This window comes from Mucilaginibacter lacusdianchii, assembly GCF_009770985.1.
Lineage (GTDB): Bacteria > Bacteroidota > Bacteroidia > Sphingobacteriales > Sphingobacteriaceae > Mucilaginibacter > Mucilaginibacter lacusdianchii.
In genome coordinates this window covers 692,059-749,729 of the sequence record NZ_WSRW01000002.1, presented here as the reverse complement: position 1 = coordinate 749,729, position 57,671 = coordinate 692,059, and the positions used below count along the sequence as shown (strand labels likewise).

General features: G+C 42.3%; 40 protein-coding genes (2 of these 40 only partly in view). 25 read left to right on the top strand and 15 right to left on the bottom strand.

Features of this window, described 5'->3' with window-relative positions; all coding sequences use genetic code 11:
• The 12 genes from GPM24_RS10265 to GPM24_RS10210 all read left to right on the top strand — a co-directional run.
• Positions 1-606: the 3' portion of a glycoside hydrolase family 13 protein gene (locus GPM24_RS10265; protein ID WP_158826665.1), read on the top strand. Its footprint begins 1,245 nt before the window's first position; the window shows 606 of its 1,851 coding nt (coding positions 1,246-1,851); its start codon lies beyond the left edge, outside the window; the stop codon is at positions 604-606.
• A 155-nt stretch (positions 607-761) separates the two neighbouring features.
• On the top strand, positions 762-3,779 hold the full coding sequence (locus tag GPM24_RS10260) for a SusC/RagA family TonB-linked outer membrane protein (RefSeq protein WP_158826664.1): 3,018 nt from the start codon (positions 762-764) through the stop codon (positions 3,777-3,779).
• Between the two features lie 31 nt (positions 3,780-3,810).
• Positions 3,811-5,403, top strand: coding sequence for a RagB/SusD family nutrient uptake outer membrane protein (locus GPM24_RS10255; protein ID WP_158826663.1), 1,593 nt, complete (start codon positions 3,811-3,813; stop codon positions 5,401-5,403).
• A 75-nt stretch (positions 5,404-5,478) separates the two neighbouring features.
• Positions 5,479-6,510 (top strand): SusE domain-containing protein, encoded by a 1,032-nt coding sequence (locus GPM24_RS10250; RefSeq protein ID WP_158826662.1) that lies wholly within the window; start codon positions 5,479-5,481, stop codon positions 6,508-6,510.
• Positions 6,511-6,563: 53 nt separating this feature from the next.
• On the top strand, positions 6,564-9,032 hold the full coding sequence (locus GPM24_RS10245) for a glycoside hydrolase family 31 protein (protein WP_233268784.1): 2,469 nt from the start codon (positions 6,564-6,566) through the stop codon (positions 9,030-9,032).
• 106 nt (positions 9,033-9,138) lie between these two features.
• Complete coding sequence (gene susR / locus GPM24_RS10240; protein WP_158826661.1) at positions 9,139-10,779, top strand: SusR family glycan utilization regulator; 1,641 nt, start codon at positions 9,139-9,141, stop codon at positions 10,777-10,779.
• Between the two features lie 114 nt (positions 10,780-10,893).
• Positions 10,894-14,262, top strand: a complete 3,369-nt coding sequence (locus GPM24_RS10235; RefSeq protein ID WP_199269722.1) for an ATP-binding protein — start codon at positions 10,894-10,896, stop codon at positions 14,260-14,262.
• A gap of 108 nt (positions 14,263-14,370) precedes the next feature.
• On the top strand, positions 14,371-14,877 hold the full coding sequence (locus tag GPM24_RS10230) for a GbsR/MarR family transcriptional regulator (protein WP_158826660.1): 507 nt from the start codon (positions 14,371-14,373) through the stop codon (positions 14,875-14,877).
• Positions 14,878-14,932: 55 nt separating this feature from the next.
• On the top strand, positions 14,933-15,748 hold the full coding sequence (locus GPM24_RS10225; RefSeq protein ID WP_158826659.1) for a thiol-disulfide oxidoreductase DCC family protein: 816 nt from the start codon (positions 14,933-14,935) through the stop codon (positions 15,746-15,748).
• An 11-nt stretch (positions 15,749-15,759) separates the two neighbouring features.
• Positions 15,760-16,686 carry a TIGR01777 family oxidoreductase gene (locus GPM24_RS10220; RefSeq protein ID WP_158826658.1) on the top strand — a complete coding sequence of 309 codons (927 nt, stop codon included), beginning with the start codon at positions 15,760-15,762 and terminating at the stop codon, positions 16,684-16,686.
• A gap of 46 nt (positions 16,687-16,732) precedes the next feature.
• On the top strand, positions 16,733-17,653 hold the full coding sequence (locus GPM24_RS10215) for an SRPBCC family protein (RefSeq protein ID WP_158826657.1): 921 nt from the start codon (positions 16,733-16,735) through the stop codon (positions 17,651-17,653).
• Position 17,654: 1 nt separating this feature from the next.
• Positions 17,655-18,083: a luciferase domain-containing protein gene (locus tag GPM24_RS10210; protein ID WP_233268782.1), complete on the top strand. Its 429-nt coding sequence runs from the start codon at positions 17,655-17,657 to the stop codon at positions 18,081-18,083.
• Positions 18,084-18,107: 24 nt separating this feature from the next.
• On the opposite strand, the gene GPM24_RS10205 is transcribed toward GPM24_RS10210, so the two are convergent.
• From GPM24_RS10205 to GPM24_RS10195, 3 genes are all read right to left on the bottom strand, one after another.
• Positions 18,108-19,016 (bottom strand): DUF1338 domain-containing protein, encoded by a 909-nt coding sequence (locus GPM24_RS10205; RefSeq protein WP_158826656.1) that lies wholly within the window; start codon positions 19,014-19,016, stop codon positions 18,108-18,110.
• Positions 19,017-19,124: 108 nt separating this feature from the next.
• Entirely contained in the window at positions 19,125-20,894 is a 1,770-nt protein-coding gene (locus GPM24_RS10200) for an alpha-L-arabinofuranosidase (protein WP_158826655.1), read from the bottom strand.
• Positions 20,895-21,179: 285 nt separating this feature from the next.
• On the bottom strand, positions 21,180-22,415 hold the full coding sequence (locus GPM24_RS10195) for an acyltransferase family protein (protein ID WP_158826654.1): 1,236 nt from the start codon (positions 22,413-22,415) through the stop codon (positions 21,180-21,182).
• A gap of 265 nt (positions 22,416-22,680) precedes the next feature.
• On the opposite strand from GPM24_RS10195, the gene GPM24_RS10190 reads away from it, so the two are divergent.
• The gene (locus tag GPM24_RS10190; protein ID WP_158826653.1) at positions 22,681-24,114 is read left to right on the top strand and encodes an amino acid permease; all 1,434 of its coding nucleotides are present in this window, start codon (positions 22,681-22,683) and stop codon (positions 24,112-24,114) included.
• Between the two features lie 84 nt (positions 24,115-24,198).
• Here the strand turns inward: GPM24_RS10190 and GPM24_RS10185 are convergent, their stop codons facing one another.
• Positions 24,199-26,292 carry a glycoside hydrolase family 97 protein gene (locus GPM24_RS10185; RefSeq protein ID WP_158826652.1) on the bottom strand — a complete coding sequence of 698 codons (2,094 nt, stop codon included), beginning with the start codon at positions 26,290-26,292 and terminating at the stop codon, positions 24,199-24,201.
• Between the two features lie 731 nt (positions 26,293-27,023).
• Between GPM24_RS10185 and GPM24_RS10180 the strand changes: the two genes are divergently transcribed.
• The 4 genes from GPM24_RS10180 (at position 27,024) to GPM24_RS10165 (ending at position 31,956) form a co-directional block, all read left to right on the top strand.
• On the top strand, positions 27,024-29,129 hold the full coding sequence (locus GPM24_RS10180; protein ID WP_158826651.1) for a glycoside hydrolase family 97 protein: 2,106 nt from the start codon (positions 27,024-27,026) through the stop codon (positions 29,127-29,129).
• Between the two features lie 263 nt (positions 29,130-29,392).
• Positions 29,393-29,890, top strand: a complete 498-nt coding sequence (locus tag GPM24_RS10175; RefSeq protein ID WP_158826650.1) for a nuclear transport factor 2 family protein — start codon at positions 29,393-29,395, stop codon at positions 29,888-29,890.
• Between the two features lie 110 nt (positions 29,891-30,000).
• On the top strand, positions 30,001-30,750 hold the full coding sequence (locus GPM24_RS10170) for a helix-turn-helix domain-containing protein (RefSeq protein WP_158826649.1): 750 nt from the start codon (positions 30,001-30,003) through the stop codon (positions 30,748-30,750).
• A gap of 30 nt (positions 30,751-30,780) precedes the next feature.
• Positions 30,781-31,956 (top strand): FAD-dependent oxidoreductase, encoded by a 1,176-nt coding sequence (locus tag GPM24_RS10165; RefSeq protein WP_158826648.1) that lies wholly within the window; start codon positions 30,781-30,783, stop codon positions 31,954-31,956.
• Positions 31,957-32,155: 199 nt separating this feature from the next.
• Here the strand turns inward: GPM24_RS10165 and GPM24_RS10160 are convergent, their stop codons facing one another.
• The 4 genes from GPM24_RS10160 to GPM24_RS10145 form a co-directional block, all read right to left on the bottom strand.
• The gene (locus GPM24_RS10160; protein ID WP_158826647.1) at positions 32,156-32,704 is read right to left on the bottom strand and encodes a YbhB/YbcL family Raf kinase inhibitor-like protein; all 549 of its coding nucleotides are present in this window, start codon (positions 32,702-32,704) and stop codon (positions 32,156-32,158) included.
• Positions 32,705-32,757: 53 nt separating this feature from the next.
• Positions 32,758-33,603 (bottom strand): helix-turn-helix transcriptional regulator, encoded by an 846-nt coding sequence (locus GPM24_RS10155; RefSeq protein ID WP_158826646.1) that lies wholly within the window; start codon positions 33,601-33,603, stop codon positions 32,758-32,760.
• A gap of 59 nt (positions 33,604-33,662) precedes the next feature.
• A complete protein-coding gene (gene xth / locus GPM24_RS10150) occupies positions 33,663-34,439 on the bottom strand; it encodes an exodeoxyribonuclease III (protein WP_158826645.1) in 777 nt (258 codons plus the stop codon).
• A gap of 303 nt (positions 34,440-34,742) precedes the next feature.
• Entirely contained in the window at positions 34,743-36,116 is a 1,374-nt protein-coding gene (locus GPM24_RS10145; protein WP_158826644.1) for a hypothetical protein, read from the bottom strand.
• 213 nt (positions 36,117-36,329) lie between these two features.
• Between GPM24_RS10145 and GPM24_RS10140 the strand changes: the two genes are divergently transcribed.
• On the top strand, positions 36,330-39,521 hold the full coding sequence (locus tag GPM24_RS10140; protein WP_199269721.1) for a glycoside hydrolase family 2 TIM barrel-domain containing protein: 3,192 nt from the start codon (positions 36,330-36,332) through the stop codon (positions 39,519-39,521).
• Positions 39,522-39,628: 107 nt separating this feature from the next.
• On the opposite strand, the gene GPM24_RS10135 is transcribed toward GPM24_RS10140, so the two are convergent.
• Together GPM24_RS10135 and GPM24_RS10130 are read right to left on the bottom strand one after the other, a co-directional pair.
• Complete coding sequence (locus tag GPM24_RS10135) at positions 39,629-41,770, bottom strand: GH92 family glycosyl hydrolase (RefSeq protein ID WP_158826643.1); 2,142 nt, start codon at positions 41,768-41,770, stop codon at positions 39,629-39,631.
• 337 nt (positions 41,771-42,107) lie between these two features.
• A complete protein-coding gene (locus GPM24_RS10130) occupies positions 42,108-42,509 on the bottom strand; it encodes a winged helix-turn-helix transcriptional regulator (protein ID WP_158826642.1) in 402 nt (133 codons plus the stop codon).
• Between the two features lie 162 nt (positions 42,510-42,671).
• On the opposite strand from GPM24_RS10130, the gene GPM24_RS10125 reads away from it, so the two are divergent.
• Positions 42,672-43,718, top strand: coding sequence for an NADP-dependent oxidoreductase (locus tag GPM24_RS10125; RefSeq protein ID WP_158826641.1), 1,047 nt, complete (start codon positions 42,672-42,674; stop codon positions 43,716-43,718).
• A gap of 153 nt (positions 43,719-43,871) precedes the next feature.
• Here the strand turns inward: GPM24_RS10125 and GPM24_RS10120 are convergent, their stop codons facing one another.
• Positions 43,872-44,219, bottom strand: a complete 348-nt coding sequence (locus GPM24_RS10120) for a nuclear transport factor 2 family protein (RefSeq protein ID WP_158826640.1) — start codon at positions 44,217-44,219, stop codon at positions 43,872-43,874.
• 173 nt (positions 44,220-44,392) lie between these two features.
• On the opposite strand from GPM24_RS10120, the gene GPM24_RS10115 reads away from it, so the two are divergent.
• From GPM24_RS10115 to GPM24_RS10105, 3 genes are read left to right on the top strand one after another with little or no spacing between them, the layout of a single operon-like run.
• Entirely contained in the window at positions 44,393-44,749 is a 357-nt protein-coding gene (locus tag GPM24_RS10115) for a nuclear transport factor 2 family protein (RefSeq protein ID WP_158826639.1), read from the top strand.
• A 10-nt stretch (positions 44,750-44,759) separates the two neighbouring features.
• Entirely contained in the window at positions 44,760-45,110 is a 351-nt protein-coding gene (locus GPM24_RS10110) for a DUF1330 domain-containing protein (protein ID WP_158826638.1), read from the top strand.
• Positions 45,111-45,127: 17 nt separating this feature from the next.
• Entirely contained in the window at positions 45,128-45,703 is a 576-nt protein-coding gene (locus GPM24_RS10105) for a Crp/Fnr family transcriptional regulator (RefSeq protein WP_158826637.1), read from the top strand.
• Positions 45,704-45,726: 23 nt separating this feature from the next.
• Here GPM24_RS10105 and GPM24_RS10100 read toward each other — a convergent pair whose 3' ends face one another.
• Both GPM24_RS10100 and GPM24_RS10095 read right to left on the bottom strand, forming a co-directional pair.
• Complete coding sequence (locus GPM24_RS10100; RefSeq protein WP_158826636.1) at positions 45,727-46,650, bottom strand: helix-turn-helix domain-containing protein; 924 nt, start codon at positions 46,648-46,650, stop codon at positions 45,727-45,729.
• A 37-nt stretch (positions 46,651-46,687) separates the two neighbouring features.
• Entirely contained in the window at positions 46,688-47,428 is a 741-nt protein-coding gene (locus tag GPM24_RS10095; protein ID WP_158826635.1) for an SDR family oxidoreductase, read from the bottom strand.
• Between the two features lie 336 nt (positions 47,429-47,764).
• Here GPM24_RS10095 and GPM24_RS10090 point away from each other — a divergent pair, with 336 nt between their 5' ends.
• The 3 genes from GPM24_RS10090 to GPM24_RS10080 all read left to right on the top strand — a co-directional run bounded on the left by GPM24_RS10090 (position 47,765) and on the right by GPM24_RS10080 (position 53,555).
• Positions 47,765-50,779 (top strand): SusC/RagA family TonB-linked outer membrane protein, encoded by a 3,015-nt coding sequence (locus GPM24_RS10090; protein WP_158826634.1) that lies wholly within the window; start codon positions 47,765-47,767, stop codon positions 50,777-50,779.
• Positions 50,780-50,802: 23 nt separating this feature from the next.
• Positions 50,803-52,395: a RagB/SusD family nutrient uptake outer membrane protein gene (locus GPM24_RS10085; RefSeq protein WP_158826633.1), complete on the top strand. Its 1,593-nt coding sequence runs from the start codon at positions 50,803-50,805 to the stop codon at positions 52,393-52,395.
• 71 nt (positions 52,396-52,466) lie between these two features.
• Entirely contained in the window at positions 52,467-53,555 is a 1,089-nt protein-coding gene (locus GPM24_RS10080) for a phosphatidylinositol-specific phospholipase C1-like protein (protein ID WP_158826632.1), read from the top strand.
• 106 nt (positions 53,556-53,661) lie between these two features.
• Here the strand turns inward: GPM24_RS10080 and GPM24_RS10075 are convergent, their stop codons facing one another.
• Both GPM24_RS10075 and GPM24_RS10070 read right to left on the bottom strand, forming a co-directional pair.
• Positions 53,662-56,385 (bottom strand): bifunctional YncE family protein/alkaline phosphatase family protein, encoded by a 2,724-nt coding sequence (locus tag GPM24_RS10075; RefSeq protein ID WP_158826631.1) that lies wholly within the window; start codon positions 56,383-56,385, stop codon positions 53,662-53,664.
• Positions 56,386-56,575: 190 nt separating this feature from the next.
• Positions 56,576-57,671, bottom strand: partial view of a CehA/McbA family metallohydrolase gene (locus GPM24_RS10070; protein ID WP_158826630.1) — the 3' portion only. It continues 173 nt past the right edge of the window; only the last 1,096 of its 1,269 coding nucleotides appear in the window; the start codon falls outside the window, past its right edge; it ends in the stop codon at positions 56,576-56,578.

The following is a 57,671-nucleotide window of genomic DNA, read 5'->3' as shown; positions in this document are numbered from 1 at the left end:
GAAATAGCGCAGGACTTCATGTTTGCCGATCAAAGCAACATCTTAACCTTTTTGGATAACCACGATCTGGACCGCTTTGCCCGTGCCGATGACCCGGATCTGCGCCGTTACAAACAGGCGTTAGCATTTTTGCTGACTACTCGCGGCATTCCGCAAATTTACTACGGTACCGAGATTTTGATGGACGGTAAAAAAGCCAAAAGCGATGGCTATGTGCGTACCGATTATCCGGGTGGCTGGGCTGGCGACCAAACCGATGCTTTTACAACCGCCGGCAGAACCGCTAAGCAAAACGAAGCTTGGGATTACATGCAAAAACTTTTGCAATGGCGTAAAAGCAATGCCGCTGTTACCCAAGGTAAACTGACTCACTATGTAGTAGACGGCAGTGGCGTATATGTATACGCCCGCATTAAGGATGGTAAAACCGTAGTGGTAATGCTGAATGGTACTAATACCGACCGTAGTGTGCAAATGAATCGCTTTATAGATGTAACCAAAGGCTTTACCCAAGGCCGTGATGTGATTACTGGTCAGCAGATGTCAATTACACAAAATTTGACTGTGCCTGCCAAAGGCGAATACATACTAGAATTAACCAAATAAATCAAAATATGAACAAAATTTTACAACCCTTCAAGAACTTCCTTACCTGAATCCCAACCAATCACACAACATGGGGATAGGCTTGCCTGTCCGTTAATTTTTTTATCCAATTATTTCATAATTCATTTAAGCTTTTACAGCACAAACTAAGTTGTATGAGGAAAAACTATTTCAAAAATTTTGCGCTTGTTTGCGTATTGTTCTTACTGAGCAGTATGGCTTATGCCCAAACAGGCAGCATCACCGGTAAAGTGCTCGACGAAAAAGGCGAGACCTTACCAGGTGTAAGTGTAAGCATTGTAGGTACTACGCAGGGTGGCACTTCAGATGTAAACGGCGTGTATCGCATTAATAATGTAAGGCTAGGAACATATACTGTATCCGCAGCATTTGTTGGGTATACTGCTTTAAAAAAATCAGTTACAGTTACTACGGGCGCAACAGTATCTACCAATTTTCAACTAACGCCCGAAAGCAAAGCACTAAATGAAGTGGTTGTTATTGGTTATGGTACTCAAACCCGTAAAGATGTAACTGGTGCTGTAACAACAGTTACCAGTCGCGACTTTCAAAAAGGTGTAATTACTACGCCAGAGCAATTAATTGCTGGTAAAGCCGCCGGTGTTTCGGTTACATCTAACGGCGGTGCACCAGGTTCTGGTAGTACTATCCGTATTCGTGGCGGTGCATCATTAAATGCATCAAACAACCCATTAATTGTAGTAGATGGTGTGCCTTTGAGTGATAACAGCATCTCAGGTTCTCCAAATCCATTGAGCTTAATTAACCCTAACGATATTGAGTCTTTCTCGGTATTAAAGGATGCATCTGCTGCAGCTATTTACGGTTCTCGTGCATCAAATGGTGTAGTTTTAATTACTACCAAAAAAGGTCAGAGCGGAGCACCTCAAATCAACTTTAGTACACAATTTTCGCTGTCAAAAATCAGCAAAAAGGCTGATGTGCTTACTGCCGATGAGTTTCGGAATTATGTGAACACCTACGGTAATGCTACTCAAAAAGCGTTATTAGGTACAGCCAATACCGATTGGCAGAACGAAATTTACCAAACCGCTAAAACTACTGATAACAACCTTAGCGTATCTGGTACTGCAGGTAAAGTATTACCGTATCGTGTATCGGCTGGTTACTTAGATCAGGAAGGTATTTTGAAAACCGGTGAACTTAAACGTACCAGCTTAGCGGTAAATTTAAGTCCTACTTTGTTGAAGGATCACCTGAAAGTTAATCTAAATTTGAAAGGTGCCGAAAGCAGAAACCGTTTTGCAGACCAAGGTGCTATTAGCAGCGCTGTATTGTTTGACCCTACCAAACCTGTTTATTCAGGCAATAATAATTTTGGCGGTTACTACGAATGGCTAGACCCAAGTGCAACTACTGGTTTAAAACAGCAAGTGCCACGTAACCCACTTGGCTTGTTGGATCAGCGTTTTGACAAAAGCACAGTATATCGCAGCATTGGTAACTTACAGTTAGACTATAAAGTTCACTTTTTGCCTGATTTGCATGTTAACTTGAACTTAGGTTATGACGTATCAAAAGGCACCGGAACTATATTTGTGCCTGATTACGCCGCATCAAACTTTTTAAGAGGTAATGGTAACACGGTAGGTGGTATCAATAACCAGTACAAACAAACCCAAACTAACAGAACTATTGAGGCTTACTTGAGCTATAATAAAGATATCAAATCAATTGATAGCAAAATTGAAGCTGTAGCTGGTTATGCGTTTTATGATTATAAAACAACTGATTACACTTTTGCTGATTACTCGGCGGGGGGCGTGCTGATCACAAATACATCCGTATCTCAGTTTCCATATAATAGTCCGCAAAACCGTTTGCTGTCTTACTACGGCCGTTTAAATTATTCATTCAAAGACAAATATTTATTAACTGCTACTGTACGTACAGACGGTTCATCAAGGTTTAATCCTAACACCCGCTTTGCAACATTCCCATCAGCAGCATTAGCGTGGAGAGTTAAAGAAGAAAGCTTCCTGAAAAACGTAAGCTTTTTGTCTGACTTGAAATTACGTGCCGGTTACGGTATAACTGGTCAGCAAGAAGGTTTAGGTAATTACGACTATCTGTCTTTCTACAGCCAAAGTACTAATACAGCGCAATATCAGTTCGGTGACACTTACTATACCATGTACCGTCCGGGCGCGCTGGATCCAGGCCGTAAATGGGAGCAAACCGCTACTACCAACATCGGTATCGATTATGGTTTCCTGAATGGTCGTATCAGCGGTACTATCGAGTACTACTATAAAAAAACCAAAGATTTGTTAAGCTTAGTTAACCAGCCTGCAGGTACCAACTTTAGTAACCGTATTGTTGCCAATGTTGGTGATATGGAAAACCACGGTGTGGAGTTTAGTATTAATGCACAGCCGGTACGTACTAAAGACTTAACCTGGAACTTAGGCTTTAACGTAACGTACAACCAGAACAAAATCACCAATCTTACAATTTCTGCCGATCCGAACTTTGCCGGTAACCAAACAGGTGATATTGCCGGAGGTACTGGTAATACCATCCAAATCAATTCTGTTGGTTATCCACGCGGATCGTTCTATGTATTGCAACAAGTTTATGATGGTAACGGTAAGCCAATTGAAGGCGCTTTTGTTGACAGAAATAGAGATGGCTTAATTAACGAGCAGGATTTATACCGTTACAAGCAAGCTGACCCGAAAGCTTACTTAGGTTTAAGCAGCAGCGTAAATTACAAAAACTGGAGTGCTGCATTTACAGCAAGGGCTAACCTGGGTAACTACGTATATAACAACGTCATTTCAAATACTGCAACACAACGCAATATTTTGAATCCGATTGGAAACCTGAATAATGGCTCGGCCGATGTATTATATACTGGCTTTACCGGTAACGTGTTGTCAGATAAATATTTCTTATCTGATTATTATGTAGAGAATGCTTCGTTCCTGCGCATGGATAACATCAACATCGGTTACACTTTCGGCAACTTGTTTAAACAAAAAGCTACACTGCGCATCAGCGGTAACGTGCAAAATGTATTTACAATTACTAAATACAAAGGCATCGATCCCGAAATCAACAACGGTATAGACAATAACTTCTATCCACGTCCGCGCACTTATGTATTAGGTTTAAACCTTAATTTCTAACATCTGATTGCTTATCTGATACAAGATTAAAATGAAAAAGAATTCAATTAAAATATATATGTTGGCTGGCTTACTGGCTGTAAGCGCAGTATCTTGTAAAAAAGATTTGGACCTGTTGCCTACCAACGACGTAACCGCATCAACAGTTTACAGTACTGCCGCAGGTTACAAGCAAGCTTTAGCTAAAGTATACGGCAGTTATGCACTTACCGGTAACAAAGGCCCGGCTGGTGATGATGGTACCAAAGATATTCAAGGCATTGATGAGGGTACATCTGATTTTTACCGTTTATTTTGGCAGGCACAAGAGTTGCCTACAGACGAGGCTGTGATTGCCTGGGGCGATGCCGGTTTGCCTGATTTTCATAACCTGAGCTGGTCATCAAGCAATCAGTTTTTGAAAGGTTTGTACTATCGTTCAATCTACCAGATTACGTTATGTAATGACTTTATTCGTCAATCTTCTGATGATAATATTGCATCTCGCGGTTTTTCGGGCGCTGATGCTGCCAATATTAAAAGCTACCGTGCTGAAGCCCGCTTTTTAAGAGCTTATCAATATTGGGTATTGATGGATTTGTTTGGCAACCCGCCATTCATGACTGAAGCTGATGCCCTTGGTTCAACCCCACCTAAACAAATCAGCCGTAAAGATTTGTTCACCTATGTTGAAAGGGAACTGAAAGATCTGGATAATAGCTTGGTTGATACACGTCAGAACGAATACGGTCGCGCCGATAAAGCAGCAGCTTATGCATTATTGTCGCGTCTATATCTTAATGCGAATGTGTACACCGGTACTCCGCGTTATAATGATGCAGCTACTTATGCTAAAAAGGTTATTGATGCTGGTTATGGCTTAGTTAGCAATTACAAAAACCTGATGACTGCAGATAACAACCTGAACAAAAACGAATTTCTGCTGACCATCAATTACGATGGTGTACATACCCAAGGTTACGGTGGTACAACCTTCTTGCTACATGCATCAATTGGCGGCTCTGAGCCAGCCGGTGCACGTGGTGCTGATGGTGGCTGGGCTGGTTTGCGTACTACTAAGAGTTTGGTTAATTTGTTCCCGGATGCAACCGGCACTGCCGATAAGCGTGCTATGTTTTATACCAGCGGCCAGAATCTGGAAATTAATAACATCAGCACATTTACTGATGGCTACGCTATTACAAAATACCGTAATATAAAAGCTAACGGTGGTGCACCATCCAACCTCACTTTTGCAGATATAGATGTGCCGTTGTTTCGTTTGGGTGAAATGTATTTAACGTATGCCGAAGCTGTATTGCGTGGTGCTACTACAGGTGATATGGCTACTGCTGTAGGATACGTGAATTTACTACGTGCCCGTGCTTATGGTAACGCCAATGGTGCAGTCACTAGCATTAACCTTAATTTTATTTTAGACGAGCGCGCTCGCGAGTTATACTGGGAAGGTTTGCGCCGTACAGACTTGATTAGGTATGATCGTTTTGTAACCGCTAGTTACCTGTGGCCTTGGAAAGGGGGCGCACAAAACGGACGTGCATCTGATGCTAACCACAATTTGTACCCGCTGCCATCAACCGATTTGGCAGCCAACGCTAACTTAAAACAAAACCCAGGTTATTAAAATGAAATGCCTGCTTGTTAGTTAAGTCATTATTGGCTTAAACGGGCAAGCAGGCACTATAAACTTGTTATACAAATGAAAAAAATAAATACTTACATCATTGCCTTAACCGGCATGGTTATGTTAGCTTTTTCGTCTTGTAAAAAGGATGAAACACGTGTAGTAGCTGGTACAGGCAGTACCACTGCATTAAGTGCAACAACAACTACTTTTGCCGTAACCAGTGCTACAGCAGCCAACAACATTACTACGTTAAATTGGAACACATCTAACTTTGGCTATAATGCAGTAACATCATACGCTCTGGAATTTGACCGTAAAGGAAATAACTTTGCTGCTCCGGTAAGTGTGGCGGTAGCCGGTGGATCTTCCAAAGTTTATACGGTGGGTGACATTAATGCCGTTGCTATACAAGCAGGTTTTGCGCCAGATAAAGCTGCGCAGCTTGAAGTAAGGCTGAAGGCCACTATAAGTCCATCGTATGCAGCATCATATTCAAATGTGGTAACATTAAATTTTGCACCATATCGTGCCTTTGTTACTTATCCATCGATATATGCGCCTGGTGCATATCAAGGCTGGACACCTGCTACCGCACAAACTTTAGCTTCTGTTAAAGATGATAAAAACTATGAAGGCTATGTGAATTTTACCGCAGGTAACCTGTTGTTTAAAATTACCAGTAATCCAGATTGGGATCATACTAATTATGGCTTAAAAGCAGGTTTGCTGGCTACCGATGGTGACAATATCTCTGTGCCAACAGACGGTTATTATTTATTGAAAGCCAATACAGATACTAAAGCATTTTCTGCAACAAAAGTAAATACCTGGAGCTTAAATGGTACAGCTACTAACAATGCTGATCAAAACTTAACCTTTGATGCTGCAACCCAAACTTGGAAAGGTAACATCACTCTTGCAACAGGTACTTTTAAATTCAGAGCTAACGGTGCAAATACAATCGTTTTAGGAGATAAAACACCGGTAACTACATTTTTGATGACCGATGGTGCAGCTATAACTGTTCCAGCAGCCGGTCAATATCAGGTAATACTTAACCTCAGTGTTAGTGGTAACTACTACTACGAACTCAACAAAATATAATATCTAATAACAATAAAGCCGGCCAAAAGCCGGCTTACTTCTTTATAATAACTATGATGAAAAACACCATCAGGTTGCTGAGTAGTTTATTTGCAGGGGTGGCGTGTATCAGTACCGCTTATGCCCAGCATAGTCCGGTTAAAAGTGTAGGCAATGTAAATGATGTTAAAATCAGCGAACAACAGGTAAATATTACTACACAAAATGCCTATGCCGAGGTTGCGGTTTACAGCCCGTCGGTTATTCGTGTCCGTTTAGATAAACAGCCTTTAGCTCCCGATTTTTCATTTGCCGTATTTGCCAAGCCGCAGCAAACAAAAGCTACCATTAATCAGGATGATAATCAGGTAAGTATTACTACCGATTCATTAAAACTGGTAATTACCAAAAAACCTTTTACTACTACCTTTTATACGCCGGATGGTAGGGTAATCAGTCAGGATGAAAAAGGCCTGAGTACTTCATGGGTAAACGAGTCGGTTACCACCTATAAGCACATGCAAGACGATGAGCATTTCATCGGGCTGGGCGAAAAAACAGGTAACCTGGATCGTAAAGGAAGTGGCTATACCAACTGGAATTCAGATACCTTTGGTTACCGTACCGATCAGGATCCTATTTACTCAACCATTCCGTTTTACATAGGTATTCACCATAACCTTAACTACGGGATATTTATGGATAACACCTACCAAAGCGATTTTAACTTTGGTGCCAGCAATAACCGTTTCTCATCGTTTGGCGCCCGAGGCGGCGAGATGAAATATTATTTCATTTACCACAAGCATTTGGCTGATATTATCACTTCGTACACAGCTTTAACCGGCCGCATGAAAATGCCGCCTATGTGGAGTCTAGGTTACCAGCAAAACCGTTATAGCTACTATCCCGATACCGAAGTTTACCGCATTGCCCAAACCCTGCGCGAAAAGAAAATTCCGGCAGATGGTATTACTTTGGATATCCATTACATGGATAAATATAAAGTGTTTACTTGGGATAAAAATCGTTTCCCAGATCCGGCCAAGCTAACTGCCAAGTTAAAGGATATGGGTTTAAAGCTAACACTGATAGTTGACCCGGGCGTTAAAACTGAAGCTGGTTACCCGGTTTACGAAGATGGTTTAAAAAACAACATCTTTATTAAGTATAGCGACAGTACTAATTATACCGGTCAGGTATGGCCTGGCTGGTGCCATTTTCCGGATTTTACCGGCGAGAAAGGCCGCACCTGGTGGCATGGTCAAATTAAAAAATATGCTGATGTAGGTGTAAGTGGTATATGGAACGATATGAATGAGATATCTACCTGGGGACAAAAGATGCCGGATAACGTAATTTTTGATTACGAAGGTCAAAAGGTATCGCACTTACAGGCCCACAACGTGTATGGTTTAGAAATGGCGCGCGCCAGTTTTGAAGGTTACCGTAAGGCGCTAGATAACAAACGTCCGTTTATTCTTACCCGTTCGGGTTACGCAGGTTTACAGCGTTACACTGCCATCTGGACTGGTGATAACCGTGCCGAAGATGACCATATGCTAATGGGCGTGCGTTTGTTAAGCAGCTTAGGTGTAAGCGGCGTGGCATTTTCTGCTATGGATATTGGTGGTTTTACCGGTAACCCGAGCGTTGCACTGTATACCCGTTGGATGCAGGTTGGTGCCTTTACTCCATATTTTCGTAACCACACCCAGGTGAACACCAAATCGGCCGAGCCTTGGGCATTTGGTGAAGAAGCGCTTGAGATTGCACGTAATTACATCAACCTGCGTTACCGCTTGTTGCCTTACCTGTATTCTTCATTCTATGAAGCTACGCAAAATGGGCATCCTATTGTACGTTCACTGGCTATCAATTATACATTCGATCCGAAGGTGTACAGTGTTGCTTACCAAAATCAGTACGAGTTTGGCAATGCTTTTATGATTGCACCATTTGCCGGCGCAGATACTTACGGAACCGTTTATTTTCCGGAGGGTAATTGGTACAATTTGTATAACGATGAAATGATCGCCGGTAAGCAGGAAAAAATTAGTCGTATAAGCACGCAACAACTACCGGTGTTTGTGAAAGAAAGCAGCATCATTCCCATGCAGTCCTTAATTCAAAGCACAGCCGAAAAGCCAACAGATACTTTAACCGTACATATTTACAAAGGCAGCCGCAACAACAGCTTTGTGTATTATGAAGATGATGGCGAAAGTTATAATTATGAAAATGGTACTTATTATAAAAGAACCATTACCTACAATGCAGCCAAACGTCAAATTGTGTTCGGTAAACCAGAAGGTAGTTTAAATTCTAAATTTAAGAACATCAAGGTTCAGTTGCATGGCTTTGCCGATAATGACAAAGTAATGCTCAATAACAAGTCGGCTAATACAAAAACCGAATTTGTATCATTCTTAACGCCCATTTCTACATTCGACCCGCAGGGCGTAGCGAATGTAGCCGAAGGGCATAATGTAAAAAGTTTAACGTTTGGTAACAGCAACAGTCAGATTACCTTAGGGTATTAAGCTGTTCAAAGTTATTACTATGTAATAAAAACCCTTAGCATCTGTATAATGCAGAGCTAGGGGTTTTTCTTTTATTATAATTCATTATTAGCCATTACTTTTGCGTATGCTTTACTGCCATTATTTAAGATTTGTTACTGGTGTGTTTTTAATGTTGTTATGTGGATCAGCGACCTTTGCATCTTCGACTACTGACAATTTAATTGATCGCCTGAAATCTGAAATCGCCAAAAAGCAAACTTATGATCAGGAAAAGGAAAAGGTAATTGCGCAGCTGAAAAGCAAACTTCATCATACACCGGCAACAAATGCTGAGCAGCAGTTTTACTGGTGTAACCGTATTTATGACGAATACAAATCATACCAATACGACTCGGCTTTTGTGTATACAGATAAAATGCAGGCCCTTAGCCAACGCTTGGATGACAAGAGTAAAGCGTATCAGGCCAAAATAAAAACAGCCTTTATACTTTTATCATCCGGTTTGTTTAAAGAAGCATTTGATAATCTTAAGGGAATCGATTCGCGTTACCTGCCAGATAGCGTAAAAGTTACCTATTACTCCATTCTTACCCGTGCAAATTACGATGTGGCTAACTATAACAATGATAGCCATTATTCGCCGGGTTATAATGAATTAGCCAATCAGTATATTGATTCGGCCATTGCTATTAGCAAACCAAACTCTTATGATAGGCTTTATCTGTCGGGTTACAAGGCATTTAAAAATAGGCAATTTGCAACTGCCGAAGCTACTTTTAAAGAGTTGTTAAAGCGCAAGCTCAGTGGCCATGAGTATGCTATAGTTACTTCTACACTGAGTAACCTATATATGGGTACCAATCAGCAAAAAGGCATCGATTTGCTCATTTTAGCGGCTATAAGCGACATTCAATCATCTACCAAAGAAACTGTTGCCTTACTTTGGCTGTCGGAAATACTTTATAAAAATGGAGATGCCAAAAACGCTTACAACTTTTTGCAGCAGGCCATGGCCGATGCTGAGTTTTACGGTGCCCGTCAGCGGCAGTTCCAAATCAGCACTGTACTACCCATAGTAGCTGCCCAGCAGCTGGAGTATTCCGAAAAAGAGCGTACCCGTTTCCTTACCTACTTTGTGTTAATTACTGTACTGGCTGGTGGTGTAATCATTATATCGATCTTACTGTTTAAGCAGCTTAAAATGGTACAGGCAAAGGAGAAGATTATTGAGGATAAGAACGTTGAACTGGAAGCTACCAACGGCAAACTGCAGGAGGATGCCCGTATTAAGGAAGATTATATCGGTTATTTTTTTAACGTTATATCAGGTTATATATCCAAGCTTGAAAAATTAAAGCACTCTATTGATACTAAATTGTCTATCAAAAAATATGACGATATTCAGGTAACCATCAATAACATTAATATTAAAAAGGAACGCGAAACACTGTTTTATACATTCGACCATGTGTTCCTGAAAATATTCCCCAACTTTGTTACCTCGTTTAATGCTCTTTTTGCCGAGAAAGACCAGATTTGGCCTAAAGAGCATGAAGTGTTAACTACTGATTTGCGCATTTTTGCCCTGATGCGTTTAGGAATAACCGATGTAGAGGCTGTTGCCAACATACTGGAGTATTCTGAAAAAACTATTTATGTATATAAAATGCGCATGAAGGCCAAAGCCTTAGTGCATGGTGATGAATTTGATGCCCGCATTATGGCAATCAAAGCGGTTGATGCACCTAAAGTGTTAGCCTATTGATGTTTATCGGTCAGATATTCTTGATGGGAATAGCCGAATTCGATATTATTTCGGTGAATATTTTTCCCATTGATATAAAATTTCTAATATTACAGTATTTCTGCTCTGATTTTAATGAATATTAGCCAAACTGAAAGTTCTGAACAATTTTTGCTGGGTGGCGGAGAAATGGGTAAGCTCATTCGCTCTATGGACTGGTCTAAAACAGCACTTGGACCCATAGAAACCTGGCCGCAAAGTTTACGAACTACTGTTAGTCTTTGCCTTTCCTCTACATTTCCAATTCTTATTGCCTGGGGACCTGAAACCATTCAAATTTATAACGATAGTTATCGTCCTATCTGCGGTGCTAAACACCCTGAATCGATGGGCCAAAATTTCAGAATCTGCTGGGAAACCGCTTTGCCTGTTGTAGGCGATGCTTTTACACGCGGGCAGCAGGGCGAGGGTACTTATATAAAAGACCAGCGCATGTTTCTGGACAGATATGGTTACCTGGAAGAATCTTTCATGACCTTTTCGTTTGCACCTATTCGGGACGAATCGGGAGAGGTGGGCGGTATATTCCATCCTATCACCGAATCTACCGAAAAGATGCTGAGCGCGCGTCGTACGCAATCACTACGCGATTTAGGTGCAGCTATTGGTAAGGCTAAGTCTGTTCACGAGATAGCAGGCATTACCATTCAGAAATATTCTGAGTATGTTCTTGATTTGCCATTTATCCTTTTATACCAGTTTAATGCTGATGAACAAACCGCAACACTAATAGGCAACGCTGGCTTGGATGCTAACAGTATAATGGCGCCTACAATGGTTGATACGAGTGACCAGGAAACGGTTTGGCCATTCTACAAAGTTCTGGAAACCGCACAAAATGTAGTGGTTGATGATTTGGTAGCCCGTTTCGGCGAATTTAATTGCGAACCCTATCCCGAAACGCCTATAAACGCAGTTTTGATACCCGTACGTATTTCGGGGCAGGATAGTGTTTTTGGCTTTTTGGTAGCAGGAGTAAGTGCGCGCCGGGCTTTAGATGATGCCTACCTGAATTTTTATGAGTTGTTGGGTGGTACTTTCAATACAGCAGTTACCAACGTATATGCTTACGAACAGGAGCAGAAAAGGGCCGAGGCCTTAGCTGCTATCGACCGCTCCAAAACAGCATTTTTTAATAACGTAAGTCACGAGTTCAGAACGCCGCTTACCCTGATGCTAGGGCCGCTGGAGGAACTATTAAGTCAGCCGGATTTGCAAAATCCCGGTGTTAAAGAAAATATAGATGCTACTTACCGCAACACCTTGCGGTTGTTAAAACTGGTAAACAACTTGCTGGATTATAGCCGGGTAGAAGCCGGGCGTGTGCAAGCTTTATACCAGCCGGTTGATTTGGCTTCGCTTACAGCCGATCTGGCCAGCAGTTTCCGGTCAATCATTGAAAAGGCTGAGATGGAACTGGTGGTTAATTGTCCGCCTATGGATGCATCGGTTTATGTAGACGGGCAGATGTGGGAAAAGATTGTGCTCAACCTTTTATCCAATGCCTTTAAATATACCTTGCAAGGCTCCATTAAGGTAGAGCTTAAGCAACAGCAAAACTTTGCCGTATTGCAGGTGATAGATACTGGTGTTGGTATTCCGGCCAAAGAGTTGCCGCATATGTTTGAGCGCTTTCACCGCATCGAAAATACTGCCGGTCGTACACACGAGGGTACGGGCATTGGCCTGTCGCTGGTGCATGAACTGGTTAACCTGCACCACGGAGAAATTACAGTAGAAAGTGTTGAAGGAGTAGGCAGTACATTTACGGTGAAAATACCGTTAGGAAAATCACATCTGCCAGCAGCGCAAATATCCGGTGCAGATAAATTGGTCAACTCTTCTACGTTGAAAGGTGCATTTATCAAAGAAGCTTCCAGTTTGTTGGATACTAATGATGAGATGGCTGGTACTACAGAAGCAACAGGCTATACAAGTCATTACAGTGAGCAAAGCGTTATTGCTGAAGATAAGGACACCCGCATATTAGTTGTGGATGATAACGCCGATATGCGTGCTTACATCACCAGGTTATTATCACCATACTTTACTATTCAAACAGCAGTAAACGGACTCGACGCATTAGAAAAGATAACTACAGAAATGCCCGACCTGGTTGTAAGCGACATTATGATGCCGGTAATGGATGGTAAACAATTGCTTCAACATATTAGGGATAATGCCATAACAGCACGTTTGCCGGTAGTGTTTTTATCTGCCCGTGCCGGCGAAGAAGCACGGATAGATGGCTTGGAGGCCGGTGCCGACGACTATCTGGTGAAACCCTTTTCGGGCAAAGAGCTGCTTACCAAAATTGTGGCACAAATAAAAATAAACAAAGCCCGTAACCAAGCCGAGCAAATGTTACGTGCCCTGTTTTTAAAAGCGCCGGTAGCTATTTCCGTTTATCGTGGTACACAACATGTGATTGAAGTGGCTAACGATATGATGCTGAGTTACTGGGGACGAAGCGCCGAAGAAACTTTGGGGAAACCATTGTTTGAAGCTATACCCGAATTAGAAGGGCAAGGGTTTGATCAGATTATGGAAAGGGTATACACCTACAACGAGCGATTTGTGCTGGACGAAACACCAGTAAATTTAATTCGTTATGGTACGCCCGAAACTATATATATAAAATTAACAGTTGAACCTTTGCATGACCAGCAAGGCAACGTAAACGGGATGATGGCCGTGGCTCATGATGTGCATGAACTGGTACTGTCGCGGCAGCAAGCACAAGATACTACTGCCGAGGTGCAGGCCTTGATGCGTAAAAAAGACGAGTTTATGAGCATTGCAAGCCATGAACTGAAAACGCCGCTAACCAGTATGAAAGGTTATTTACAACTGCTGGAAAGAATGGTATCGGCAAATACCGATAATCGGTTAACCGGTTTTGTTGGCAAGGCCAATAGGCAAGCCGATAAACTTACTGAGTTGGTTAACGAATTGCTGGATGTTACTAAAATACAGGCGGGTAAGCTGGAGCTTACGAAAACTGATTTCCCTATAAAAGACTTGTTGGAAGACTATATAGAGCACCGACATTTCACCGACACACAACATGCAATTTTAATTGAAGGTGATTTAGATACAATTATTACCGGCGACCAAAGCAGGCTGGAACAGGTAGTGAATAACTTGATTAGCAATGCTATTAAATACTCACCCGATGGCGACAGTGTGGTGGTAAAGGTAACCACAAACGACCATCAAATTAAAATATCAGTTACTGATTATGGCATAGGTATACCGCCAAATAAAATCCAGTACCTTTTTGATCGTTTTTACCGGGTGGAAGAAACCGTGCACAACATATCAGGTTTGGGCTTGGGGCTTTACATATCTTCTGTTATTATTGAACGGCATAACGGACAAATAGGTGTGGAAAGTGCCGTTGGTAAAGGTAGTACATTCTGGTTTACACTGCCTTTATTATAAAAGTGAGGCATGAAAACCGGTAGAATCTATAATTGCAAATAATATATTTTCAATTTAATAAAACTTTCAGAAAGTTTTGAAAGTTTATAAAGTTGTATATATTTGCATATGGAATTACCTGAAGCCAAACAAAAATTTATTGAAGCCTGGGGAAAGCTAGGATCGGAGTGGGGGATAAACCGGACGATGGCGCAGGTGCATGCCCTGTTGCTAATTACGCCCGGCGAGTTAAGCACTGAGGAGATTATGGCCGAGTTAAGCATATCGCGAGGTAATGCCAACATGACGCTTCGTGATTTGATGGGCTGGGGACTGGTGGAGAAAAAGCACCGTGCAGGCGAACGCAAAGAATACTTTTTTGCTGATAAGGACACCTGGAACATTGCCCGCCAGGTAGCTAAAGAACGCCGCAAACGCGAACTTGATCCGGTACTGAAGGTGTTGAATGAGCTGACCGAAGTAAAAGGCGATGCCAAGAACCCAGAATACGCAACGTTTCATAAATCTATAACCGATATTAATAAGCTGGCTAAAAATGTTGACCGCACGTTAGAAACGATGCTCAAGGCAGAAGAAAGCTGGTTTTGGGGCTCAATTTTAAAAGTCTTTAAATAGGCTTTTTTATTTAAGTTATACTTTCAATATTTTCTGAAAATTCAATAATATTAAAATGAGCAAGCTTAAAAATTATCTCATCCTTTTTGACGCCGAGTGCCCAATGTGCAAAATGTACACGCAAACATTGGTTCAAGCCGGCGTATTAGAGAGCGATGGCCGCATGGCTTATCAAAGTTTACCGGCCGATGCCTGCCCCATGGTTGACCGCCAACGCGCCGTAAACGAAATTGCGCTGGTTAATCAACAGACAGGAGAGGTGACGTATGGCATACATAGTCTGTTTAAAGTAATAGGCATGGCTATGCCAGTATGGAAGCCACTATTTGCGTTTGGGCCTTTTATATGGATAATGAGTAAGGTTTACGCTTTTATATCTTACAATCGCCGGGTTATCATTCCTGCAACGCAAGTAGAGCAGTTTCAGCTTCAACCCAGTTTCAAACGCCATTACCGTATTGCCTATTTAATGTTTACTTGGCTGGTTACCTCTTTTATACTTACCCAATATGCTGGCTTGTTGCAAGGCCTTGTGCCTGTAGGTAATAGCTATCGTGAGTACTTGATCTGCGGCGGACAGATTTTTTTCCAAGGTTATATCATCAACCTCATCAATAAAGAAAAGATGTGGAACTACTTAGGCAACATGATGACTATATCTTTTGGCGGGTCTTTACTACTATTACCTGGCTTGCTTTTAGCCGGTTACCTTGGGCAGCATCCTGTCATATATGCCGGCTATTTTATGCTGGTAGCCGGACTGATGTTTTTAGAACACATTCGCCGTAGCCGCTTATTGCAACTGGGCTGGGCGATGACGATTAGCTGGGCGTTATACCGTGCAGCAATACTTATTATCATTCTTATTTAAACCTACATATCATGAAATATCAAAAGATTATACTGGCTGGTGGCAACGGTTACCTAGGCCAGGTGTTAGCCGCTTATTATGCGCCTTTAGCAAGCGAAGTTGTGATATTGAGCCGTACTCCAAAAGCACAGCACGGCAATATTGTTACGCTGGTATGGGACGGCAAAAATGAGGGCGACTGGATGAATAGTTTAAACGGCGCTGATATGCTGATTAACCTGTGCGGTAAAAATGTGAATTGCCGGTATACCGCCAAAAACCGCGCAGAAATTATAGCTTCACGCATAGAGCCTACACAACTTTTAGGAAATGTGGTTAATAAGCTGCAACAGCCACCTAAATTGTGGATCAACGTAACCTCTGCAACTATTTACCGGCATGCCGAAGATTTTGCTCAGGATGAAGCGACCGGTCAGATAGGTTATGGTTTTTCTATTGATGTATGTCGCGAATGGGAAAAAGCATTTTTTGAAAGTCAAGCACCGCATACCCGCAAAGTAGCTTTACGTATGGGTATTGTTTTGGGTCGTAAAGATGGCGTATATCCACGATTACTTAATTTAGTAAAATGTGGATTAGGTGGCAAACAAGGCGATGGCAAACAATATGTATCATGGGTACATGAGCAGGATGTGGCAACCAGCACGGAATGGCTACTCAATCACCCCGAAATAGATGGTGTAGTTAACTGCACAGCACCCGAAGCGGTTACTAATGCCGAATTGATGAAAATTCTCCGTCAAGCGTACGGTGTGCCATTTGGAATACCAACACCCACATGGTTGCTAAACATTGGTGCACGGCTTATTGGTACAGAAACAGAACTGATATTAAAAAGCCGCTGGGTGGTACCTAAGCACCTGCTTGATAGCGGTTATCAGTTCCTTTTCTCAAAAGTTGATTATGCCATTAAAGATATCATCAGCATCCGCATTTAAATAACTTAGACCTTAATTACATATTTTATTTCAATCTCACTTATCCATGAAATCTTTTTTCACCCCAAAATTTAACGGCTTTTTTGTAGCCAACCTGGTTGCTTTCACGCTTATTGGTTTAAGCAAGTTGTCCGAAAAGTACATCTTTACCTACAATGCTGGTGTGCTGGTCTTCTCTGAGTTTGTTATCATCCCTTTACTTATGGGTATCATCAGTGCCTGGTTTTGGCGCGATAGCAATTTGAGTAGTAATAAGCTAACAGGTTATTCTTGCATGAATGCTTTTATAGCAATTCTTTTAAGCTTTATTTTTTTAGGCGAGGGGATGATTTGCTTAATTATCGTATCGCCACTTTTGATGGTATTGGTTATTGCCGGTGCTTTTATAGGTAAATCTATGTTTAACAAGAACAATCAAACCTTAAATATTAGCATACTATCGTTAATGGCAGTAGTGTTTTTTGCTGACGCCTCTACGCCGCACCGTTATGACAATATGGTGGCTGACGAAGTGCAAATAAATGCGCCGGTAAGTCAGGTTTGGCAGCATGTGGTGGCCTTTAAGCGTATTGAAGAAAAAAATAAATACTGGTTGTTTAAAGCCGGCATGCCTAGCCCGGTACAGGCAACTGTTGATGGTTACCATGTAGGTGCTGGTCGTAAATGTATTTTTAGTAACGGATACGTGTTCGACGAAAAAATTGTAACCTATGACGTAAACCGTAACCTTACCTTTGACATTACGCACCAGCCACGTGATCCAGAAATTATGGGGCATATTGATATTTTACGTGGCCAGTTTTTACTGAAAGACAATGGCAATAACACCACTACCTTGATAGGTAACAGCTGGTACCGTTTATATGTATTTCCGGCGTGGTATTATGATACCTGGGCAAAAAGTATCACCCGCAACGTGCATATCCGCGTAATGGAACACATTAAAGAGTTAAGCGAAAGCAAATAAGATGTTTCTATTCATCATCAAGTACTTTGGCTTTTTGAAGTTTGTGCCAGGTTTAGCAATTCTGTTTGATAATGGATTAAAGCTGTACAGCCTGCTCACAAAACCCAATATATTAGATTGTGTAGACGAAATTGAAGCTACCTTACTGCAGTGGCCTCACACTTCAGTTACCACCCATAAGTACGGCGGAATTCAGTTTAACTATGAAGGTAAGGAAATAGGTCATATCCACAGCAACGGCCTATTGGATATGCTGCTGAGCCGTAAGCTTAAAGCACGTTGGATGCAGGACGGACGCATACAGGATCATCACTCTTTTAAAAATTCAGGTTGGATAAGTTTTTATATCAGTACTATTGAGGATAAAGAATATGCGATTCAATTGCTGCAAGCTGGCTATGAAAAAGTAATGCAATCAGATATGAAGTAATTACTATAAAGTCTAGAGCATCGCTTAACTATTTTTTATTTGCCCGGTATAAGTACTCTCAAAGATCTTATCTGCATTAGTGGTTTCAAAACCGTCGCGGCGGTGCATGGAGTTGATTTCACTGGCCGGTAGATGCTGGTATTCGGGTAATACCAATCGCTCGGCAAACTCTACGTAGCTGCCGGCTATGCTCATGCTATCGCCACCGGCAAAGGTGGCTTCCTGCATTTCGGCTATGGTACTGCTTTGCAATAACAATTTATCGGCACTGATTTTTATTTTACCGCCTGCATTGTTCAGTTTAATACCAAGCGATTCTACCAAGTCATCAAAAGCAGCTATTGTATTAAAGCCTTCTTTTAAGGCATGTACGCTAATGGTGTAATGGTTTAAGTAATAGCGGTTATAAATAACCCACGCCGCATATTCGCTTTCATCCAATAAGGTTTGATAATGCTGTTTGGTGGGTAGCGGCCATAATGATTGATGCAGAAACTCTCCAATCTGCTCACCATTATTTAGGTCAAGTGCATCCACAGGGTCGGCTTGAATGTGGGCTGTATATTCATTGATAATTTGTTGGGCTTGTGGCGATAGTTGGTCAACCACCAGCTCACTCATAAATATTCGAGGATATTGTTCTGATGGTGGAGCGTACCAATATGCGTTCAGCTTTTTGCCTTCAAAATAGTAGTAATCACGCTTTTGATAGCCATGATGTAAAAATATCTTTTCAAAGGATTTTATCCCTAAATGCGGCACACCCAGCGTGCGGAAAGCGATATGATCATTCACTATTTCATCTTGACTGGCAACTACTCCTCGGTCAACCATGGCTGCCGTAATTTTTTTGACAGCAGGTACCTTAGCCTGGTAGCGTTCAAAAAGGATATTTAAAAAAATATCTAATGGTGTGTGCTGGGTAAAATTCATGGCTAAATGTGTTTCATCAAAATTACTTAATAATGTAAATAAAATTTAGGAAACCAGTTAGCAAACAATAAAGCCTCATCAAATTCTATATGATAAGGCTTTATTGTTTTAGATAATGCCGGGCTTGCTTACCACTGCATAAACAGCACCATAAGCAGGCACCGTAACTTTGATGCCGCCACTTGTGGGCGCGCTATAAGGTTTAATATAGGGGTAATTCAATGGTCCGCCTTCTTTACCGGTAGGCCCAAAGCCATTAATGTACACTTTAATAGAGAAGCCCGGATCATCACTTCCACCTTTTAACCTGTAAAAATAAAACTGCGCGCCTGGAGTAAAATTATTGATGTTTACTGTTACTGTTTGAGCAGTGTTGCCCTTGTTAGCTAAAACAACGCCCACTTGCCCGGATGTAAAAGTTGAAGCATAGCTTGCCACATTGCCGTTGCCCTGTACAGACGAAGCAACCATACGGTCACCAAAAAACTTCTGAAAAAAGTACATATAATAAAAAGCCGGACGTGGATTATATTTAGGGTCTATAGCGGTATTAGCGGCTTTAACATTAAGCATGCCCATATCATTACTTTCATAAGAGCTGTTATTGCCCAAGTCCCAGCGGCAAGCCATACCATAGTGGTTTTTAATCAACTCGCCCAATACAATGGCCGAGTGCAGGCCCGATATGTTAGAAATCATCTGCTTAGAACCCTGTGCAAATATATTCCATTCGGTAAGGGCAACCGGCTTTTGTGTAACACCGGCATTGGCTACACAGGTTTTTATCCAATTCATGATGTCGCCTGTTACGGTGGATGCGGAATTTAAGATAGTGGTTGGGGTAGAGTTTTCGCCATAAGGCGTATAGTAATTGTGTACCGCATAAAAGTCGGGATAGTTACCTGCAGTGGCTAACACACCCTGGTTCCAATTGGGTACTTCTTCGGTGCCGGTGTATTGATGGTCAATCATTACCGCGCCAATTTTTATGGTACTGCCAATCTCGGCCGCAGCCTTTCGCATGGAATCGGCAAAAATACGAAAATGCTGACCGTAAAGCTGCCCGGTTATAAACTTGGGCTGTCCGTCGTGATTTTTCGAAACATCAATCATGTAACCGGCTTCCCAATTGCCAAAGCATTCGTTGCCCACTTCCCAGTACTTGGTACGGCCATTATCATATCTCACCCAGTCGGCCGCCATATGGGCAGCAGTTTGTACGGGGTGCGGTCCTTGACCATAGCGGGCATAGCCATAGTTAACGGTAATTACACCTGTGCTTCGGGTTTGCTGCAGCATTTGGTAATAGTTGTCAACAGTACAGGTCCAGGTTTGGGTATTACGGCCATACCAGTAACCTCCAGCAGGTATAATATTACCATTTGGATCGTACAATTGATCGGGCACATCTTTAGGCTTTTGATCGGGTGCCAGGTTCCAGAAGTAAGTATCTGAAAAGCTGCCGCCAGGTACACGGATAATGCGCGGTGCCAGTCGTTTCACATGCCCAATCATGGTAGGTTCAGTTATAGAGCCCATATTGGCGTTAGCGTTGTTGCCAAATACATACCGTGATACTTTACTAATTACCTGAGTGGGATTGATAACTACCGTTGTGGCGCTATTGCCACTATCTGCTGCAGTAGTATTTGCCGATGCAATGTTCAGGTTGCCAACCAGCCAGCTATCATTTGTGAAAAATCCTTCGGTATTGGCCAAAAACGGGTCAGCTGCGTTGAACGATGAGTTTGTACTAGCCATTGCGGGCAAACTAGGCGACATAGCCTCACTTGTAGGCGACAGACCTTCTTCTTTTTTACAGGCTTGCATAACGAATGCGAGCCCAAAAAACATAGTTAGTTTTTTAAGTTGCTTCATTGAGTATAATCAATAGTTAAATTTTAGGGGAATTAACTATACGGAGTTATACGTGCTTCACTCCTTTGGGTTTCAACGGCTAAAACTAAAATTAATTATAATGCTGTTTTCTTGACCTAAGGTGTACAGTGACAAAGAAGTGGGATAAAGGCTGAAATTGATGAACAGCTATAAATTGAAAATGAAGCGGTTAACCAATGGTTAATAGTAACCAATAGCCTTCAATGAATTTTTGAAAAAATTTGAGGGTTTATCCTCTAAAGTTTTGTATAGTTTATTAATTGCTTATGATAACTTAGTTTCTAAAGTTTCGTCTGTAGCATTAGATGTGATGGTTGATGCTTCTTTAGTATGTGATCTGGTTTTAACAATGGCAAACCTGTCTTTAAGTTTCAGAAAGTGCTTTTCAAAAAATTCGTATGATACGTAGCTTACTACAAATGATATGATAAGTGCAATTAAGCGGAAAGCTAGTTCATTTATGAAAAGACTTCTGCTATAAGCGCCAAAATACTTGTTGCCTACTTCGGTAGCCAAATCTACACCTATAGGGTGTAGCAGATATAGCCCGTAAGTATACTTACCCCACTTACTCATAAAGCGGTTGTTAGAAAGTTTAAACAACGAACGTTGGTTATAATTCTGCTCTAAAATCACAAAGGCAAAAAGAAGGCAGTTGCCAATTCTCATGAATAAACCTACCGATTGAGCATGGTGTGTTTGTGAACTAAAAAGTAACCAGCAGAAACCCAAAAAATAAATTAGTGCCGTTTGCAGCTTAGTTAAATTTTGAAACCAGCTTTTAAACTTTGTAGAATAAAAAGCATAGTATGCAAATAGTCCGCCGATAGCCAAATCGCCACAAACACTTAAGGTGTGAAAGTACATGGTACTACCATCTGCCCTGTGCTGATAGCGAAAAACGTAGCATAAGACAACAATTGCCGGGAAAATATATTTGTAGAACTTTTTAGGAATAAAGTAAAAAAGCAACGGCCAGATAAAATAAAATTGCTCCTCCACCGCAACAGACCATATTGGGCCAAGCATAGTATGATGAAAACCAGAAGCTTTTGCAATATCTAAAAAGTTAAAATTAGATAAGAAGGTTACAACATATAGCGGACTAATACCAGGCGTAGTTTGCAACCCTGCATATTTGCATATTATTGGGAATACTGTGAATTCTAATATTACCAATAAATAATATAACGGCCAGATGCGTAATGCCCGGCGTATATAAAAGTAAACTACATTGACACGACCTTTCTTTTCAGTTTCCTGAAGCAGTAAATAGGTAATTAAAAAACCGCTTAAAACAAAAAAGAACGATACTCCCTGTGCTCCTAAGTGTAGTAGAAGGTTCAAAACCCTGTCCCAGTAATGGCGGTAAAAATGAAGGTTAGCTACCCAAGCATTATTAGTGTGCTGAATAAAAACAGCCATAAACGCCAAAAAGCGTAATCCATCAAGGTTTGCAAAGAAGATTTTATCTTCTTTGTTCAATAATTTTGGCGTCATGACAGTAAATTTGCTCTAAAAATAATAAACTCAAGTCACTTTAACTGACGAATTTGTAATGAAAGATGAATTTTGTTGTTTATTATACAAATAGTCTAAGTAGCAACAGATAGAATAATATTTCGATACAGCCGTGTACTAAGCGCGCTTTTACTAAGTTAACGGGTTAGGAAGTGTTCAATGTTGTAAAGAACACGATCATATAAAACAAAACAGTAAAGCTGCCGACTTTAATTATTTCTAAATTCGCACCCAAAATTACGATATGAGAATAAAACCGATTAGTTTACTGCTAAAAGAATCGGCAGATGATAGTGAGAATGCTTTAAAACGCTCATTAGGGCCGCTGAATCTAATCTTAATTGGTATCGGGATTATTATTGGCGCCGGGTTGTTTTCCCTTACCGGTATAGCGGCCGGGCAGCACTCTGGTCCGGCGGTTACCTTGTCATTTATAATAGCCGCGCTAGGTTGTACGTTTGCTGCTTTATGCTATGCTGAGTTTTCGGCCATGATACCAGTGGCAGGCAGTGCTTATACCTATTCGTACGCAACCATGGGCGAGCTTTTTGCCTGGATTATCGGTTGGGATTTGGTACTCGAGTATTCGGTAGGGGCGGCAACAGTGGCTATCAGCTGGTCACAATACCTTACCAAGTTCCTTTCGTGGTTTGATTTGTATTTACCCCCTCAACTTACCCTGTCGCCGTTTGAAACGGCAAAAGCAGCAGACGGCAGTTTGGTACATGGCATCATTAACCTGCCTGCAGCACTGATTGTGGTTTTAGTTACTGCCATTATTGTTCGAGGTACAAAAGGTTCGGCATGGGTAAATGCCATTATTGTAACTTTGAAAGTGGGGGTGGTGCTTACCTTTATTGCTGTAGGTTGGTCATACATCAATCCGCAAAATTATCATCCTTATATTCCTCAAAACACAGGCGTATGGGGCGAGTATGGCTGGTCGGGCGTGTTAAGAGGCGCAGGGTTGGTATTCTTTGTATTTATTGGCTTTGATGCGGTATCCACCGCTGCTCAGGAAGCCAAGAATCCGCAACGTAACATGCCCATCGGTATCATCGGCTCTTTGCTGGTGTGTACCGTTTTATTTGTGGTTTTTGCACACGTGATGACCGGTATGGCTAATTATAAAGAATTCATCGGTTCGGGCGCGCCGGTTGCTATCGCTATCGAAAAAACGCATTACCCTTGGTTAAGCAAAGCTGTTGTTCTGGCAATTTTGATAGGCTATACATCCGTTATTTTGGTTGATCTTTTAGGGCAGTCGCGGGTGTTTTATTCGATGTCAAAAGATGGCCTGTTGCCAAAAGTATTTTCCGACGTTCATCCACGGTTTCGCACGCCCAGGAAATCAAATATTGTGCTTTGCTCATTCATTGCCATTTTTGCGGCTTTTGTACCCATTAGGGTAGTGGGCGAGATGACCAGCATTGGTACCCTGCTGGCTTTTGTAATGGTTTGTGCCGGTGTGCTGATTTTAAGAAAGCAACAACCCGACGCCGTGCGGCCATTTAAAACACCGCTGGTGCCGCTAGTGCCTATACTGGGCATTTTAACCTGCTTTGCCATGATGACTTTTTTACCGGGAGATACCTGGTTAAGATTGCTTATTTGGCTGGGCATTGGTTTGGTCATATATTTCGGCTACGGAAAGCGTAACAGCAAGATACAGGCCTAACCATTCGGTTGAGCTATAACAAAAAAGCAGGTGTTTAGCCTGCTTTTTTGTTATAATTGAAAAAAATCGAAGTCTTGTCAACCTTTATTTAACGCTGATGGCAAAGCCACCGCCTGATGCAACTTGCTGTTTTAGCACTGTTTTAGAAGTCACCTTTATTTTGCGAATAGCATAGCTTTGCGGATTTTTATCATAACTGGCGTCTTCACCATCGGCATAAATAGTGGCTTCAAAAGTTTTGCCCTTAGGTAAATAGTCAAATTTCACAACGGCTGTTCGGGCCATTTCATCGGTGATGCTACCAACATACCATTCGTTTTTATCCTTGGCTTTACGGGCTATGGTTAAATAGTCGCCCGGTTCGGCTTCTAATACATAGCTGTTGTCCCAGTCCACAGCCACATCTTTAATAAATTGGAAAGCGTCCGGGTAAGCCTGGTAGTTTTCAGGCAAGTCGGCTACCATTTGCAGCGGACTATACATAGTTACGTAAAGCGCTAATTGCTTAGCTAATGTGGTATGCATGTGCCGTAAGCTATCACCTTTAGCATACTTAGTTAATTTAAAGATGCCCGGCGTGTAGTCCATCGGCCCACCCATCAACCGGGTAAATGGTAAAATAGTTTCGTGCTCGGGCGGACTTCCGGCACTAAACGCGTTCCACTCATTACCACGGCCCGCCTCGCTTGCCATAAAATTTGGATAAGTACGCTGCAAACCTGTTGGCCTTACCGGCTCGTGCATATCTATAGCAACGTGGTATTGCGCTGCTTTTTCGGCGGCACGAATATAATGGTTCACCATCCACTGGCCATCGTGATGTTCGCCCCTTGGTACAATTCTACCCACATAACCAGTTTTTACAGATGTATAGCCATATTTGTTCATAAAACGGAAAGCTGTATCCATCTGTCTTTCATAACTGGTAGCGCCGCCGCCGGTTTCGTTGTGCATAATCATCATTACCCCTTTGGCTTTGGCATAGCGGGTAATTTCATTAATATCAAAATCGGGATATGGCGTAACCATGCTGAATTTATCTTCTTTCTCGGCACCCCATTCTTCCCAACCGGTGTTCCAGCCTTCTACTAATAAACCTTGTATGCCTTGTTGCGATGCAAAATCAATATAGCGCTTTACATTAGCTGTATTGGCACCGTGATGACCATGGGGTATTAGACCACCCTTTGCATCTTTAGCATCCTCGTTATCAGCATATGACCAGCTGCTGTGGCCAATCTGCATTTCCCACCATACGCCCATAAACTTCATGGGTTTTATCCAACTGGTGTTGTTGATAGTGGTAGGTTCATTTAAGTTAAGAATGAGTGTGGAAGATAAAATATCTGTTGCTTTATTGCTAACGATAACGGTACGCCAAGGTGTATGATTGGGTGTACGCAGGTAAGCTTTGTTGTTTTTTACATCTGGTACTAAATCAGCCGTTAACAAATGATTTGACGGATCAACGTGCAACTGCATGGCGGGATAATTTATCAAAGCCGCTTCATGAATGTTAATATATAAACCGTCCTGTGTTTTAAGCATCAGTGGCGTTTGAACCGCACGGCGGTCTGGCCTGTTTTCCTGATTTGTTCCGTTCGAAATCAGCGGTTGTTTCCACCCGTCTGCCTCACTCAGCTTCGATGTGGTGTACAAGTATTCGTTTGAATCATAATCGCCTGGTATCCAAAAAGCCTTGTGATCGCCGGTCAGCTGAAACTCCGTATCTTCGCTGGTAACGGTAAAATAGGTCAAATCCTGCTGTACCGGAAATTCGTAACGAAAGCCTAACCCATCATTAAATAAACGAAAACGAATACGCATTAACCGCCCTTGAACAGACTTTTGGCTTAGCGTAACTAACAGCTCGTTATAATGGTTCCTAATGGATTTTTGTTCGCCCCAAACAGGGTTCCAGGTTTCATCAAAAGTGCTGGTTTCTGATTTAGCAAGGGTGAAACCTTGATTAAAAGAGGGTACATTTTGCGTTTCGATTCCTAATTTGCTGGTTTTTACAACATCCTTTTGCTGGTAAGCAAGCTTATAAGTGGGCTCGCCATTTGTATTCAAGCTAAAGGTAAGAGCCAGCTTTTTATCTGGCGAAGTGAGCACTTGTGCATTGCTATAAATAGAACAAGTGAGTATAAACAATAAAGTAAGAAACAGTTTACGCATGGTAACTAATTGATTCAAAAAGAGAAAGAAATGGCGTACAACCGCCTTGCTTTACATACTTTCTGATAACATTAATGAGATGATTTAAATGGTTTGCTTTCCTGCACGCGAGTCTGTCTGGCAGATGCGTTTCAGGTGTACAAATCTTGTCATTCTTCCTGTTTTACTAACCTGTCATCAGCACCGATATGAAAAATTATTAGGTTTTATTGGTAATAGTATTTGATAATGAGATTGTTAAGATTAATGTTGTATAGATTTTTATGGTTGAGTTAATGCCAATCTAAGTCCTTTATTTGTATAAATCTTTTGATAAAATACGCCAATATGCATTTGTATCATATTAAGGGCACGCATTTGTGTGGTTGGTAATTAACTTCTCGAAATTAAAACGTACAATTTTGATCACATATTCGACACAGCCTTCATCCGTATTTAGAAAATCAAACGTCCTTATCAATATTGTTAATAGGTAATTCAAAAAGGGTTTTAAATAGACGTTTATAGGCAAAACAACTTTTTATTGGGTAGAATAGGAGTGATTTGGATTAAATAATCTACTTAAAACTTTGCGTTTTTACTCTTTATTGCCTTTGATTATCAATAGCTTAGTTTTTAAATACGCTACTTTTTATTTAAATTTTCACTAAATTCATTTTTATTGAATGATAGGAGTGTCATTTTTGTAATGACCAAAGGTCAACAATTTCTAACTAACCAATTTTAGCTTCATGCAAAGATTTCTATTGTGTCTAACCTTCATGGTATTGATTGGTTTGTCGGCTATAGCCCAAACCATTACATCGCCCGACAAAAACCTAACGCTTAAGTTTGAGCTGCAAGGTAATGGTGTACCAACTTATCAGCTTACTTACAAACAAAAGCCGGTTATCAAAACCAGTAAACTCGGTTTGGAAACTAAAGACGTACCGTCCTTTATGGACGGCTTTACCCTTACTAAATCGGAAACCAGCACTTTTGATGAAATGTGGACGCCGGTATGGGGAGAAGAGAAGAATATTCGCAACCATTATAACGAGTTACTGGTAACCTTAACCCAAAAATCGGTTAAAGATCGATTTATCCGCATCCGTTTTCGTGTATTTAACGATGGATTGGGTTTCCGTTACGAGTTTCCATCACAGCCTAACTTAAACTACTTTGTAATTAAGGAAGAGCATACGCAATTTGCGTTAAACGGCGATCATAAAGCATTTTGGCTGCCTGGCGACTTTGATACACAGGAATATGAGACTGTCGTTTCAAATTTGTCTGAGGTTCGCGGCAAAATGAAAGATGCGGTTACGCCTAACGTGAGTCAAACCACATTTTCACCAACAGGATTGCAAACTCCTTTGATGCTAAAAAGAAACAGTGATGGTTTGTATATTAACATCCACGAGGCAGCTCTGGTAGATTACTCTTGTATGTCGCTTAATCTGGATGACAAGAACTTTGTGCTGGAATCATTCTTAACCCCCGATGCCATTGGCGATAAAGGCTACATGCAGGCACCTACACAATCACCTTGGCGTACCGTTATTGTGAGCGATAAGGCTGGCGATGTAATGTTGTCCAAACTGGTTTATAACCTGAATGAGCCTACTAAATTTAAAGATGTATCCTGGATTAAACCGGTAAAATACGTTGGTGTTTGGTGGGAAATGATTACCGGTAAAAGCACTTGGGCTTATACCGATTTAGAAAACGTACAACTGGGCATAACCGATTATACAAAAACCAAACCCAATGGTAAACACGGTGCAAACACAGCTAACGTTAAAAAATATATCGATTTTGCCGCTAAAAATGGCTTTGATGCCGTACTGGTTGAAGGTTGGAATCAGGGCTGGGAAGATTGGTTTGGCAAAACCAAAGATTACGTGTTTGACTTTGTAACTCCTTATCCTGATTTTGATGTGAAAGAACTGCACCGTTACGCAGCTTCTAAAAATGTTAAAATCATTATGCACCATGAAACTTCAGGCTCGGTACGTAATTACGAGCGCCATTTAGACACCGCCTACAAGTTTATGGTCGAGAATGGCTATAATGCTGTAAAAAGCGGTTATGTAGGCCAAATCATTCCACGTGGCGAGCACCATTATGGGCAGTGGTTGGTAAACCACTATTTGTATACTATCACCAAAGCTGCCGATTACAAAATCATGGTAAATGCGCACGAAGCCATCCGTCCAACTGGTCTGGCCCGTACTTATCCTAACCTGATTGGTAATGAAGCAGCCCGTGGTACCGAATACGAATCGTTTGGTGGTAACACACCGGCGCACACCACCATATTACCCTTTACCCGTTTAATAGGTGGTCCGATGGATTATACACCAGGTATTTTCCAAACACGCATCAACGCTTACAACCCGCAAAATAATTCGTTTGTGCACACTACGCTGGCCAAACAATTAGCGCTGTATGTGACCATGTATAGCCCGCTACAAATGGCGGCCGATTTACCTGAAACGTATGATAAATTTTCAGACGCCTTCCAATTCATCAAAGATGTGGCTGTAGATTGGGATGCAAGTTATGCCTTAGAAGCCGAACCGGGCGAGTACATTACTTTAGCTCGTAAAGCCAAAGGCAAAAATGAATGGTACATCGGTAGCATTACCAACGAAAACCCACGCGTGGCTACCGTAACTTTCAATTACCTTCCTAAAGGCAAAACCTTTGAAGCTACTATCTATGCCGATGGTAAAGATGCTAGTTTCGATAAAAACCCGCAAAGCTACCAAATTCGCAAAGTTAAAGTCACCTCCAAAACGGTGCTTAAACAGCAAGTAGCACCAGGCGGCGGCTTTGCTGTTAGCGTTAAATAAAGGTACTTACCTATTCAAGTGTGTTGTGATGATATGATTATAAAACACTAATTAAAAAAAAGTCTGTCTATCCGGTAGACTTTTTTTATTCATCTATGGTCACCATTAAACAAACTACCATGCTGTTGGCTTATTGCTAATAATGCATGTAGTGTACTCAATAAAATTTATTAAAAACTTGCTCTAAGCTTTGCGACAATTTCCCGGTAGTATTTAAGTAAAACGCCGTGTAACATTTTTGCTTCCCCGGCAGACTTATAACTATGAAGACATTGGTTTTATCTTTTTTACTGATTATTGGCCTGGGGCCTATTGTTAGTACACATACTTTTGCTCAAGCTAAATCCGCCGCAACCCGCTATGTACCCGAACCGTATGTGCCAGCCTCGAGAGAATTGTACAATACCGTTGCAAAGCTTGATAGCATTTATTTTGATACCTACAATCACTGTAACCTGGCAAAAATGGATTCGCTTACGGCAGATGATATTGAGTTTTACCATGATCGTGGGGGCCTATCTGCCTCAAAAAAAGAGCTTATACAAGCTATACAGAACAATATTTGTGGCAAGGTTACTCGTACGCTGGTGACGGGCAGTATTGAAGTTTATGAAATACACGGCTATGGTGCTGTCGAATTCGGTTATCATACTTTCCATAATATTGCCGAGCCCGGCGAAAGCCATCCGAGTAAGTTTGTTGTCATCTGGCGGTTAAGAGATAGTAAATGGCAAATGACACGGGTAATTAGCTTGCATTAAACTATTACTGCATTTGTAATGAAATATCTGGGGGCTGATGCTTATTATTGTTTAAATCCGACGAGCAAAAATAAGTTTAGTGTCCATATTTAAATCGGTTTTCTAACTACATGACAAATGCCATCGACTTTCAACTTGTTCAACCAGTGCCCGAACTGAGTCATCTGGTAGAAAGTTTTTGGATGCTGGAAAATAAGTCTGACGAAAGCAAGCAGGTCATCATACTACCAGACGGTCGTGTAGATGCTATATTATCTTCTGATGCCCCACATAATTTCAGTTTGCTCGGTTTAGAAAGCAAGCCGTCACGAGGCGAAATACCGGCTAAGTTTGCCATGTTCAGCATTAGCTTCCGGCCTCTGGGTGTAGCGTATTTGTTTAAAAACCTTTTACCCATATTGACCGATACGGCAACGATGTTGCCTGCTGATTATTTTGGCGTTGAAATCAACCAGAATCAGTCTAAGCACGAGCTTTGTACACAACTCACAGAAAAGCTGTTAGTAATAGCGAAGAAAGAGGTTGACATACGCAAACAAAAGCTTTTTGACTTGATATATGCATCAAACGGTGCTATATCCGTAAAAGATTTATCAGCGAGAGCAGGCTGGAGCAGCAGGCAAATCAACCGCTATTTTCAATATACACTGGGCGTCTCATTAAAATCCTATTGTAATATATTACGTTTCCGGGCCTCGTTTCCACACATTAAGCAAGGCAGGCTTTTTCCAGAAGGTAACTTTAGTGACCAATCTCATTTTATCAGGGAAATAAAAAAGTATGCCGGTGTTGTTCCAAAAGAACTCGCCAAAAATGAAAACGACCGATTTATACAATTTTCGACCTTGCCATCTAAATAATTTTGCCTTGTAATATTTAACAAGGTAAAAATGATTATCAATAATAAACGAATAGCCATAGTAGGTGGTGGCCCCGGTGGGTTAACCTTAGCCAGGTTGCTACAATTAGCAGGCGCCGACGTAAAAGTGTATGAGCGCGACGCCGGCAAAGAAGTTCGTGTACAAGGCGCGACGCTGGATTTGCATGAAGAATCGGGACTCGAAGCATTGCGTAGGGCAGGGCTTATCGATGCGTTTTACGCAAATTATCGTCCGCATGCAGGCAAACTTCGCGTAACCGATCAAAACGTTGACATTAAGTTTGATGACCATGCCACTGAAGGTTTAGCCGAAAATCGCCCCGAAATAGACCGCGGTCCGTTAAGGCACATACTGCTCGATTCTTTGAATGATGATACAGTAGTATGGAACAGCCATTTCATCTCTATGGATAAAAGCGGCGAGGGCTGGATGCTGTACTTCAAAAATGGCAGTAAGGCCTATGCTGACATTGTAATTGCGGCAGATGGCGCTAACTCCAAAATACGACCGATAATTACGGATATCAAACCTATCTACTCGGGCATCACTATCATAGAAGGCAATGTTTACCATGCCGAACAAAATGCACCTCATTTAAACCATTTGACGGATGGCGGCAAAGTTTTCGCTATGGGTAATGGGCAATCTTTGATACTGAGCGGCAAAGGCGATGGAAGTCTGTCGTTTTACACCGGATGCAAAGTGTCTGAGAATTGGATTAAAGAAAGCGGTATCGATTTTAACAATAAGCAGCAAGTATTGCAGTGGTTCAAGCATGCATTCAGTTCGTGGAGCAATGTATGGCAAGAGCTGTTTTTGAGTGACGATTTATGGTTTATTCCCCGGCCGCAATATCATTACCCGTTAAACCAGCATTGGGAACCTATAGCTAATTTGACAATGATAGGCGATGCCGCCCACCGGATGCCGCCTTATGCCGGCGAAGGTGTTAACATGGCCATGCAAGATGCCATGGAACTTGCCACGCATTTAACAAGCAATGAATACGCAACGGTAAAAGAGGCAATAGCAGCCTATGAAAAACAAATGCTTGAACGGGCTTCTGCCATCACAAAAATTACACTTGATTCAACAGCGATGATGCATGGTGAAGATGCAGTAAATAAATTACTGGATATGTTTAAAGGTACTGAACAAGAGTATAATAGAAACGAGCAGGCCTGACTTCAATTTTATGTTAAGAAGTAATTTGTTTGAAATCAAATTAGGTGTCACTATCATAAACTAAGGATGACTTTTCTGATTCACAAAAGTCATTCTTAGTTTACAATGGGTTCCAGTCAATTCGTCTCCACCTAATACAAGCACGTTCTTGTTTTAGGCTCTGCTGCCCAAACATCGAACATTTATTATGTATATTAACTTAGCGTTTGCAATACACCATCAGCGAGGCTTTTGCCAAGGTATGCATACTTAGCATAAAGCCGGTTAATGCGGCCGTAGATGTGGGGTTGGTACCGAGCTTTTCTGTGTCAAGAGCATAAACCGTAATCAAGTAGCGGTGCGGCGCATCGCCTTCCGGCGGGCAAGGCCCCTGGTAACCGGGTGCGCCGGTATCATTTATACTTTGCAGGCTACCCAACGGCGCCAGTTTGGTTTTTACATCACCGGCACCTGCTTTGAGTTCTGATATTGAAGCAGGAATATTTACGATCACCCAATGCCAAAATCCACTGCCGGTAGGTGCATCCGCATCATACATGGTTACGGCAAAACTTTTGGTACCCGTAGGTGCACTTGTCCAACTGAGTTGCGGTGAAACGTTAGTGCCGTTACAACCAAGATTTCCTGCTATAAACTCGTAGGTAAACTGGCCGCCCAAACTGTTGCTTCTTAAAGTGAAGGTTTGTGCAAACCCGGTAGCCGATAAAAAGATCATGGCTGCCCAAAAGAGAATATGTTTCTTTATCATACAGCAAATATCCGCAGCTGTGGCTGGTTACTGTTATTGCCAAAAGCTCAAACCTATGGTGCAGAAAGCTCATGTTGCCAGGAGCCAGGCGCTTTGCCATATTTACGGCGAAAGGCGGTGCAAAAGTTAGACAGGTTTTCATACCCATAATCCAGGTACAAGTCTGCCGCATTTTTACCTTGCGCTAATTCTGCAGCTGCAAGCTCCAGCTTTCGTTGCCGGATGTAGCGTTGTGGTGCAATGCCATACAACTTTTCAAAATCGCGCTTAAATGAAGCCAGGCTGCGATGCGCTAAGAAAGCCATTTCTTCCAGTGTAAGTTTACTGAACAGGTGCTGCTCTACCAGTTGCTGGAGTGATGTGTTGCGGCCATCATCAAACAAACCAGCCAGTTGAGCGGGAAAGCGTTCACCCAAATACAAAAGCAATTCATGCAACTTATGGATAGCCATAGCTCCAGACAGTGGCATGCCCGATTCAATTAACATTTTAAGCTGCCCGATATAGCTGTTCAAGTATTCATCTGATTCAAAATGGAGGAAGGGCACAGCAGTTGTATGGGCTTTTTGAACGCCAAGCTGTTTCCTTACAAAATCGTGTCCTAAATCATGAGGAAAAAAGATAAGGATGCTGTGATATGGGTCGGTATTATTGCTATGTTCGGCAATAAGAGAGTGCCCGGTAGGAATCAGCATGCCTTGTCCTGCCCGGAGCAAGGTTTGACCGCCATCACGAAAGATATGTTTTTCTCCGTTTTGTACAAAACTGAAAGCATAGCAGTTAAAAAGTACACGGTTCCGAAAGTGTCCACCTTGATCCCTGTAGCTCAAAAAGCGTAGAGGGCCAGCCTGAATGCCAGGCTGGGCGCAAACTGCTTCGGGTATCTGAATCATGTCCATAACGCAATGCACAAACTTAATGCTTTGTTCTGTGATATCAATAACCCTGTAGGCGTAGCCTATCCTTTAGCCAGCTCAATCCATACCGGTGCATGATCGCTGGTTTTCTCCCAGCCACGTACATTTTTGTCTACTCCGGCGTTTTTGAGCCGGCTGTTTAGGTGGGAACTCAGTAAAAAGTGATCAATCCGCAAACCTGCATTACGGCCATATGCATTGCGGAAGTAGTCCCAAAAGGTATAAATTGTATCGTCTGGGTAAAGCTTTCTGAGGGCGTCTGTCCATCCCTGATCAAGCAGCGACTTAAAAGCAGAACGTACTTCCGGGCGGAACAGCGCATCATCCAACCAGCGCTCAGGCTTATACACATCCAGATCTGTTGGCATAACGTTAAAGTCGCCGGTAAGCAGCACCGGCACATCGCGTGCAAGCAGTCCGGCCGCATGGTTTTGCAACCGCTCAAACCAGCGAAGTTTATAATCAAACTTGGGACCGGGAGCAGGGTTGCCGTTGGGCAAGTACAGGCAGCCAATAACAATGCCGTTAACATAGGCTTCCAAATAGCGGCTTTGACTATCCTCTTCGTCTCCTGGCAGGCCGCGCCTCAATTCCTGAATATCCTCATTGCGCGAAAGTATAGCTACCCCATTCCAGCTTTTTTGACCGTGCCAAATGGCTTGGTAACCTGCGGCCTGTATGGCTTCTATAGGAAACTTTTCCTGCGGGGCTTTGAGTTCTTGCAGGCACACCACATCTGGAGTTGTTTCTTCCAGCCAACGCAGCAGAACAGGCAGCCGTCCGTTTACACCGTTTACGTTATAGGTAGCTATTTTCATTAAAATTGATTACAAGTAAAACGTAAAAGTATACAAATAGTGCAATTCTTATTACCCTGCAAATTTAACACACCCTATTTAATTAGGAAGTTCAGCTAAATAGACGGATTAAGGCTAAATGACGTTGTGGAAGAACTTTTGCTGAATACAATAAGTAGACTTTTTAGATGGCCTGTAAATTTCTAAACGTCTTCTCGAAATATATTTGAGTTGTAATTGAAATAAATAGATTTGCGAGGGGAGATGAAGCGGCCGATTGATATCGGCGCGCTTTCATTTATGAAAATTCAAAATAAGTCTTACTTATTTTGAACCATCAAAAGGATGAAATTCAATATCAACCCAAAACCAGTAAAAAAAGTCTGCCGTTGAAGAATTACTATCTCTGACCGATTTAATATTGGTAACGGTATAGTCGGCAGGAATCTTAACTTCATAAAACTTAAGATTGCTGCTTTTTTCTGACATTGCGGTTTCTGTTTCGGTGACATCATCATAAACAAAGTTGATTGACCGAAGCGGTGATTTGTAGAAAGACGGTGTGTAATAAAACCGTATAGTTGCTATCTTTTTATTTGGATCAATCGAAATTTGCTTTGACTTACTACCACCAATTTTAGTGCAACGAACACCCTCATGGTCAGTAAAGTTTACCACAAAGCTATCTAGGTTATCGCCATAGTTATAAATTACTTCTTTAATTTTTCCTGGTGCTTGATTGTCGTTAGCAGGCTTTAAAGGAGGTAAAACATTATCATTACCGGGACAAAAGGGGCCTATGGTCAGCTTTTTAAAATTGGGGTCAATTTGAGGTGCGTCATCTGCTGATCCTGGCAATAACCGATTAGTGTAAAAGAAGGTCGAATAAGCATCAGCAAAGCTTGTTGTCCATTGCGATATCCAATTAGCTTTTACTTGGTTAAGTTCATTTTTCAAATACTCTTTCCCATCAACAAAATCGCCGGTTTTATTAAAAGATACGTTTAAAAACTGGTCGTAAATAGCAACCTTTGTATCTTTAAATAAGATACCGTTAATAGTGTTTTGATAGATAATTTGGTCTGCCCGCCATTTCAATAGGTCAGGGATGTTTTCTTGGAAAAAGGTACGATAGCTTTCAATTTGTCTTTGCAGGTCGTAACCCCAATTTTCATCATATTCGCCAAACAACTCGGCACCATAATCAACGCGTTCTTTTAAAAGGCCTAAATGCAATTGGGAAAATCCGATAGTAAAAGGGATGAGTTGCGCCTTGTGTTGCGATTTGATTAGTTTGTAATAAAGTTCTGTACACTTGCTTAGGCATATAGAAAGTAAAATCCGCTTCTCACTATCGTTTTTTGCCAATACATAAGAAGTCATATCACTTTTAATAGCGGTAAGCTCGCTACCGTCTCGGGTAATTTCAAACTCAAGTAGTTTTAAATCTATCATTCGGGCAACATTGTTGCTAATCTGTGCCCATACATCCGCTTTAGCTTCTTTCCAGAAAGATTTTATTATAAAGCTTACTAAGCTGCCTACATAAGGTGCTTTAGCGGCTAGTGCTATGGCTACTGTTCGCACTGACGAATCCCATGATTCTTTGGGGGTAGGTGCAGATACCGGAACGTAATCCAATCCTGAAAGTACCATTTGTTGATACGTATCAGGCGTTTTAGGTAAAGTACTATTCATTAGTCAATGTATTTAAATTACTTAAGGGTATGTTATTGGTGACTTATACGTGTGGAGATAAGCGCAGGTTTCTCTCCTGCCTATTTCAAACCGGTTGAAAGAATGAGTTATATAACCTTCAATTAAACATGTTGACGTTTGTTAATCAAAAGATTAATTATCTTGCGCCAATTAAATTCAACCGTCATAGCGTTTAAGCGACAATACCTGACTATGAAAAATCTTTATCCTAAAAAGTTACTTTTTACTCTTATTGCGGCTCTGGGTATCAACCTTAGTGCCGAGAAAAGCTTTGCCGACATCTTTGCATCTGTACAAGATACCATGAAAGGCGCACCGGTACCTGCCGAAATAGAAAACCCGGAAATGCTGGGAATTCATAAAGAGCCTGCGCATGCCACTTTAATGCCTTATGGTAACTTAACTGAAGCCTTAAAAGCAAACCGGCGTGCCTCATCACTTACCATGAGTTTAAATGGTACGTGGAAGTTTAACTGGGTTAAATGGCCTCAGCAACGGCCTGTTGATTTTTATAAAACGTCTTATAATGTTTCGGGCTGGAAAGATATCAAGGTACCATCGAACTGGCAGCTTGAGGGATATGGTACGCCCTATTACAGCAATTACAATTATATTTTTCAGAAGGATTTTCCAAGGGTAATGAGTACCCCACCCAAAAAATTTACAGCGTATGATGAAAGGAATCCGGTAGGTAGTTACCGGCGCGAGTTTAACGTGCCAGCTGCATGGAATGGCAGACGGATATTTGTCACGTTCGACGGGGTAGATGCCGGCTTTTTCATTTGGGTAAACGGCAAAAAAGTTGGCTATAGTGTAAATAGCCGCAATGCAGCGGAGTTTGATTTAACCAGCTATGTAAAACCTGGTAAAAACATGATTGCTGTGGAAGTATATCGTTTTACTACCGGCAGTTATCTGGAAGACCAGGACATGTGGCGCTTAAGCGGTATTTTTAGAAATGTAACCTTATGGAGCAGTCCGCAGGAACACATCCGCGATTACTTTGTTAAAACTAATTTGGATAAACAGTACCGCGATGCACAGGTAGAGGTAAATGCCAAGGTTAAGAACTATGGATCAACAGTGATGCAGCCCAATGATTTGACGGCTACTTTATACAACGGCAACCAGGTTGTAAAAGGAGCAACGGCAAAAAAATCTATCCCTGCGTTACAACCCGGACAAGAGATTGAGGTAAAATTAACGTTTTCGGTAAGCAAGCCTGAAAAATGGACGGCAGAAACCCCCAAGCTTTATACAACAGTACTTACCCTCACTAAAGGTAATCGTACAATAGAAACCCTTTCATCACGTACCGGTTTTAGAAGCATTGAGATTAAAGGACGGCTATTTATGGTCAATGGCGTGCCTGTTAAACTAAAAGGGGTAAACCGGCATGAGAACTGGCCGGATGACGGGCATGCTATAACAGAAGCCCAGATGGTTAAAGATATGCTGCTTATTAAGCAAGCCAACTGTAACCACGTACGTACCTGCCATTATTCAGATGATCCGCGGTGGTACGAGTTATGTGACGAGTACGGTATTTATCTGGTTGCCGAGGCAAACATAGAAAGCCATGGTGCGTGGGACGAGTTTAATGAAGATCCTCGTATCAAAGCGGCTCTAATTGACCGTAATGTAGCCAATGTGGAGAGCTTTAAAAACCATCCTTCGGTAGTAATTTGGTCATTAGGTAATGAGTGTGGCAGCGGTGGTAGTAATTTCAGGGCTATTGTTAAGACCATTAAAGCAATTGATACATCAAGACCAACACATTATGAAGGTTTTGGCATCAAAGCTGATAACCCGGCTGATTTAGATAGCCGAATGTATACCAGCCCGGCAGATGTTGAAAAAATTGCGAACAGCGACAAATACACGAAGCCATTTTATATGTGTGAATATGCACATGCCATGTTCAACTCTATGGGATCAGTTGATGTATATAACGATCTATTTGATAAGTACCCTTCACTGATGGGCGGTGCCATATGGGAATGGCAGGATCAGGGCGTTTATAACCGACGCGATCCTAACCACCCGATAACAGCTTTTGGCGGTGGCTTCGGCGAGTTTCCGAACGATCATTATTTTATTCACAAGGGGGTTGTTTTCTCTGATCGTTCATTAAAACCAGATTACCCTGAATTGAAACATGCTTACCAATGGATCAGTATCAAGCCAAAGGATTTGCGGAATGGCATAGTAACTGTTAAAAATCGTTATCAGTTCACTAATTTAAATGCTCTGTCTGCACGATGGGAACTAACCGAAGATGGGGTGTCTGTAGCCACTGGTGTTTTGCAGGTAGGAGAGATACAACCAGGTAAAGAAGCAGATGTTAAGATACCATTGGCAGTAAACCCTAAACCAGGAGCCGAATACTTTTTGCGGGTTTCTTTCGCATTAGCTGCCGATCAGCTTTGGGCTAAAAAGGGTTACGAGGTAGCTGAACAGCAGTTTGAACTGCCAATTGCAAAACCTGCTCTGGTAAGAAATGATGCAGCTGGAAAACTAACCGTGTCTGACGCGCAGAATAAAATTGAAATCACCGGCGAAAGTTTCAAGCTGACTTTTGACAAAAAGACCGGTACCTTTTCAAAGATAGAACAAGCCGGCAAAAACCTGCTGACAGAGAACGGCGGCCCTATGCTGCACCTTTGGCGGGCGCCACACCGTAACGATGATATGTATGCTGATGAGGGTTGGGAAAAGAAGGGGCTGAAAAATATTACCTGGGTAACCAATAGTGTTAGCGGTAAACAATTATCATCAAATAAAGCAGAGATACGGGTAAGTTTAACAGGAACCGGAAAAGAGGATTTCACCATACAACACCAAGTGGTTTATACAATCAGTGCTGATGGGGTGATTCATGCCGCTAATCAGGTATCGTTCAGCGATCCGAAAGTGGTTTTGGCACGTATCGGTGTACGCATGTTTTTGGATAAGCAACTCGATAGCTTTACTTACTTTGGCCGTGGCCCGATGGAGAATTACTCGGATAGGAAGAGTGGGTTTGATATTGGCCGTTTCTCCAGCACGGTAGATAACCAGCTTACACCTTACGAAAAGCCAATGGAAGCTGGCAATCACGAAGATATCCGCTGGGCGCAGTTACAAATGAAAAACGGGTCGGGTATCAAGGTGAAGCAGGATACATCATTATTACAGGTATCGGCGCTACCATACAGCGACGAAGAAATGGAGAAGGTAGAATATAAAATTGATCTGCCGAAAAGCAAAGCCACTGTATTATGCGTTAGTCACAAAACACTGGGTGTTGGTTCCAATTCCTGCGGCCCGTCTCCTCTAGAACCTTATGTAGTTTATGCAAAGCCAACTAATTTCAGTTACGATATTCAGTTGGTTACTAAATAAAAATAAAAGACGGCACGATAAGATATAGATTGGTCGCCGCCTTCTTTGTTGTTAATTTAATTCAGGCTGATAATACATTTTCCTATTATCAGCCTGAATTATTAAAGTTAATTGCCTTTGCCTGAAGTGGTAATGGCTAACTGCTTACCCTTTTTTAACTCAGCATCCGGAATAAAATAGTCCGAAATTTTTTGTTCCCCGTAATTAATGCTGCTGATTTTTCTGCCCGAACCTTTTTTAAGTATGGTAAACTTTTTGCCATCGGGTAAAGTAAGTTCAACCTTATTGAAAAGCGGAACAGATACGATGTATTTAGGATCGGCAGGAGAGAAGGGATAAAAGCCCATGGCATTAAACACATACCAAGACGACATTTCGCCTGCATCATCCATACCTGCATAGGATAGTTTGTATTTTCCCATGTCGTAAAAATGATTCATGATGCTATCCAGAAACAGCTGTGATCTCTCTTGTTTGCCCACAAAGTAGTACAGGAACGGGTAAGTATGATCGGGTTGGTTGCCCTGGCAATACTGGCCAATAAAGCCTGATAAATTTTCGGCTTGGTATCCTTTCCACGGAACTGAAAAAAGAGAATCCAGCTTTTTCTCGAAGGCTGCGTTACTTCCATACAATGCAATTAGTCCTTTTACGTCATGTGGTACAAAAAACGAAGACTGCCAGGCATTGGCTTCACGGTACATGTACTCAAAATACGGGTAATCGGGTTTAAAATTCTTTACCCAATCTCCGTTAGCCAAGCGGCCTCTCATAAAGCCAGTAGAGGGGTCGAATACGTTTTTGTAGTTGCTGGTCCTTTTCATCAGCATTTGGTAATTGCTATTGTCATTTAATGCCTTGGCCAGCAAAGCAAGGGCATAATCATCATAAGCATATTCAAGCGTTTTGGTTACTGCCGCTTTAGTAACGGTAGTAGTTACCGGGTTGGGTACATCTAATTCAGCTATATAGCCCTTGGTATCGTACTCGGTAATGTATGGTCTGGTTCCTCCCTCAACAGTGGCATTTCTGATTAATAAGTTATAGGCACTTTTTACGTCATAGTCCCGAATGCCTCTTAAATAAGAACCGGCAACAAAAGCCGCAGCATGGTCGCCGTGGAAAAACGTCGGCATAAATCCTTTTTTCTCCCCTTTGTCTATCAATGATTTAATGACATCGGCTGTTACTTTGGGCGACAACAGCCCCAGCAATATCAATTTGTTACGGTAATCATCCCATAAAGACGGCTCTGTGTAATAGTTAAACCCTTTGTTTACTACTTTCCCGGTCATATCCGTAAACTGGCCATTGTTATCACTCCTGAGCGCCGGCCACAAAAACGAGCGATACAGGCAAGAGTAAAACAAGCCGCGCTGACGTTCAGTACCGCCGGATATTTTTACTTTGGATAATAAGCTATTCCAGGTTTTAGTGGCTTCATTTTGTATTTGGGTAAAAGATTTCCCCAGCATTTCTTTCTGTAGATTTTCTTTTGCATTCTGTATACTCACGTAAGAAAATCCGATTTGTATTTCCAATGGTTTCGCACCATCAGCAAAATTAATTACCGGTACAATCTTCTGGTCTTTTTTTAGTGAGTCAATCTGTTTAATATCGTGATTGGTTACTGCGTAGAAATAAATTTTTTCGCCGGTTTGCTGGTAGCCGGTAAATACATTTTTACCCTCTTGTACAATGTTCCAACCTCTTACCCTTTCATTAGCCATGGCTAAATCTGCAATAAGCTTTTGGCTTTGATTGGGTTTAAAAGTGTATCGATGAAAGCCACAGCGAAGTGTTGAGGTAAGCTCTGCATTGATGCCATAGCGTTCCAGATAAACCTGGTAATAACCTGGATGGGCTGCTTCCCGGCTGTGACTGTAGGCAGATGCATAGTCGTCGGCATTAACATTACCGGTAACCGGCATCAAAGGTACGTTACATAAATTCCAGTGGCCTTTACTGGTATGGATGAAGCCGTAAATCAAACTGTCCTCATACTGATAGCCTGATCCGCTATGAAATTTGGTAACGGGGCTTAATTGTACCATGGCATTTGGCAGGGAAGATCCCGGAAAAACTTCTGCACCCCATACTCTACGCGTAGGTTTAAATCCTGCATCCGCAGAATCGGTTAGGGTAGCTGTACCTAACAGTGGGTTTACATAATCTGTCGGTAGTTTTTGCGCCTGAGACCTGCTAAATGCAGCAGCGAGCAGAACGCCGATGAGGATGTGTTTGAACATGACTTTAAGTTTATAGGTGATGGTTTTAATGTACTAATTGACCAATACAGTTTTGCTCAGAATAGGGTGTTGACCTTTAAATGATATGCCGACATAACTTTACAAAACTGCAAACTGATAACGCAAATTGTCACAATATACTGATAATTGCCCTTAGTTAACTTAAATATCTTAGTTATGTAAGTATGTTTGAACATATAAATAATTAAACGCAAGCTAATTACTTAAAAAGGCTATCTGTCCTAGTTTTTACTCATGTGTTATGGCATCATTGGCATGTAAATAGGAGAACAATGCTAGGTTGTAATAAGCTATTCAAATAAGTTTATATACAGGCTTATCCGCAAACACTATTGCAAACCTGTGCCGTCCGTTCATCTTGTTTTGCCGGGTTTGTTAAAGCTTCCTTTTCTATTTGTTTTTTCCCCCAGCGATGCAGGTGCGCTATAAAAGGAATTAATTCCTTACCAGTTTCGCTCAACGAATATTCCACTTTGGGTGGTACTTCATGATACATTTTCCGGATAATCAATTTGTCGTCTTCCAGTTCCCGTAGGGTTTGGGTCAGCATTTTGGTGGTAATATCGGGCAGGGTTCGGCTTAGTTCACCATAACGCAATACTCGTTTCATATCCAAGTACCATAAAATGCGTGCTTTATATTTTCCGCCGATGCGCTTAAAGGCATAATCAACGGCACACAGCTGTGTAGCTTCAGTCACTTTTTGATCATTTTTCATTTTGGTTGATTTTTAAAGCGTTGATAATCAATATTACATACTTTTTAGTGCATAAGATACTAAAAAGTACATACTTGTCTAAAGTATACAAATAATTTAGTATTGCACTACATGCTACAAGTAATTGTAGTTACGCAGTTAAATATTTACAAAAAAAATATTATGGAACGGCTTAAAAATGAATATGATCAAGTTAATGGAAAACTGTTAATGAAGGCAGTTAGGTTACACGAGTTTGGTGGCCCCGAGGTGTTGCGCTACGAAGACGCGCCAAGGCCCGAACTGGGGCCGGGAGAGGTACTAGTGCGGGTTCACGCAGTGGGATTAAACCCGCCCGACTGGTATCTGCGCGACGGGTTCAAATCGCTTCCGCCCGAGTGGCGGCCACAAGTACCTTTCCCTATTATTTTGGGCACGGATATTTCGGGCGTTGTTGAAGCTATAGCTGATGATGTGCAAGGCTTCGCCATTGGTGACGAAGTATACTCAATGGTCCGCTTTTTTAGCGTGGGCGAAAGCAAGGCCTATGCCGAGTATGTTAGCGTACCTGTATCGGAACTGGCGCTAAAGCCAGCTGGTATAGATCATATACAAGCGGCTGCAGCACCCATGTCGCTGCTTACTGCCTGGCAATACCTGGTTGATGTTGGACACAACCAGCCTAATCCGCTTCAGCAAAATAAGCACCAGCCCGTGCCTTTAGAAGGTAAGAAAGTGCTTGTAAATGGCGCTGCGGGAGGTGTAGGTCACTTAGCCTTACAAATTGCCAAACTGAAAGGAGCATATGTTATTGCAGTGGCATCGGGCAAGCACAAGCAACTGCTGCATGAACTGGGTGCTAACGAAGTTATCGATTATACTGAAACAGCTCCCGAGGATGTAGTACGTGACGTTGATGTAGTATTAGACACCGTTGGTGGGCCAACTACCGGCCGTTTTCTACGCACACTTAAGCGCGGCGGTGTTTTGTTTCCGGTGTATCCCTTAGGGTTTTCGGATGCCGCAGAGGCCGAAAAGGCGGGCGTTACTGTTTCGGCAACGCAGGTTCGTTCGAGCGGGGCGCAGCTGACAGAACTGGCAAATTTGCTTAATGACGGAAAAATTCGTGTGGTGATAGACAGTACCTATCCACTGTCGGATGCCAGGAAGGCCCATGAAAGGGCAGCTCAAGGACACATACAGGGCAAAATAGTGCTTACCGTTGTTTGAAACAGAAATTATGGATCTTCAGGATTTGGCGAATAAGAATAGAAGAAACGCATAGTTCCTGTGGAATTGGCTGGCGAACCCAAGTATGAAATTGCCAGTTTGCCAGCCAATAATTTGTTCGGCTTCAGCGCTCAATATCTTTAAACCTTAGCACTAAATTTTGATTACAAAAGCTTTTAAGGCCGCCATCTTGCCATCGCTAAATTGCCATACATCGCAGTAGGCGTAATCAATCATTTTTCCGTTTTCATCTTTCATGCTAATTTTGCCGATGGCTGTAACGAACTCGCCTTCTGCAATCAAGCTTTCCACATCAAATTTCGGCGGTTCTACATATGCGGCTTTCATATATTCCCGAATAGCTTCCTTACCTATTATGGTTTGATCGCCTACAAATTCCCACACGATATCGTCGGTGCAAAAATCCAAAAACCCTTCATTGTTACCTTTGGTAATCAAAGCGTTTGCCTGAACTAGTATTGCTTTGTTATCTAACATCATACCTCCAAAAGCTTTATTAAACTAAAAGGTTTGATTCTGTAGGCAGCTTCCATTCAAAAAATGTTTTCTGCAATCGTGAAGCTCCTATTAGGTTAAAATAGTTACGAGCAACCAATTTTAAAGTCTTCAACTACTTGAACTTTTTTCTGGCAAAGCCACGCGACCTTTGCTTTATGGAAAACATCAAGAATATAGAAGAAACCATCCGTACCTACACCAGTGCATGGAATGAGACGGAGCGTGAAGCCATCATGAAAATAATCAGCCAATGCTGGGCACCGGATGCTACTTACACCGACCCATTAACAGACACCATTACCGGGCAGGAAGCTATCACGGAATTGATTATCAGTTCATATGATCAGATGGGGCCGAGAACGTTCAAAGTATTGGCAGCACCGCAAACACATCATCAAAGTGGACGTTTTCGGTGGCTGGCCGTTCGTCCGGAGGGCTATCCGGCGGAAGGCATGGACTATTTTGAGTTTGATGATCAGAACCGTATAACCCGTATTGTTGGATTTTTTTAGACTGGAGAATATGATAACATTACCAAATATTGAACAGGGTCACGGGCCTGTGTTGATGCTGAATATGATAAAGTTCAAAGATAAAAAGATATACTTTGAGCAGTATATCCCGGCATTTAATCAAGTGGTGGAGCAATTGGGCATTGAGGGCGTAAATGTGAAACTGGTAAGCGAAGTAATAGCTAGCATAGTAGCCGACGAAGGCGAGCAGTGGGACGAAATAGTATTGGTAGAATATCCAAGCGCAGAGGCATTCAAAACTATTGCCCAAAGTGATGTTTATCATCAAATGGCCAACCCGCTTCGTTTGGCTGCCACTGCCGAGCTGAAGTTGCTGATGACGCGCAAAATTGAATTTTAAAGGCTATAATTGCTTACATGTCTGAGCTGCTTTTATCCAACTTTGCAATGCACATAGCACTTGCACCTGACGAACAGGAGCAAGTGCTTGCCTTGTTGCAACGCAAAACCGTTCCAAAACGCAGTATATTGTTAAAGCCCGGCGAGATAGAAAGACATATCTATTTTGTTGACGAGGGGTGCCTGCGCTTGTATCATACCGATAAGCAGGGACACGAGCACAACCTCTGCTTTTACCCAGAAAACTGGTGGGCCTGCGATATAGTAAGTTTTTTTAAAGTGAAGCCTGCCACCAACGCTATACAGGCATTAGAGGATACGCAGGTATGTTATTTTTCCTTACCTGCTCTTGAACGATTATTTACCGAGGTTCCCATATTCGAACGTTTTTTTCGCATACTCACCCAAAATGGATTTGATATGTTTCAGCGGCGCCTAACGTCCAATTTGTCTAAAACAGCCGATCAGCGTTACCAGGAGTTCCGCAGGCATTATCCCGGGCTTGAACAGCGTATATCCCAAAAACAAATAGCCAGCTATCTGGGCATTACGCCGGCATTTTTAAGCATGATGCGCAAAGAAAAGAATTTGTGACGTATCCGGATAACACACCTTGATTAATCTTTAAGCCCTAGGCTGCGCCGAAATAACGCTGGTGAAACTTTTGTTCGCTGTTTGAACAATTTGTTAAACGACTGGGGATGCTCAAACCCTAATTGGTAAGCAATTTCGGCAGTGGTCAAAGTGGTTTGGCTTAGTAATGTTTTTGCTTTCTCAATTAGTGCCAGGTGTATATGCTGTTGTGTGGTGTTACCGGTAAGCGCTTTAAGCATGTCAGACAGGTAGCGTTGTGATACATTTAAATGCGCAGCAATATCCTGTGGTGATGGCAAGCCGTTAATCACGGTGTCTGTATGGCCAAAATACTCGTTTAGCCATGCGTTCATGCGGCCAATCAGGTCGTGATGATGGTTCTTGCGGGTCAGGAATTGCCGGTTATAAAACCGGTTACTATGGTTCATCAGCAACTCAAGCTGCGAAACGAGCACGTCTTCGCTAAACTGATCGATATTATTTTCGAGTTCTGCGGCGATGGCCTGAAAAAGCGTTATCATCGTCTGCTTTTCTTTGTCAGACAGAAATAACGCTTCAGAAACCCTGTACGAAAAGAACCCGTATTGATGGATACCCTGCGCTAAAGAATGGTTGCTTAATAAGTCGGGATGAAAGTATAAGGCATAACCCTGATAGTCGTTGGGATTAGCAGTCATCTCCACCAACTGATTTGGTGCCAGAAAAGCCATGCCGCCTTCTTTAAAATCATAAGAACCGGGCCCATATTTAACGCTGCCGTTAAAGTTGTGCTTAAATGTAATTTTATAAAAGTTTAGCCGAAACCAACAGCCTGCATCATGCAGATCAACCTTCGCCTGGCTATAATCAACCAAGGTAATCAGCGGATGTAAAGGCGGACGCAATCTTAGCCGGTGCATCAAATCTGAAATACTGCTGAACGCTAATGTATTATTCACCGCTGGCATCGTGAGTTTTTTAGTGATTAAATATAAAGGTATTAGTTTAACCTTGTATTGAGGGTCGGATAACAATATCGCCAACATCCACCGTTTCTGGTTGCTCAATGGCATAGGCTACTGCTTGGGCAATTGCTTCGGCCGGAATGGATATTTCATTGGCTCTTTGTTGATTTGCATTTCTGATGGAATCATTTTTAATGTTACTCACAAACTCGGTTTTTACATAGCCTGGCGAAATACCGGTTACCCGCCAACGGCCTTCAGATTCCTGACGCAATGCTTCGCTGATGGTGCGTACTGCATTTTTAGTACCGGCATAAACGCCCATAGTTGGTACAATCGCAATCCCGGCGGTAGAAATAATATTGATGATGTGGCCCGAGCCTTGCTTTTTGAATTCAGGCAACGCTGCAGCGATGCCATAAAGCGCTCCTTTCAGGTTTACATCAATCATTTGCTCCCATCCATCTACGTCAAGTTCTTCCATCCGGCCCAGCTGGGCAATACCGGCATTGTTAATCATCACATCCAGTTTGCCGTATTGTTTTACAGCTAAAGCAACCAGCTGTTCTACGTCTGTACGACGGGAAACATCTATCTCCAGATAAGTTACCTTTCCGCCATTTTGCTGTATGGTGTCTGCAATTGTTTTAAGCCGGTCAATCCGGCGGGCGCCTATAACAACTTTGGCGCCACGAAAAGCTAACAATTCTGCCGTTGCCTTGCCGATGCCACTGCTGGCGCCGGTTATCGCCACTACTTTACCTTTGATTTCGTTTTTCATATATAAAATGTTGAAAGCAAAATTCATAAAATACACTCGTTTCAATGTAGCCGATATGGCAAAATGTGTAGCCGTTTTAGTTGGATTACAACGGGCTTATCGCAGCCTTTAAAGAGTTGAAGAAACGGCAAACAGGTTTTGTGGATTGGGCTTTTGTTAACAATATATCAATCTATTGTTACCTGCAGCACAATGTTTTATGACTTGCCAGTACCTGGTGAGAATCATAATGTTTTATTGACAAAATGCTAATGTTTGGAAGCTTCTTTTGCGGAGTTGATCATCTGCTTTTCTTCAAAGTCAATTCATGTTTTAAATCAAACGCAAAATTAGTTTATGGAAAAACCTTACGCACTTGTTTTTAAAGTGGCAATCCTGAACCGCAATTTCAAATTGCTGCTGTTGTGGATTATTGCCCTGCTCACGGCTACGTCGTCGTTTGCATTTCAGCAACCGGGCCATTCGGTAAACGGTACGGTTACTGATGAAAAGAACCAGCCGCTGCCAGGCGTTGTTGTCACGGTAAAAAGTTCAGGCAAAGGCACTACTACCGATTTTAACGGAAAGTTTAACGTTCGGGTAAGTGATGCGGCGGATAGCCTGAAATTTGCAATGATCGGATTTCAAACAAAGTCTGTAGTTGCCGGTGCTGGTTCTTACCTTAATGTCAGCTTAATACCCGACCAAAAGCAGCTGAAAGATGTAGTAGTAATTGGCTATGGTACATCCAACAAGCAGGATGTAACCGGATCAATTACTTCACTTAAGTCAGAAGATTTTAACCAAGGCGTTTTAACTACGCCCGGCGAGTTGTTGCAGGGCAAGGTGCCGGGGTTAAACGTTACGCAAAGTGGTGATCCTAACCAGCGTCCTGCCGTGGTTTTAAGAGGTCCATCCACCATACGCGATGGTGCACAAGAACCATTTTATGTTATTGATGGTGTGCCAGGTGCTTCTATCGATTTATTAGCACCTGCCGATATTGAAAGCATAGATGTGTTGAAAGACGCCGCATCTACGGCTATTTACGGATCAAGAGCAGCCAACGGTGTTATCATTGTAACCACCAAAAGAGCCAAGCTTGGGCAAAACAGGTTGTCATACAGCAGTTATGCATCCATAAACAAGGTGTCAAGGAAAATTGACATGCTAAATGCGCCCGAACTTCGTCAATACTTACAAACCAACGGACAAAAGCCGCTGGCCAGCCCGCTGGATGATGATGGTTCTGATACCAACTGGCAAAATTTGGTAGAAAGAACAGGCCATTCACAAAATCATAACTTATCTTATGGTGGCGCATCAAAAAATTCTGAATATGGCGCCAGTGTCAACTACTTTAAAAACAACGGTATTTTAAGGCGTACTGCATTAGAACGGGTTATTTACCGGGGTTATATTAACCAGCGTTTTTTTGATGATCGCTTGAAGTTGAGTTTGAACTTAACCAACAGCCATAGCAAATCAGATGATATTTATACCAACAACGTATTGTCGGGTATGCTATTCTATTTGCCAACCGTAAGTCCGTTTAACCCGGATGGTAGCTATAAAGAAAATTACACCCGCACCGGAAGCGGCCCATTAAATCCATTGTCGCTGTTAAATAATAACACCATAAACGTTGACAACAACAAGTTTTTAATTAACGGTATTGCACAGGTTGATATATTGCAAGGCCTGAAATTTACCCTAAGCGTATCTCAGCAACGCGAGCAAAATAATTATAACAGCTATCTCAACAGCCAATCAGGTTTGGCAGTGAATGCCAATGGTGTTGCGCGCCGCTTGTCTTATCAAAACACCAATGATGTTGTAGAATCTTACTTCAATTACGATCGTGTTTTTGGTAGACATACATTGAAATTACTCGCCGGTTATTCTTATCAGCAAAACCGCACAAACGATGGATTTGGTGTGCAAACGCAAGGGTTTTCAAATGATAATGTTACTTACAACAACCTGTTTCTATCTAACCCGTCTAGCTTATCGCAAATCAGTTTCGACAACAACCCTATATCTACTCTGAGGTTAATTTCTTACTACGGCCGCGTACAGTACCAGTTTGAAGATAAATATCTTTTACAAGGATCTTTACGTGACGATGGTTCTTCGGCATTTGGTATCAATAACCGTTACGGATTATTTCCGGCAGTGTCGGCCGCATGGCGTGTAATCAATGAGGATTTTATGAAGAACGTGCCTGTCATCAGCGATTTAAAATTGCGTGCGGGGTACGGTGTATCAGGTAACAGTTTAGGTTTTAACGCCTTTACATCTTTGCTGGTTTATGGTACACCGGCAACGGGTGGCAGCAAATTTTTGTATAACGGTAACATTGTTAATGCCATTGGTGCAGCACAAAGCGATAATCCCGATTTGAAGTGGGAGAGCACTGCCACCACCAATATTGGTGTGGATTTCGGCATCCTGCAAAATAGAATTACAGGTTCGGTAGATTACTATATCAAAAAAACTTCGGATTTGATTTATACCCAGTATCCGGTTTCACTCACACAGTATTTTACGCCAACCATTACCGCCAACGCCGGTAAAATTAAAAACTCGGGTGTCGAGGTAGTGCTTAGTGCTACTGCCGTTAAAGGACGCAGTTTTACATGGCGAACTTCCGTAAACGTATCGCGTAACAAAAACGTGGTAGAAAGCCTTTCTAACGGTACGTTTAACCTGCCGCTGTACTATACAGCACAGTTAGGTGGTAAAGGCCAGTCTGGCAACTTTAGTCAGGTGGTACAGCCTGGGCAGGCGCTGGGCACATTTTACTTATGGCACTATATGGGTAAAAATCCTGCTGGTGTAAGTACTTATTTAAATTCTGCCGGTAACACTATAGCTACACAGCCACTAACTACCGATCAGTTTATAGCGGGCAATGCGCAACCGAAACTGATTTACGGATGGACCAACACCTTCATTTACAAAAACTTCGATTTGAACTTTTTGGTAAGAGGCGTACTGGGTAACAAAATCTTAAATGCTACGCTGGCTTCGCTGAACAACCCTGCTGATGCAAAAATTCAAAACATACCCCGCTTTACGTTGGGCGAATCGTTTAGTGATATAAATGCCTACCTGATATCAGACCGGTTTCTGGAAAGCGGTTCTTATTTGAGGCTGGATAATGCCACCTTGGGTTACAACATTAAGCCAAAGCTGCCTGCCATTAAAAACATTCGCTTATATGTATCGGCCAATAATCTATTTGTAATCACCAAATACAAAGGTATTGACCCCGAAATTAACATAGGCGGCTTAACACCGGGTATTGACAATAACAACTACTATCCTAAAACCCGTACTTACATCTTCGGACTAAACGCTTCATTTTAATTAAGCACTAGAGATTAAAGATTATGAAAAAATTATATTTAACGGTAGCCGGTATAGCCGCCTTAACGGCCTTGTTTTCCTGCACCAAACTGGATGTTAAGGTAGAATCGCAATACGTAAAATCTAACTTTCCAACAACCAACTCCGATTATACAGCCTTACTGGGCACCATGTATTCCAATTTGTCGTCAAGCTACGGTGTACCTTATTGGCGCATGCAAGAGCTATCAACAGATGAAGCCATTATCCCTGCCCGTGATGGTAACTTTGACGACGGTGGCCAATACCGCCAGTTACATTACCATACTTGGACATTTGACCATGCCAATGTAATTGGCGTATGGCAGTGGGCTTTTAGCGGTATTAACACTTGTAATCGCTTGCTTACGGTAGTAAATTCTTCTACATCGTCGGATGCTGTAAAAAGTGCAACTATTGCCGAAATCAGAGCAATGCGTGCTTTGTACTATTTTTTTGCGATGGATTTATACGGAAACGTACCCATCATCACCGATTTTCCGGTAAACACGCCGCCGGCTACACAAAGTAGGGCCAAAGTGTTCGAATTTATAGAAACTGAATTGAAAGCTGTTTTGCCGTTGTTGCCTGCTAAAACCAATAACTCGGCTACAAATACATTGCAGTATGGGCGTCCAACCCGTGGAATGGTGTTTGCGCTGCTGGCTAAAATGTACCTGAATTCGGGTGTATACACCGGCACCACACGCTACCAGGATGTGGTAACCATGGCAGACAGTGTTCAGAACAATAAAAATTATTCGTTGGATACCCGTTACCGGGATGTTTTCTTGCCTAACAATGGTCCGCAGATTAATGAAACAATTTTTGCTGTACCTTACGATCAGCAAATACCCGGAAACCAGTTTACCCGTTTCGGCTTTTTCTATTACCTGGTACAAGCTTATGGGTTTAATGTGGGTATAAGTATTGCCATGAGCACCACGCCGGAGTTTTATAACCGATTTAACATCCCGAACGATTTTCGGACTAAAACCTGGCTGGTTGGCCCGCAGTATTATCCTGATGGAAACGGTGGCTTTACCAATCAACCGGTATATTATCCGGGCACTACTACGCAAATTAATATTACACCACAACTGGTACTGGTACCAGGTAAACCTATGGACTTGGGAAATACCATAGCCAGCCAGTCAGAGGGGATACGTTCTATCAAATATTATCCCGATCCGACCATGATACAGTCCACCCGCTTAAATAGCAATGATATACCTGTACTGCGTTTGGCGGATGTTTATTTAATGAAAGCTGAGGCCGAATTAAGAGGTGCAGCCGTTACTAGCGTAAACGGTGAAATGCAAACGCCTGTTGCGCTGGTCAATAAGTTACGCGCACGTGCAGGTGCCGACTTGGCCGCTTCAGTTGACTTACAAGGCTTGTTGGATGAGCGGGCCCGCGAATTGTCTTGGGAAGGATGGCGCCGGAATGACTTGATCCGCTTTGACCAGTTTGAGATAGAATATCCATTACCAAATGATAACCTGTCTATGAACAAAGCGCTCACTCGCAGATTATATCCTATACCATCTACCGAGTTAAAAACCAATCCTAATCTGGTACAAAATCCCGGATATTAATTCAAATAATTAACTTTAAAATATAGCATCTGTCACTAAAAAGGCAGATGCTTGTTTAATTTAAAAGAACTATGAAAACTTTACTGGCTTTACTTGCCGTAGGTGCAATACTAACGCTGAAAAGCAACGACCCCGACAATTTGCCTATAAATAAAATTCAAGTTATCGGTTCGCATAATAGTTATAAAAAGGCTATTGATCCGGCGTTGTTCAAGGTTTTTCAAAAGCAGGATCTGGAATCGGCTGCTAAATTGGATTATGAGCATATTCCTATTATTGACCAGCTAAACATGGGGTTACTAAACCTGGAATTAGATACTTATATTGACGATAAGGGTGGTAAATACGCCCATCCTAAAGGGTTGGACTGGGCAAAAAATCAACCAACATTTGATACGGCCAGGGTTATGCTAAAGCCGGGTTTTAAAATGCTGCATGTGCCCGAGTTAGACTTTCGCAGTCATTACCTAACGTTTGAAGCCTGCCTGCGCGATTTAAAGGCATGGTCCGAAGCTCATCCCGATCATTATCCCATATTTATCACCTTGGAACCGAAAGACGGTAAGTCTAAAAACCCAACCTTTACCGTTCCAGAAGTTTTTACAGCCCGTGCTTTTGACAAATTAGACAGTACCATTTCACATGATCTGGGCAAAGAACACTTGATTACGCCAGATATGGTAAGAGGTAAATATGAAACGCTGGAGAGTGCCGTATTGCATCAAAACTGGCCAACGCTTAAAAATGCAAAAGGAAAATTTATTTTTTTACTGGATGCTAAAGATGCCAAGCGGGATTTATACATAGCGGAGCATCCGTCTTTAAAAGGACGTGTACTGTTTGCCAATGCAGAACCGGGAACGCCCGAGGCCGCAATGATGTTCAGGAACGATCCGAAAGATCCTGAGATTAGCGGTCTGGTTAAAAAAGGGTACATCATCCGTACACGGGCAGACGCAGATACGCAACAAGCCAGGGCCAATGACCAATCGGATATGAAGGCTGCATTTAATTCAGGTGCACAAATAGTTACTACCGATTATTACCTCAAAAGCACTCATTTTAAATCAGATTATGTAGTGCGATTTGATGGAAACAGCAAATACTTCAGAGTTAATCCGCTGTTTACATCCGATGCAACGGCGTCAAAAAGCAAGTAAAATAAAGCCAACAAATTATAACTGGAAAAATAAACCCACTTCCATCAAATAGTGCTGATACCATTTGATAGAAGTGGGTTTGTGTTTAAATTAAGGTTAGAATACGTTAATCATCATCGTCGTCGTCATCTTCAGCCTTACCGGCAAGATGTGCCGGATATACTTTTGTACCTTTGCTACTGTACCAAAGTATGCGGTTTAAGATATCGTCATTTCCGCCATCTATGTGATTGTATTCGGGCCGTAATGATTGTTTGGCATAATATAGCGCTTTGCCTTTTAAGGCCGACAGGCTCGGGTTCATTTCGTTTAAAGGCACGTTATTTTTTTTGCTGGCAAAAGCTTGTAATGATGCCCGGTTGCTAAAGCAATCGAACATTGGTAAAGCAGTTGCATCTAACAAATTCATTGGCGGGATTCCCAAAATTTGTTCAATGGAACGCACCATACAGGTTTGGTTATAGTTGGTAGAAACCGTTTTTTGTAACTGGCTGTACGGACTGATAACAAAGCTTGTAGTACGATAAGCAGAAACATGATCCCAGCCGGCTTGTGAATCATCCTCGGTAACAAAAATTACAGTATTTTTCCAAAAGCGGCTTTTGCTAATGGCCTCAATAATGCGTCCTAATGCCAAATCGTTATCGGCAATCATGGCGCGTGGGGTGGGCATGCCCGGACGGGTACCGGTAGTATGGTCGGTAGATAGTGCCATTACCGAAAGCTGCGGAAAGGCATCACCGGGGCGCGACTCATATTCTTTCAGTTCTTTGATAAAGGCATCGGCACGCAATTGGTCTGTAATCTTTAAGTAATCAGATCCCGGATAGTTGGGCGATAACCATGGGCGTACCCTGGAGATGGTAGTGGTATTGGTAAAGCTTAAAGGCTTACCGGCTTTGTAGTTTTCATAAATATCAGTCCAGCTCAATTTTGAGTCAATTTTTGGAATGCTGGCTTCGCCGTATATACGTACACTTTTGCCATGATCTGCCGCATTATTCCAAATAAATCCTTTTTGGCTGTATACCATGGCATCAGTTTGCACATGCGGGTAGCTTCGGAACCAAGCGCGAACGTTTTTCTCGATGTAATCAGTAACCATACCGGCATCTGTCCATTGATGGCCCTCGGCCGAGCATTTGCCTGATGCATAGTAATTATCCAGCAAAACGAAGTTACGTGCTAATTGATGTTGATTAGGTGTTATCGCATCACCGTAAAGGCAAAGCTCTTTTTGCCCACGACCTTCGGTCATATCGCCCAGTACCTGGTCGTAAGTGCGGTTTTCTTTAATAATGTAAATTACATGCTTAAAAATGGACGGCTCGCCAATACGCTCGGGCATGGGTCTGGCGGGTTGATTTTTACGGGGAGACAACCGGGCCAGCTCCGTTCTGAAGTTTAGCATCAACGCTTTTACCTTTTGGGTATGCGCCTCAAGTTGCTTATCATCGGGCACATCAATAATTGAAAGGGTAGCCCTTTGACGATGAGAGTTGTAAGCGCCTTCTTTAACTTCGGCTGTTTCTTTGTCGGCACCCTTCATTTCTCGGCTATTTACCCTTGCGCCTTCACCTTCCAAATTGGTTACATAAAGCGTTTGGTTTAGTAAGGCCAATCCGCCTGGATAAGCCTCGGTAGGGATAAAGCCTTGTAAGCGGCTGGTACCATTGCCACCGGCCTTAGCACCTAACTGAACCACAGCCACAGCATTATCCATACCATTGGCTACATAAAGCCGTGAACCATCCGGTGTAATGGCTAGCGCGTTGGGCGAATCACCGATGAATCCCTGCTTACCTGGGTTAATTTTAACCGATATGTTTTCGGCAACACTTAAGTTTTGAGTGTTAATTACCGTCACATCGTCGCTGTTGCCATTGGCGGTATAAATATATTTTCCGTCAGCACTGGTAATAATATCGTTCGGGTGAAGCCCAACCGTGATAGTCTTTAATGTTTTGCCATTACTTAGGTCTATGACAGCTACTGAGCCTGCCTGAGTAGCGCCCGTGGTTGGGTTAATATTTACAGCGCCATACGGTACACCGGCTGTTTCCTGGCTTTTTCCGTCGGGCGTATTGCCGCCCCAGTTGGTTACAAAGGCTTTGTTATTAGTTATGGTAATACCATAAGGAGCCACACCTGTAGGTACCGACCATACAGTGCTTCTGTCGGACAAGTTAATTTTTACCAAGCGGTTGTTGCCGTTTAACACCACATACAAATAGGGTTTGCCATTTTCAAGATTTACTTTTAGCTCATTTGGCAGTGCTAGCGGCGAAGGGGCCTCGGGTACAAAAGTAAAAGTATCTGCAATTTGTAGCTTGCCGCCATCCCATTCTGCCTTAAATACAACCGACTGATGGCTATCGCCACTGGCGGCACTCCAATAAATCTGCGTTTTGTTATTTACCTGAACCACGTCTATGCCCGAGTAAGTACTCATCAACGATTTAAAGCGTTGATCATCAGGATAGCTCCAACGTGCCACCACTTTTTGCTGACTGGGGGTGAGGATGGCGATACCGTAACGGTCTTCTACCGCTAACAAATCTGTTCCGGGTATAGGCTTTAAATCAAGGCTATGATTTTCCAGTTCCGGGCTGCCATAAACAATCAGCTTTCCCGCCGGGTCAATAATGCGGTTGAATGGCATCATTACCGGCAACGTGTTGCGGTTAAGCGTACTGTCATCATAAGACGCATGATGATTAATGGTTTCCTGATTGTTTTGACCTTTGTCTCTTTGAAAAAATGAATGACAGCCAAAGCAAACCGGTAATAGCAGTGCGAGATAGTATAAGCCAGTGCAATTATTTTTCATGGTATGGCTTGTGTATGTTAGTGTATAAATGAATGCAGGCTTAGTGATAACCCATCACTAAGCCTGCAAATTACATCTTTTTTATTAACGGAAGGTTAAGTGCTATTTTGTGAGATTTTCGCAGAAGTTAGTTTGGTTCCAAATTGCGCGACGTAGTACAGTTTAACTTTAAACAAAGAGTATTATCTTATTAAAAATTCGGATCGAAATTGAAATATATTGGGTTTGATAAAGCTACCATTTTACCCTCTAATGCCATGGCGTTGGGTACTTGTGGGTAAGGTGTAGCCGGCCCTTCAACGGTTACACGATAATAAGTACGGCCGGTTGTTGCCGGGGTATCAGTAAATTCAATTTTGGGCGTTTTGCCGGTTGCCTGGTAAGTGCCAAATGTGCTTCCATTTTTGATGATAGTTATGGTATAAGTGTTCTCTACTGCATTATTGCCGCTAAGATGAACTCTAAAGTTAACGGGCTTGCCAGTAGCCTTTGCGTTGTCGCCCATCATCATGTCCAACTTTTTGTCTTGGTTTAGGTCGGCATAAAATTCAACCCGTGGCGCATAGGGGTTTGCGCTGATAGATACCCGCCCGTTAGTAAGCGCATCAACCACAGCCTGTGAATTGCGGCCGGTTGCAAATACCCAAGTGGTTGGGGTGCCCACATAATTGGCTTTGGCTTGGCCACTGTTTGCCGTTGCCTTGTCGGGTGTGTCTGGTGTACCATGGTGGGCATCACTGCCACCCCGGCCAGTAAGCTTACGGCCAGATGATAACATATCATCCCATATCATGATGGCATTGGCATTATTGCCCCAGAGCACCGAATTCCAAACTTCAATAGAGTTTACCATATCGTACGAATAGCCGAAATGGTCTTTTCCGCTGGGGTGGTTGGCCGATAAGTGTATGCCTAAACCTTTCTTAATTGCGCCAATGACCACGTCGCGCTGGTCGCGTACATCAAATAAACGTTGATGATCGTAAGGTTGGGCCGAAAAAACATTGCCGTGCCCCCTGGTAGTGGTCCATTCTGCACCATACAGTAACAACAGCGAGTCGGATTTGAATTCGGGGTCGGCCCAGGTGTTATGTGCAACATCTCCGTTTACATGATTATCATGGTCGGTAATACAGATATAATCCATACCCACTGACTTAGAAAACCGGATGATTTTTGAAACAGGATTATTAGTAGATTCCTTACTGTGTCGGGAATGTACATGCAAATCGCCCTTCAGCCAAACGCCATCTTTCAAACTGGCAATCGGTGGCAAAGTGCCCAGT

Bases quoted from the DNA above. Each gene is read 5' to 3' on its own strand.
- GPM24_RS10260 (WP_158826664.1), top strand. From the start codon at position 762: ATGAGGAAAAACTATTTCAAAAATTTTGCGCTTGTTTGCGTATTGTTC.
- GPM24_RS10255 (WP_158826663.1), top strand. From the start codon at position 3,811: ATGAAAAAGAATTCAATTAAAATATATATGTTGGCTGGCTTACTGGCT.
- GPM24_RS10250 (WP_158826662.1), top strand. From the start codon at position 5,479: ATGAAAAAAATAAATACTTACATCATTGCCTTAACCGGCATGGTTATG.
- GPM24_RS10245 (WP_233268784.1), top strand. From the start codon at position 6,564: ATGATGAAAAACACCATCAGGTTGCTGAGTAGTTTATTTGCAGGGGTG.
- susR (WP_158826661.1), top strand. From the start codon at position 9,139: ATGCTTTACTGCCATTATTTAAGATTTGTTACTGGTGTGTTTTTAATG.
- GPM24_RS10235 (WP_199269722.1), top strand. From the start codon at position 10,894: ATGAATATTAGCCAAACTGAAAGTTCTGAACAATTTTTGCTGGGTGGC.
- GPM24_RS10230 (WP_158826660.1), top strand. From the start codon at position 14,371: ATGGAATTACCTGAAGCCAAACAAAAATTTATTGAAGCCTGGGGAAAG.
- GPM24_RS10225 (WP_158826659.1), top strand. From the start codon at position 14,933: ATGAGCAAGCTTAAAAATTATCTCATCCTTTTTGACGCCGAGTGCCCA.
- GPM24_RS10220 (WP_158826658.1), top strand. From the start codon at position 15,760: ATGAAATATCAAAAGATTATACTGGCTGGTGGCAACGGTTACCTAGGC.
- GPM24_RS10215 (WP_158826657.1), top strand. From the start codon at position 16,733: ATGAAATCTTTTTTCACCCCAAAATTTAACGGCTTTTTTGTAGCCAAC.
- GPM24_RS10210 (WP_233268782.1), top strand. From the start codon at position 17,655: ATGTTTCTATTCATCATCAAGTACTTTGGCTTTTTGAAGTTTGTGCCA.
- GPM24_RS10205 (WP_158826656.1), bottom strand. From the start codon at position 19,016: ATGAATTTTACCCAGCACACACCATTAGATATTTTTTTAAATATCCTT.
- GPM24_RS10200 (WP_158826655.1), bottom strand. From the start codon at position 20,894: ATGAAGCAACTTAAAAAACTAACTATGTTTTTTGGGCTCGCATTCGTT.
- GPM24_RS10195 (WP_158826654.1), bottom strand. From the start codon at position 22,415: ATGACGCCAAAATTATTGAACAAAGAAGATAAAATCTTCTTTGCAAAC.
- GPM24_RS10190 (WP_158826653.1), top strand. From the start codon at position 22,681: ATGAGAATAAAACCGATTAGTTTACTGCTAAAAGAATCGGCAGATGAT.
- GPM24_RS10185 (WP_158826652.1), bottom strand. From the start codon at position 26,292: ATGCGTAAACTGTTTCTTACTTTATTGTTTATACTCACTTGTTCTATT.
- GPM24_RS10180 (WP_158826651.1), top strand. From the start codon at position 27,024: ATGCAAAGATTTCTATTGTGTCTAACCTTCATGGTATTGATTGGTTTG.
- GPM24_RS10175 (WP_158826650.1), top strand. From the start codon at position 29,393: ATGAAGACATTGGTTTTATCTTTTTTACTGATTATTGGCCTGGGGCCT.
- GPM24_RS10170 (WP_158826649.1), top strand. From the start codon at position 30,001: ATGACAAATGCCATCGACTTTCAACTTGTTCAACCAGTGCCCGAACTG.
- GPM24_RS10165 (WP_158826648.1), top strand. From the start codon at position 30,781: ATGATTATCAATAATAAACGAATAGCCATAGTAGGTGGTGGCCCCGGT.
- GPM24_RS10160 (WP_158826647.1), bottom strand. From the start codon at position 32,704: ATGATAAAGAAACATATTCTCTTTTGGGCAGCCATGATCTTTTTATCG.
- GPM24_RS10155 (WP_158826646.1), bottom strand. From the start codon at position 33,603: ATGGACATGATTCAGATACCCGAAGCAGTTTGCGCCCAGCCTGGCATT.
- xth (WP_158826645.1), bottom strand. From the start codon at position 34,439: ATGAAAATAGCTACCTATAACGTAAACGGTGTAAACGGACGGCTGCCT.
- GPM24_RS10145 (WP_158826644.1), bottom strand. From the start codon at position 36,116: ATGAATAGTACTTTACCTAAAACGCCTGATACGTATCAACAAATGGTA.
- GPM24_RS10140 (WP_199269721.1), top strand. From the start codon at position 36,330: ATGAAAAATCTTTATCCTAAAAAGTTACTTTTTACTCTTATTGCGGCT.
- GPM24_RS10135 (WP_158826643.1), bottom strand. From the start codon at position 41,770: ATGTTCAAACACATCCTCATCGGCGTTCTGCTCGCTGCTGCATTTAGC.
- GPM24_RS10130 (WP_158826642.1), bottom strand. From the start codon at position 42,509: ATGAAAAATGATCAAAAAGTGACTGAAGCTACACAGCTGTGTGCCGTT.
- GPM24_RS10125 (WP_158826641.1), top strand. From the start codon at position 42,672: ATGGAACGGCTTAAAAATGAATATGATCAAGTTAATGGAAAACTGTTA.
- GPM24_RS10120 (WP_158826640.1), bottom strand. From the start codon at position 44,219: ATGATGTTAGATAACAAAGCAATACTAGTTCAGGCAAACGCTTTGATT.
- GPM24_RS10115 (WP_158826639.1), top strand. From the start codon at position 44,393: ATGGAAAACATCAAGAATATAGAAGAAACCATCCGTACCTACACCAGT.
- GPM24_RS10110 (WP_158826638.1), top strand. From the start codon at position 44,760: ATGATAACATTACCAAATATTGAACAGGGTCACGGGCCTGTGTTGATG.
- GPM24_RS10105 (WP_158826637.1), top strand. From the start codon at position 45,128: ATGTCTGAGCTGCTTTTATCCAACTTTGCAATGCACATAGCACTTGCA.
- GPM24_RS10100 (WP_158826636.1), bottom strand. From the start codon at position 46,650: ATGCCAGCGGTGAATAATACATTAGCGTTCAGCAGTATTTCAGATTTG.
- GPM24_RS10095 (WP_158826635.1), bottom strand. From the start codon at position 47,428: ATGAAAAACGAAATCAAAGGTAAAGTAGTGGCGATAACCGGCGCCAGC.
- GPM24_RS10090 (WP_158826634.1), top strand. From the start codon at position 47,765: ATGGAAAAACCTTACGCACTTGTTTTTAAAGTGGCAATCCTGAACCGC.
- GPM24_RS10085 (WP_158826633.1), top strand. From the start codon at position 50,803: ATGAAAAAATTATATTTAACGGTAGCCGGTATAGCCGCCTTAACGGCC.
- GPM24_RS10080 (WP_158826632.1), top strand. From the start codon at position 52,467: ATGAAAACTTTACTGGCTTTACTTGCCGTAGGTGCAATACTAACGCTG.
- GPM24_RS10075 (WP_158826631.1), bottom strand. From the start codon at position 56,385: ATGAAAAATAATTGCACTGGCTTATACTATCTCGCACTGCTATTACCG.